Origin of the sequence: Glycomyces luteolus, from assembly GCF_027622875.1 — a bacterium.
Classification (GTDB): domain Bacteria; phylum Actinomycetota; class Actinomycetes; order Mycobacteriales; family Micromonosporaceae; genus Glycomyces; species Glycomyces luteolus.
Map to the genome: position 1 here is coordinate 1 of NZ_JAPZVP010000029.1, position 56,150 is coordinate 56,150.

Sequence of the window (56,150 nt, forward strand, 5' to 3'; positions counted from 1 at the left end):
CGGGTTTGTTTGGTGGTGAGAGCGGAAGTGACACACCCGGTCCCATTCCGAACCCGGTCGTTACGGCTTCCAGCGCCGATGGTACTGCACTCGAGAGGGTGTGGGAGAGCAGGACACCGCCAAACATCTACGTATAGGAAGCGCCCCACCGCAATGCGGTGGGGCGCTTTCGTGTATCCAGAAGTTGTCTTGAGCGCAAAGGAAAGGCCGCGACCCAATGGGTTGCGGTCTTTCCTCTTTGCCGGGTCATGGCAGCGTTCGAGTCAGCCATACGATTTCGCCGCGGTCGTCGGTCGTGACATGGTCGCGTTTGAATCCGATTTTGTCGAGGACTCGAAGCGAGGCGGTGTTCCAGGTCCGGACGGTCGACCATAGGCGCGTGCGGCCGGTTGCTGCGGCAGCCTCGAGGACTGCTCTGGCAGCTTCGGTGGCGTAGCCGTTGCCGTGGACGCGGGCGAAGAGCTCGTAGGCGATCTCGGGCTCGTCGATGGTGGCACGGCCGACGACCAACCCGCAGTAGCCGATGAAGTCGCCTTCCACTCGTCGGCGGATCGGCAACGCGGCGATACCTGTTGCGGCCGTGCTGGCTATCGCACCAGTGATGATCTCCCGGGTCGCTTCGAGGGTCGGGGTTCCATCGCCGCGCTCGGCATGGAGCGCGCGGAGGTCATCGACGTCCGACTCGGCGAAGGGCCGCAAGGTCAACCGTGCGGTCTCGAGCCGGGACGGCATCGGCTTGTAGGAGGTCATAGCCCTTAGACGTACGGGCCGTCGAGGTGTTCGCCGGCGTGTTGGCGGTACCAGAGGCCCCGGTAGCAGCGCCAAGGTTGCGGGCGGAGCTGGGTCGGGGCGAAGATCTGCTCGAGGAGGCGCCGGGCTTCGAGGAAGAAGTCGAGGCGTTCGTCAGGCGCGGCAACGTGCTGCGAATCGTCCACCGGCGTTTCGGCCGGAAGGATGGTGAGCGAGGGCCACATGGTGGTCTGCTCGGCGAGCGGCAGGAGCCAAGCGCGCATCTCGTCGAGCGGTTCACTGCCGACGGTGTACGTGAAGGAGGTCCGGTGCCCGGCTTCGCGGGCCGCGGCGAGGATCTCCGAGAGGCGTTCCGACTGGTGGCTCGTGGCCGGGACCAGGGGGTCGGCGGCCGCGGCGTCCTCGGGGACGGTCGGTTCGGCTTCGGCTGCGGGGCCGTCGTCTTCGAAGGTCTCGGTGGTCAGGAAGAGCAGGACGGGTCCGACCTTCGCGGCCAGCTCCGTGAACGCGGTCTCGCTGTGCAGGGCCGGGGTCAGGACGCCGAGCGTCGTCGACTCGGGGAGGCCCTCGGCTGTCATCGCTTCGCGGACCGCGACGAGGTGCTCGACCACGAGGGCTTCGTCGTGGACGCCGCCGGCGGAGAGTGTGACCTCGTCGAAGAGGTGCGGCTCGCCGTCGTCGGCCAAGTCGGAGGCCAAGGCCTGCAACAGATCCCGGTAGCACTTCACCAGTTCAGCGGTTTCTGTGCCGGTCTGCAGGAGCAGGGTCGCGGCGGTGCCGTCGGCGCGGAGGTAGCCGCGGACCTCTTCGCCGGGCTCGGCTTCGATGATCTCGGCCACCGGAGTGCCGTCGACGCAGAGCTCGCTCAGACCGTGCTGAGGCGAGGACGGGTCGACGTGGGCGCGGAGGCTGAACGGCGAAGTCGCGCGGTCAGCGGGCAGGACCAGCATGAACTCTTCGTCTTCGGAGTTCAGGCGAAGGCGCATGCCCTCGGAGTTGTTGCCGCGCAACCCGTACAGGTTCAACGCGATGAGCAGGAGTTCGCTCCACTCGAGGTCGTGCCGGACCGCGAGGCGCCGCCAGCGGTGCACCGTCGAGGAAATCGGCCCGGCTGAGTCAGCAGGCTGTGTCGGCTCTTCCATGACCAGTTCCGATCTTTCCTCTCGTCCCCACCGCAGTCACTCCACGGTACAAGAGACTTGGCCGTACAGGTGGACGCGGTCCACCTCTATGCTAAGGGCGTCGGGAGACAAAAGCACCTGTCGTGAGCACCGGCACGCGGTTCGAGTCCCTGAAGCGGTGCGGGTGTTCGTCCGCTGACCTGTCTGCTGTGCTGTTGCGGTGCCCCCGAGCGATCTGGAGTCGGGAATGAGCGATGCCGCTGAACCGTCCGAGGCCCCCTCACCGCGCGCCCGCGGGCGAGTCCTGCAGGCGGTGAACAAGACCTGGCCAGGGTTCATCTCCGGCGCCGTCGAGGGGCGGGCGCGGGAGCTGATCGACCAGGATCAGTACGAGGAGGCCGCCGACGTTCTGGAGAAGGGCATCGTCAAGTACGGGCCCGCTTCGGTCTCGCAGGTGCTGCTGGCCTGGTGTCTGCATTTGAGCGGGCGCAATGAGGCCGCGCTCGAGTGGGTGGTCCGGGCCGTCGAGGAGGAGCCGGACGACGAGGACGCGCACTGGCTGCGTGCGAACGTCCTGTTCGACCTGGGGCGCGCCGACGAGGCGTCGGCAGCGCTGTGGCGGGCGGTGGAACTGGCGCCGGACAACGGCCGCTACTACATGCAGTTGGCCTGGTTCCACTACGTGGACCGGGAGTTCGCCAAGACGCGGGAGCTGGTGGACCAGGCGCTTGAGCGTTCTCCCGACGACGCCTGGGTGCAGCAGACGGCCGGGCGGATCTTCGACTACCACTTGCGGCACAAGCGGGCCCACACGCATTACGTGCGGGCGTTCGAGCTCGATCCGGACGATGCCGCGGTGCGGGACGACCTGGCCGAGATCCTGCAGACCCGGGGGCGGTTGAGCGCGGGCGTGCGGGTTGCTTGGGAGACGGCGAAAGCGGCCGCACCGGCGGGCGGCGATGCGGCCGTCGCGGCCGCACCGGCGGTCCGCGACGAGGAGAGCCTGTACGAGGTGATGCTGCGGCGGTGGTCGTGGCGCTGGTACGAGCGGGCGCTGCGAATCGCCTTGCTGCTCAACGTGATCGATTGGATCTTCCCGACGCCGTTGCCGGGTTCGGCGGTGTTGGCGGGCTTGACGGTGGCGGCGTACGGGGTGGTCTGGACGCGATCGTTGCTCGAGCTGCCGCCTGAGTGCCGCCGTGACCTGGTGGGCAAGGGCCGGCGCGGGAAATTCGCGGGGGCTTTGGCGCGGATCGTGGTGGTGTTCGCCGCGATGGGTCTGGTGCTTTGGGGTGAACTGAGCGCGTTGCAGCACTTGGGGTTGGTCGCCTTGCTCATCGCCGGGTACGCGGAGTGGTACTGGAGGGCCGCGCGGATCTCGGGACGGCGGGCGTTCGGGGCCGATCCGGACCGGTAGCGGGCGTTGGCAGGTTTCTACTAGCCGACCGGCAAGGTAGGCTACTGGACGTTGCAAGAGCGCGGACCTGCGTTCGACGCGCATCGATCCCCCGAGCGGGCCGTTTCGCGGTCCGCTGGTCGCGCAGAAGGAGGCCCCGTGGTCGATCAGGGTATGGTGTGTTCGGTCGATCCGCTCGTCAGCGGCATCGGACGCGAGGTGCTCGCGAACGGCGGCAACGCCGTCGACGCCGCGATCGCGGCGGGTGCGGCCCTGACCGTGGTGGCCCCGCACCTGTGCGGGCTCGGCGGCGACCTGTTCGCGCTGGTCCACGTACCGGGCGAGCCGGTGCCCGCCTATCTGAACGCCTCCGGCCGTGCCGGTTCCGGCGCGGACCCTGAGGGTCTTCGCGCCGAAGGCCATGCGGCGATGCCGTTCCGGGGTGACGTTCGGTCGACGACAGTGCCGGGCTGCGTGGACGGCTGGTTCGCGATGCACGAGCGATACGGGACGCGGCCGATGCCGGAGCTGCTGGCCCCGGCGATCGCGCTCGCGTCGGGCGGCTGGCCCGCGACGGCGATGCTCGCCAAGGCGGGCGGGACCCTCGCGGGTGTCGCGGGCGCCGAGGACCTGGTCGGCCTGGACGCGGGGTCGACGGTGCGACGCGAGCGGACCGCCGGGGCGCTGCGCGCGGCCGCCGAGGACGGCAGGGACGGGTTCTACCTGGGCGACTTCGGACAGGGACTGGTCGAGCTGGGCAAGGGCTTGTTCAGCGAGGCGGATCTGGCTGCGTCCCAAGCGAACTGGGAGGAGCCGCTGAGTGCCGAGGCCTTCGGGCACCGGGTGTGGTCGGCGGGGCCGAACTCGCAGGGGTACCTGCTGCTGCTCGCGCTGGCGATCGCGGACCGGCTGGGCTTGCCGAGGGACGCGGGCGACCCGTTGTGGGCGCACTACCTGGTCGAGGCCTCGCGGCAGGCCGGGTACGACCGACCGGAGCGGTTGTTCGAGGGCGCTGACGTATCGGATCTGCTGGCGGCGGCCGGGGAGCGGGCGGCGCGGATCAGCGCGGACCGGAAGGCCGAGGTGCCGGTGCGGCAGTCGGCCGGTGGGACGACGTACATGGCGGTGCTCGACGGGAACGGGATGGGCGTGTCGTACATCCAGTCGAACGCGGCCGGGTTCGGGACGTGGCTGTTCGAGCCGCGCACGGGGATCGGGCTGCAGAACCGGGGGACCGGGTTCAGCCTGGAGCCGGGGCATTCGGCCGAGTTCGGGCCGGGGAAGCGGCCGCCGCACACGCTGGTGCCGGCGTTGGTGACGCGGACGGACGGGTCGCTGCGGCTGGTGGCGGGTTCGATGGGCGGCGATTCGCAGCCGCAGATCGTGGCGCAGCTGATCGCGCGGGTGCTGCACGGCGGTGAGTCGGTGGAGGCCGCCGTCGGTGCGGCGCGGTGGCGGCTGCACCCGGGCGAGACCGGGTTCGGGACTTGGACGGGCGAGTACGAGATCGACGTCGAGTTGGAGGCCGGTCGGCCTGAGGCTTGGGCTTCCGGGTTGGGCGAGCGCGGCTTCGCGGTGCGGGATGCGGAGGCCGGGAGTGGTTTCGGGCACGCGCATCTGATCGAGGTCGGCGAGGACGGCCGGGCCGAGGGCGCGGCGGACCCGCGTGCGGAGACGGGAACGGTGGCCGTCGCGCCGAACTAAGGCGCTTGGGCGGAGGGGCGCTCGGGTGCTGGTGGTTCGGTCCTTGGAGCTGCGGGCCGGGTTCGGAGCCTGGGCCTGGGTGTGGGATCTCGTGTTGGGACCTGAAATCTGGAGCCTTGGGAGTCGGCGCGCGTCCGCGCGCTGGCGCTGGCGCGCGCGTAGGGCATGCCCCTTCCCGCCCGCATCCGCCTCCGACCAACCGAAAAAGACCACACTCCCCTACGGGTGCGACATTCGGGAGAGGCGAGCGGCGCTCGGCTTTTCGGGTTGTCGGTGGGCGGTTGTACGGTCTGGGGTGACCGTTGTCGTGTTGGGAAAGGACCGGAGCTGTGCCTGAGTCGTTGCGGCTTGCCGATGCCCGTCGGATCGCCATCGCCGCGCAGTTGCGGCCCAAGGCGACCAGGTTCAAGACCGTGCTCGAGCGGCTCGGGTGCATCCAGCTCGACACGATCTCCGCCGTGCGCCGCGCCCATGAGCTCACGCTGCTCGCCCGTGACCTCGACGTCGACGAAGCCGTACGGAGCCTCGACCGGCGCCGCAGTCCCGTCGCGTTCGAGTACTGGGCGCATGCGATGTCGCTCCTGCCCGTCTCGGCCTGGCCCTACCTCGCGCGCCGCCGCAAGAACTGGCGCGATCGGTACCAGGGCGACTCGCTCGCCGTCGCCGAAGCCGAGGTCCTCGCGCTGCTCGCCGAGCGCGGTGCGATCACCGTGTCCGACTTCCCTTCCGGTGCGATGCACCGCGACCGGGGCACCGGGAACATGGGCGACAGCTGGAACCACCGCACCGACCACAAGCACGCCGTCGAGCGCCTCCTCTGGTTCGGCGAGGTCGCCTGCACGCATCGGATCGGCTTCAAACGCGTCTACCAGCTCGCCGAGCTCGCCATCCCCGCCGAACACCTGTGGGACGCCGACGACGAGGAATGCTTGCGCTACATGGTGTCCACGGCCCTGCGCAACCTCGGCGTGGGCACCACCAAGGACATCGCCGACTACTTCCGCCTCAAGATCGCCGACACCGAGCGCGTGCTCCGCGAGCTCGAGGTCGAGCAGGTCGCCGTCGAGGGCTGGAAGGGCCGCTCCTGGATCGATCCGCAGGTGCGCCGCACCCGCCTGACGGGCGCCGAGCGGGCGGTCGCGGTGTCGATGTTCGACCAGCTGGTGTGGCTGCGCGAGCGCATGGAGCGCCTGTGGGGCCACGGCTGGAAGATCGAGATCTACGTGCCCGAGCCGCAGCGCACCTTCGGGTACTACTGCCTGCCGATCTTCGTCGGCGACGACCTTCCGGGCCGGGTCGCGCTGCGCCGCAGCAACGGCGACCTCGTGGTGGAGGCCGTGCAATGGGACGACGCCCGCGCCGATCGGGAGCACCTGCGCGCCGCCGTCGACCGGGCCGCGTCGTGGGTGAATGCCGAGGTGCAGTGGAAGGCCGAGGTGCAGACGCTCGCCTTCTAATGGAGCCCATCGGATCCCGTTCACCTTGATTGTCCAAGATGGAATCGGGACACGCCGGTCAGACCAGGCATTGTCTCAGAGTTGACAGGCGTGCAGTGTGGACGACCCTTACGATTCACGCGTGATTCACACTCCTCCGACACGCTCCGTCATATGACCCCGTACCCCCGGTTTCACCGAAATTGGCGCATACCCGCCCTTGCCCTCGTCCTCATCACAGCGCTCGTGCTGTCGATCCTCGCGTTCAAGACCACTCCGTCGGCCCAGGCCCAGGGCGGCGCGCAAGTGCTCATCAGCGAGGTGAGCAACGCGGGTCCGCGCGGCAGCGCGGACGAGATCATCGAGCTCACCAACTACGGCGACGCCCCCGCCGACCTCACCGGCTGGCAGGTGTACCGCTGCGCGGCAACGGGTTCGCGCTCGTACGACCCGCAGCTGCCGCCGTTCGACGGCGTGATCGTGGGCCCGGGGGAGACGTTCCTCATCGCGAACGCGGCCGGAACCGTGGAGGCGGACGCCTATTACGAAGTGAGCCTCGCGAACGACGGTTTCGGGATCTGGCTGGAGGACGGGGCGCGGAACCTCGTCGACGCGGTGGCCGTCTACGCGGCGCCGGGCGACAGCGACTGCGCGTTCAGCGACACGCCGCTGCCGAACGACCTCAACGGTTTCCGCAACCAGACCTGGCAGCGGACCGGCTTCACAGGAGTCCTCGCCGACGACTGGGTCAAGGCCGCGCGCACAGCGGGCGAGCCGAATGCGACCGAGGGGGACGGCGGACCCGCGGGCGGTGACGTGCTCGTCTCGGAGCTGGTGAACGGCGGCCCGGCGGGCGGGTCGGACGACTTCGTGGAGTTCGCGAACTTCGGCGGCGAGCAGGTCGACGTGAGCGGCTGGAAGTTCTACCGCTGCTGGGGGAGCGGCCGCACCGACGACAGCAGCCTGCAAGCGACCTTCCCCGCGGGGACGGTGCTCGACCCGGGCGAGGCCTTCGTCGCCGCGCACACATCGGTGTCCGTGCCGAGCGGGGTCGGGAACGTCCGGTACTCGGTGAGCCTCGCGAACGAGGGCTTCGGCGCGATGCTGGTCGACGCGGACGGGACGGTCCGCGACTCGGTGGGCGTCTACGAGGCCGACGGTTTCCACCAGCCGCCGACCGGGAGCCCGTGCACGCAGGGGCGGGCGCTGCCGAACCGGCTCGACTTCGGATGGAACCAGACCTACCAGCGCGTCGGCGACTCCGGCGACAACGCCGCCGATTTCGTGAAGGCGTTGCGCACCTTGGGTACCGCAGGTGACACCGTGCCGATCGAGGACCCGGAGCCGGCCGACAACGGCATGCGCGTGAGCGAACTGGCGAACGCCGGTCCCGGTGGCGCCTCGGACGAGTTCTTCGAGCTCGCGAACTTCGGCGAGAACCCGGTGAGCCTCGCCGGCTGGCGCGTGTACCGGTGCCAGGAGGACGGCCGCCGCGCCCCGCTCACGCAGATCCCCGAGATCGAAGACGTGGTGCTCGACCCGGGCGAGACCTTCGTGTCGGTGCACACCGGTTCGAAGCTGTTCGCGGACGGCGACTACGACGCCGCGTACTCGGTCGGCCTGGCCCTCAACGGGTACGGGGTGATGGTGCTCGACGCGGAGGGCCGCCCGGTCGACGCGGCGGGCGTGTACAGCGCGATGTACAGCCCCTGCACGCAAGGCCTGTCGCTGTTCAACGTCCTCGAATCGGAGTACGGCGACTCGTTCCAGCGGCTCGGCGCGACCGGATACAACGCCGACGACTTCGTGCCCGCCCCGCGCAGCCCCGGGTCGCTGCCGGAGGACCTGCGGGCGCCGACCGACTTCACCGACGAGGAGCTCGCCCCGGTCACTGTCGACGCCGCGCCGAGGCCTTTGGGGCCCAGCGTGAACGGCGAGGTCCTGGACGGGCCCGCAGCCGAGTTGTCCGCGACCGCCGAGCACACCACCGGTGAGGCGAGCACGATCGCGTTCACCGGCGGCGCCGCCATCGACCTGAACCCGAGCGCCTCGAAGGTCTTCACCGGGATCACGGACGCGACGCCGCCCGCGACCCGCGAGATCGCCGGCGAGGAGGAGGCCGCCCTCGACGGCGAGCCGATCGTGACCGAGACGGTCGACGGCTTCCCGTTCCAGCGCTTCGAGTTCAAGACCGACGACCGGCAGTGGCGCGACTTTGAGATCACCTGGTCCGGCACGTCGACCGGCACGAGCGAGCTGCAGATGTACGCCTGGAACCACCGGGCGGCGCGCTGGGACCTCCTCGACGCCGACGGCGGCCTCACCGGCGGGCAGATCACGCTGACCGGCACCGTCGCCGTCGGTTCGCAGGTGCGCGGGGGCCGGAACCTGGACGTCCTCATCATGGACGGCCCCGAGACCCAGACCGCGTTCTCCGATGACCCGAGCGAACCGAACCTCGCGTTCAAGGACGCCGCCGAGTACGACTTCTCGCTCGGGTACGTCACCGACACGCAGTTCCTCACCGAGGGCTACCGGGACGCGTACGCGGAGATGTCCCGCTGGATCGCCACGAACACCGACGCCCGCGGCATCGCCTACACGGCGCACACCGGGGACTTGATCCAGAACTGGCTCAACGGGAACAACGCGACCGAGCGGGCCGTGGACGAGTACGAGTTCGCGTCCGACGCGATGGGCGTCCTCGACGAGGCCGGCGCGCCGTACGGGGTCACGCCCGGCAACCACGACACCAAGTGGGGCCGCGAGGCCGACCTGTACAACCAGTACTTCCCGGACGAGCGCTACGAGGGGCAGGACTGGTACGGCGGGGCCTGGAAGGAGGACGACGCGCAGAACCACTACGACGTGATCGAGGCCGACGGCGCGAAGTTCCTCTTCCTCTACCTCGGCTACTACGCGGGGGAGGGCTCGATCGAGTGGGCGAACGAGGTCATCGACGCCCACCCCGACCACAACGTCGTGTTCGCGACCCACGAGTACCTGAACCCCGACGGGTCGCTGTCCACACCGGACAACTACCGGTGGACGTCGATGGCCGACCGGTACTGGAACGAGATCATCCTCCCGAACGACAACGTGTTCATGGTCCTCGCGGGGCACCACCACGGCGTCGCCCTCAACATCAAGCGCGACGTGAACGGCGTCGAGGGCCGGATCGTGGTCGAGATGATGGCGAACTACCAGAACTTCACGGACCCGAACGGCCGCTTCAACGCCGGGTTCCTGCGGCTCCTCCAGTTCGACCTCGACGCCGGGCTCATGGCCGTCAACACCTACTCGCCGCTGCGCGAGGAGCACAACGCCTGGGAGTACAAGCCCGCCGACCTGCCGTACGCGTACGACGACGCCACCGACGAGTTCGTGGTCGAGGTGGACCTCAACACGAGCTACGACAAGCGGATCGCCACGGATCTGATCGCCCCGCACGCCGCCGCCGAAGCGATCGGGTCGGGTTCGGCGGGCGATGGCGAGACGATCGCGGTCGCCTGGGACGACCTCGCGTACTGCACCTCCTACGTGTGGACGGCCGACGCCGCGGACGCGAACGGGCGCACCGCCCGGTCCGCCGCAGCGTTGTTCGATGTGCCCGGTCGCGGTGGGCGCGAATGCGACTGATCATCCGGGGACTCGCGGTCGCCGCCACCGGACTTGCTTTCCTCGGTCTGGCGGTGCCCGCGGGCGCGCATCCGCTCGGCGACCCGCAGACCGTGCACCTCGCCGCCTCCGGGAACGAGGTCACGGCCCGCTGGTCGGCCCCTCCTGACGACCTGCTGGTGCTCGGATCGGTCACCGGGGTGCTCGCCGACCGGCGCGAGTACGTCTTCGACCTGGGCGCCGGCGGCGAACCCGAGCCGGTCGGCGACAGCGACGCCGACAAACTCACGGCCGCAAGGGAAGTCGCCGAATACTTGAGCGAGCACATCACGGTCGCGCAGGACGGTCGGGAGTGCCCGGCCGAAGTCGACCTGGAGGGCCTGACCGAGGACGGCGCGGTGCTCGTCTTCACCTGCGACCGCGAGATCGCGACGGTCGACGTCGCGGTCACGATGCTCACCGACGCCGATCCGGCCTATCGAACGGTCGCCTTCGCTGACGGCGGCACCGTTGGCGGCAAGAGCGAACAGCAGCTGTACTCGGCTGAAGCGCCCACTGCCACTTGGCATTTCGATGCTCGTGCGGCGGGCGGCGCGGACTGGCCGATGGTCGCCGCGATCGGCGGCGTCCTGGTGCTGGTCGTCGCCATGTCCGTGGTGGGACTGCGGCGGCTCCGTTCGGCGGCACGGCGGTGAGCGGCTTCGACTCGCGACTGCTCGAGGCTTTCGACAGTGCCGCACTCGACTACGCGTTGTGGCCCATAGCGATCGGCATCGCGCTGCTCGTCGGTGCGGCGCACGCGCTGCGGCCGGGTCATGGCAAGACGCTCGTTGCGGCCTACCTGGTGGCGGAGCGGGGCCGGTGGATGCACGCGGTCGCGCTGGCGGTCATCATGGCCGGGCTGCATACGGTTTCGGTCCTGGTGATCGGACTGGTGTGGTGGGCGGTGGCGGGGGAGCGCGCCGGATCGATCGAGCCGGTGGCGGTGTGGGCGCGTCTGGCCGCCGCATTGCTGGTGCTCGGGGTCGGGGCGGTGGTGCTGCGGCGGCAGTGGCGGTCGTTTCACCTGCGGCGCAGTCAGTCTCACGACCAGGCGCACAGCGGCCACCGGCACGGTGGCAATCGTGCCAACGTCCGTCACGACCACGGTCACGATGAAGAGCACGGGCATCACCATCGCCCGCTGGACGGCGTCGAGCCGTGGTCGTGGGCGGGACTGCTCGGGATCGCCTCCGCCGGGGCACTCGTGCCTTCGCCCGCGGCGTTCCTCATCCTCGTCTCGGGCCTGTTGACCGGACGGGCCGCCCTGGCGGTGGTCATGGTGGCGTGCTTCGGGATCGGGCTCGGCGTGACCGTGCTCGCGGTCGGGTTCATGGTCATCAGCGGACGGGAGTGGCTGGGCCGCAAGGCGAAGGCGAATCGCCCGCTCGCGCGGTTCGGTGCGCTGGCACCGCTGCTCGGCGCGGCAGTGGTCGTCTGCGGCGGTCTCGTGCTCTCGGCGAGTGCCTTGGCGGCGATCGTCGCCCCGTGAAGCGGCGCCGAGAGGTCCGAGGCTTGGGCTTCCGGATTGGGCGCGCGGGGCTTTGCGGTGCGGGATGCGCAGGCCGTGTGGCGCGGTGCGCGAGCTGACGTTGCCGGGCACGCGCTACCGGAAAACGAGACCGCACTCGGCGTCGAGGTCGCGGTTGCGGCGAAGGCGCGCGCTGATCGGGGCTTGACCTGCGGATTCGGCCATCACCGTCTCCGTTCGGGCCTATCGTGGAGATATGCAGCCGACGCGCGACCGGGCCGCGCTCGCCGCCTTCGCGGGCGCGACCCTCCTCGCCGGCGGCAATGCCGTCGGCATCAGGTTCAGCAACCGCGAGCTCGACCCGCTCTGGGGCGCGTCGCTGCGGTTCGGCGCCGCCGCGCTCCTGCTCCTCGCCATCATGGCCGCACTGCGGCTGCGCTTCCCGCGAGGAAAGGCGCTGGCGGGGACGATCGTGTTCGGGGCGCTCAACTTCGGGGTGTCGTTCTCGCTCGCGTACTACGTCCTCGTCTACATCCACGCGGGCCTCGGCCAGACCCTGCTGGCGCTCGTGCCGCTGGCGGCGCTGCTCCTCGCCGTCGCCCAGGGCCAGGAGCGGTTCCACGTGATGGCGCTGGTCGGCACGCTCGTCGCCGTGGCCGGTGTGGCGGTGGTGTCCCAGGCGCCGCTGCGCGCCGACGTGCCCGTGCCGGTCCTCTTCGCGGCCTTGGGGGCGGTTCTCTCCTTCGCGGAGTCGGCGGTGCTCGTGAAACGCCTGCCGGAGGTCCACCCGGTGACGATGAACGCGGTCGGCATGGCGGCCGCGGCGGTGCTGCTGTTCGCGGGTTCGCTCGCAGCCGGGGACCGGTGGGTGCTGCCGGAGGTCGCGGACACGTGGTGGGCGCTGGCGTACGTGGTGGTGGCGGGCTCGGTGCTCACGTTCGTGCTGTATCTGACGGTGATCCAGCGGTGGGGCGCCTCGCGCGCGGCGTACGTGTTCGTGCTGATCCCGCTGGTCGCGATCGTCGTCTCGGCGTGGCTCGACGACGAGCCGCTCACCCTTTCGCTGCTGCTCGGGGCGCCGCTCATCCTCATCGGCGTGTACGTGGGCGCGCTGCGCGGGCACGAACGAAGGGGCCTCCCTTCCGGAAGGCCCCCAGGGTTATTCGGTCGACGCTAGGTGGTGACGAGCGTCAGGCCCCATGCGCTGAGGGCCGGGCCGATCGGCTGGAAGTAGGTCGTGCCGCCGGAGGAGCAGTTGCCCGAGCCGCCGGAGGTCATGCCCTGCGCGCTGTTGCCGGAGATGAACGAGCCGCCGGAGTCGCCGGGCTCGGCGCACACGTTCGTGCGGGTCATGCCGTACACCGCGCCTTCGGCGTAGCGCACGGTCTGGTTGAAGGCCTGGACGGTCCCGCAGTGCCAGCCGGTGGTCGAACCGGAGCGGCAGATGGAGGAGCCGACGGCGGCCTGCGTCGCGTTCGCGACGTCGCGGGTGCCGGAGTACATGTTCACGTCGTCGTAGAGGGTCTCGCCGCTGCCGACCGCGACCCAGGCGCGGTCGGAGGACGGGAACACGGAGTTGCGGAAGGTGCCCGGGGCGGCCTCGCCGCTGGTGACCTGGTCGCCCGCGGAGCCGCAGTGCCCGGCGGTGACGAAGCCGGGGGTCGAGCCCTGGCGGACCGAGAAGCCGACGGAGCAGCGCCACGAGTTCTCGACGATGTAGGAGTCTCCGCCGCGGACGAAGTACGTCTGGGGCGCTTCGGCTTCGGCGTCGACGGTGACGAGCGACGGGTCGATCCCGGAGGCCTCGATCAGGTCGGCGGCGGTGGCGGCGTCGGCGGTCTCGATGACGAGGGTGTTGGCGACGACGTCGACGTAGTTGCCGTAGTAGCCCTCCATCGAGATCGGGGCGACCGCGGCGGCGGCATCCTCGAGCGCGGCGAGGTCGTGTTCGACGAGGACCGGGGTGGCCCCTTCGGCGCGCAGCCCGGCGGTGTCCGAGGCGTCGGTGGTGGCGACGAAGATCTCGTCGGCGTCCTCCGAGACCCACAGGCCCGCATAGGATTCGTCGAGGTCGGCGGGAACCTCTTCGAGGAGGTCGGCGGCGACGTCCTCAACGGCGAGGCGGTCGTAGGCCTCGGCCTCGGTGAGCCCGAAGGTCTCCTGGAGCTCGTCGATCACGCCTTGGGAGACGTTGCCGGTGAGGTCGGCGCGGGCCGCTTCGGCCTTGGCGTCGAGGATCTCGGCCGAGGCGGGTGCGGCGCCGGCGGCCAGGGTGAGAGCGGTGGCGATGGCACCGGCAGCGGTGACTGCAAGTGCGCGTTGGCGATTCATGTGATGCATGCCTTTCGGGTGAGGGCATCGGCGGTCGTCGGGGAAGGCGATCGCCATGGCAGGCCGGCGACGTCCGCTGGTTGCGGACGAGACCGAGATGATGGTGAGCCGTGCCATACAAGGAGACTAGGGCCAAACGGGAAAAAGTTAAAGATGCAAGTAATTCAGTGAATATCAACCAAAGTGGTGTGTTGTTTCAGGATTGTCAAATAGCCTGTGAATTCACAGAATTACCGGCAAAAAGGGGCGCAACCGCAGATGCAGTTGCGCCCCTTCGGGTCTTGTGGACTTACCGGAACGCGTCGGCGTTCGCGCTCGCCCAGTCGGCGAACGTCAGCGCAGGGCGGCCCGTGACCCGCTCGACCGTGTCCACCACCGTCCTGCCCTCCACGGGCGTGTTGCCGAGCGCCTCGGTGAGGAACGCGATCACGCCCTCCGGCATGCCCTCACCGCGCCACTTCTCGTGCGCCTCTTCGACCGTGAGCTCCACGAACTCGATCTCGCGACCGATCGCCTCGCCGAGGACGCGGACCTTCTCCTGCATCGTGAGGACCTCGGGACCGGTGATGACCAGCGACTCGTCGTCGTAGCCGCCCTCCAGCAGGACCTTCGCGGCGACCGCGCCGATGTCGGCCGGGTGGACCATCGCGCTGAGCCGGTCGCCGAAGGGCTCGCGGATCCTGCTGTCGGCCTTGACCGGCTCGGCCCACCACATGGCCGCGTTCGACATGAACTCGACCGGGTGGAGGTAGGTCGTCTCGATCGCGCTGGCGGCGAGGGCCTGCTCGAGCGGGCCGGTCGCGACGCCGCCGAGAACCGTGGCGCGGCGGACCCCGGCCGCCTCGGCGAGGGCGACCAGCGCGTCCGGGTCGGGCAGCGCGCCGTATCCGGCGCCCGCGAAGTTGATGAAGTGGACGGCGTCGACGTCCTTGAAGGCGTCGGCGAGGGTGTCGGGGGCGGCGAGGTCGCCGACAACGATTTCGACGCCTTCGGGAAGGGCTGCTTCGGGATTGCGGGTGAGGGCGCGGAGCTCGACGCTCGGGTCGAGGGCCTTGAGCTGTTCGATGACGTTGCTGCCGACGTTGCCGGTGGCGCCGGTGATGAGGATGCGCATGGGGTTCTCCTTGTTCGAAACTCCGGAACGGAATGACATGTTCCAATAATAGCAGAGCGGAATAGTCTATTCCAATAGGGTGTGGCAAGTTTCTTCTTGCGCAGGTCAGGGGCGCTGTGGGGTGGATGGGGCTCCTCGGGAGGCAGGCCGATCAGGGTGCTGCATGGACGGGCCAGCGTTGTCGGCCACGTTTCGGCCTTGCTCCGGTGTCGCGGGGTCTATCGCTCCCGGGGGTCGCCGGCGGTGATGAGGCCGGTCTCGTAGGCGCAGACGACCGCTTGGGCGCGGTCGCGGAGGCCGAGTTTGCTGAAGACCTTCCCCACATGGGTCTTCACCGTCTGCTCGGATACGAACAGGGCCTTGGCGATCTCGACGTTCGACAGGCCCCGCGCGATCAGGCGCAGGACCTCTTCCTCGCGCGGGGTCAGCGCGTCGAGTCTCGCGGAACGCCGCAGTGCGGGTTTCGCCTTGAACGACTGCTCGATGAGCCGCCGCGTCACCGAAGGCGCGAGCAGCGCGTCGCCCGCCGCGACCACCCGCACTGCTGCGATGAGGTCGCCGGGCGGGGCGTCTTTGAGCAGGAACCCGCTGGCGCCCATGCGGAGTGCCTCGTAGACGTAGTCGTCGAGGTCGAAGGTGGTGAGCATCAGGACGTGCGACCGCCGCTCCTCGGGTGCGGAGAGGATCCGCTTCGCCGCCTCGAGTCCATCCATAACGGGCATTCGGACGTCCATGAGGACCACGTCCGGGCGCAGCCGCGTCGTCTCCGTCACCGCGCCCACGCCGTCCTCGGCGTCGCCGACGACCTCGATGTCCTCCTGCGCGTTGAGCAGCGCCGCGAACCCGGCTCGGACCATCGCCTGGTCGTCGGCGATCAGCACCTTGATCGTCACAGGATCTCCTCCGTGGTCGAACGGTCCTCGATCGGCAGCACCGCGTGCACGCGGAACCCGCCGTCGCCGGTCGGCCCGGTCTCCAGCGCCCCGCCCTCGAGCGAGACGCGCTCGCGCATCCCGACCAGGCCGAGCCCCTGCGAATCGGGTTCCACCCGGCGTTCCGCCGGTTCGCGGCCCCCCGGAGCCGGGCCGTTCACCACCGTAACCGTGACCTGCCCGCCGACGGCGGCGACATCCGCCCCGGTCCGCGCACCCGGCGCGTGCCGGACCACATTGCTCAACGCCTCCTGCACCACCCGGAACACCGTGAGCGCCACCGTCTCCGGCAGATCCTCCGGCAGCCCGCCCAACCTGAGCGACACCGGCGTCCCCGCCCGGTCGACCGCCTCCGCCAGGCCCCGCAGCGCCTCCGGGCCCGGCTGCGGCGCCCGCGCACCCGCCTCGTCTCCGCTGCGCAGCACCCCGAGGAGCCGCCGCATCTCCGCGAGCGACTCGCGCGCCTGGTCGCTGATCGACCGGAACTCCGCCTTCGCCTCCTCGCTGAGGTCCGCGAGCCGGTACTCCGCCGTCGACGACTGCACCGTGATCACCGACATATGGTGAGCCACAATGTCATGCAGCTCGCGCGCGATCCGCGTCCGCTCCTCCAGCAGCCGCCGCTGATGCCGCTCGGCCTCGGCGACCTGCTCCTCCTCGGCCACCCGCTTCCGGGCCTGCCGCCAGATCCGGACCGTGAAACCGATCAGGAACGCGAACGCGCCGAGCAGTGTTCCCAGCGTCAGGTTCTCAGAGGCGAGGCTGCCGCTCGGCAGAACCGCCGACGCGGGCTGAGGAGTGAACAGGCCCATGTTCGACGCCCAGACGGTGTAGGCGCCCGCCAGGAAATACGAGACCCAGGCGGCCACGCCGACCCAGGCCCTCCGGTCGCGGCCGAGCGCGAAGAGCACCACGAGGGACGCGAACAGGTTCGTGGTCGTGAGCGGCCAGGGTTCCCAGTTCTCGACGAAGGCGCCGAACAGGGTCGCCGCGAACGACGCCATGACCAGCGCCCAGGCCTCGAACGGCCGGAAGCGGGCGAGGATCACCGCGGCGCCGGTGGCCGCAGCCGGGAGCGCGGCCCAGGCGATGCCGTAGTCGGCCCGCAGCACCTGGTTCTCGATGGCGGCCAGCATCAGCCCGAACGGCACCGAACCGGGCCCGAAGAGCGCCAGAGTCGTAGCGAATCGCCAACGCCAAGTACCGTTGCCGACCGGCCCGGCGGCGATCAGGTAGCTGAGGAGGATGCGAGCCGGTCGCGGCTCGGCCAGCTCGGCCTTGTTGCGCCTGGACTTCTTGGTCGGCTTGGTATCGGGCTTCACGCCACCAACCTATGCCGCACGCGGCCTGCCCGCCTCACTCCCGGGTGCGGTCCTGGGCGCGCTTCTCACCCCACGGTATGAGGCCCGAATCCACGCCGCGGATTGAGGGAACCGCACCTCGGCGCTCCTACCGTTCGCCGCATGATCCACAACCTGTCCCGTTCGCGCGCAGCCGAAGTGACCGCCATGGCCGCGGTCGCGGCCAGTCAGGCCGGTTTCGCGGTGATGCACCTGACCCAATCCGACGCGGTGAACCCCGTGGCCACACCGGTGTCGAGCTACGCCCTGACCTGGCCCGGGATCGTCCTGTTCCCCGCTTCGGTCCTGGCCTTGGCGCTGGCGTGCGCGATCCTCGCCGGGCGCGGGGTCGGGCTCGCCCGCGAGGGCTTCATCCGCTTCCTTCTCGGTTCCACGGCGGTGATGCTGCTGTGCGCGGCGATCTTCCGCACCGGCACGCCCGAGTCGGGCCTCACGTGGTGGGCGCAGATCCACCGCTACTCCGCCGGGGCGGCGTTCGTGCTGCTCACGGTGGTCGCGGCACTGTGCGCGATGCGCATGAAGGACGCCGACGTGCCCGACTGGGTGCGGCGGGGCACGTGGTGGGTGACCGGCCTGTCCGCGCTGACGTTCCTCACGACGACCGTGAACACCTTCCTGCCGGGCTTCCTCGACGGCGGCGACTGGCGCGGGGTGGGGCAGCGGGTGCTGCTCGTCGTGCTCTCGGCGCTCGTGTGGATCCTGGTCGCGAACTCGATCAGGGCGAGGGCGACGGTTCCGGCTCGGACGGCAACGCCCGCAATGACTGCCACTGCTGGGCGGGTCCCGGTCGGTGAGCGGTCCGCGGACACTTCGGGTGTGGCCGTCGGCCAGGTCGGCGACGCAGTGCCCGCGCTGGCGGGGACGCGGTCATGACCGGGTTCGGGCGGTTGCGGGCCCGCTGGGGCAGGGCGCGGATGGCGATCGGGAAGTGCGGCGAACTGCGGCGGCACGGGCCGGTCGGGGTGTGGAGCGGCGGCGCGGTCTTCCGCCGCGGCGAGCAGGCCCCGCCGGGGCCGTCCTTCGGCAGCTGGTTCTGAGCCAATCGCTAGGCGAGGTGCTTGCCGACTATGCGGAGGACTATGGCGAGGAAGTCGCGTCGCGAGTCAGGGTAGCAGTCGACAAGGGCAGCGCGGCGGGGTAGAAAAGGAAGGGAGAGCTCCTGGAATCTCGATTGGCAGAAGTAGCTTTCGCCGTTCTACCAGGAGCTTCTTTACTCCCTCAACCCGATGGCATGCTGAACCCGTTGCACTCCGACCACTCACGGATGACAGGCATCGTCGTCACTGAACGAGCTTGAGAATCGCTTCCATGACCGGCGCATGGCGATCCGCCAGCGATGCGTCCCACGCGTTACGCAGGTGGAGCGTGACCATGCGGAAGGTCAAGGCGCGCACCAACATCTGGTTCCACTCCTCGATGTTCCGCCCTGCCACCTGCAGCAGCTCGATCGAGGCGCCATGCCAGCACACGGCATCCACTGCGGCGATTGCGGCACCGAGACCGGCCGGTCGCCAATACACGGCCCAGTCGATGATCGTCGGCGGCTCCCCTTCGGCGAAGAGGACATTGCCGAGCAGGTCACCATGGATGAGCTGCGATGGCGACTCCACCGGTCGAAATGCTGCCGCAAGGCGTTCGAGCATCACATCAGCAGGCAGGGACTCCTCTTGCCAAGCGACGCGGTCAGCGCGAGCCCACGGGTCGTCGTCAGCGTCGATGAACGCCGGGCGAGATAGGCCCGAGATCGCGTGATGGAATGCGGTCCCTGCCCTGACGACGTCCAGGACGCGTGACTGGTCCGCAGCGCCGGGCACCCACTGCAAGGCTTCCCAACCATCTACGACCCACTGGCCAGATACGGCTCTGATGGGACGCGGCGTCCGGAACTCCGCCGTGTGCACAAGACTTTCGAGCACACCTGCTCGCCAGTTTGCCCCGTCCCCACCCGCGGTCGGGCGCACCACCACCGGCCCAGCTCGCCATGTCAGCCCCCGGCCGCCATCGAGCTTCTCAGGTTTCGCCTCTCCGCTGCCGAACGCGGCAAAGACCGCATTCGATGGCCTTCTCTGCGCTGTCACGCAAGCAGGTTAGCGATCCTCCGAGGCCCGACATCTGCGGACCCACCAGGGCTACCTTGATGTCCGCCAACGGGAGTCAGCACGAGGCCACCAAACGTAGCGCACAGCAAGCAGATTCACTCAGGATGAAACGGCCTCAATGAATGGCGCATCCGGGTCGGTGACTGGTGCGTCATCTACGAAATTCGGGATGGCCGTCTCGCCGTACTCGTCGTGAGTCGGCCACCGCTGCAAGGGCTACAAGGGGAATTGATGTGGCCCTGCGCATGCGCAGGGCCACGACGCCGCCTACGATCCGAAGCCTGGGAGCGGGTTCGTTCTCCTCACGCGGTGATGATCACGTTTGCGGCGCAGACGAGACTGCGGCCAGCTCCGGGTAGATGATGCTCGGGTCGGCGTTCAGGACCGCCTTGAGCTCCACGGTGACCTGGTCGGCCAGGATCTCCAGGGCACCGGATTCGATGCCGTCGAGGCCGACGCGGGCGATGTCGGCGGGGTCGCTCTTCTCCGCCTCGATCTCGGCGAGCATGTCGGTGTCGATGCCGCCGACGTGCAGCCCGGTCACCTGCGTCCCCTGCGGTGCGAGTTCGAGCCGGGCCCCGTTGGTGAGGCTCCACGACGCGGCCTTCGCCGCGGAGTACGCGTGCCCCATCCCGGCCGAGCGCCAGGACAGGATCGAGAGGATGTTGAGGAGCGCCCCGCCGCCGTTCGCGCCGAGGACCGGTGCGAAGGCCCGCACCATGTTCAGCGTGCCGAAGAAGTTGGTCTCCATCTCCCGCCGGATCGCGTCCTCGTCGCCGTCGACGAGGTTCGCGAACGTCGCGATGCCCGCGTTGTTGATGAGGATCGTCGCGTCGGAGGCGGCCTTCGCGGCCGCCGCGACCGATGCGGGGTCGGTGATGTCGAGCTGCACGGGCTCGACTCCGGGAAGGTCGACGGATTCGATCCGGCGCGACCCGGCATAGACCTTGGCCGCGCCGCGTTCTAGGAGTTGCCGCGCGAATTGGCGGCCCAGGCCGCGGTTGGCGCCGGTGACGAGTGCGATTGATCCTTGGATTTCCATGTGGTCGAAGCTATGACCTCACGCCGGCGTCAGGGGCAAGCGACAGTGGCAGACGCCACATCGATCGAGGACTCGGGAGGGCGCGGATGCGCATCGGGGAACTGGCCGAAGCGACGGGCGCGACGGTTCGCGCCATCAGGTACTACGAGGAGCAGGGGCTCCTGCGGCCCGAGCGGACCGCGAGCGGCCAGCGGGTCTACACCCGGGACGATGTCGACCAGGTCCTCTGGATCCGGGCGATGCTCGAGAACGGCCTCCCCAGCCGGGCGATCGTGAAGCTCCGCCGGTGCAACAGCGCCGACGAGGTCACCCCCGAGCAGCGGGCCGTCATCTACGAGGAGCACGCCCGCATCGAGGCCGAGTACCGCGCCATCGCCGCCACAAAGGACCGGTTCGCGACGATGCTGGCGTTCATCGGCGACGGGCCGGGACGACCCGGCTAGATCGAGTTCGCGTACTGCTCGAACGTGTCCGAGCCCCCTTGGTAGAGGGTGAGGGCCTCTTCGAGCTTCTCCTTCGCCTGCTGCCATTGGGAAAGCGCCTCGCCGGGCATGGAGCTGCCGGTGTCCTGGGTGGCGGCGGTGCCGGCGCCGATCGCGTTGTCGGTCTGGGACTGGGCGCCGCCGATCGCGCCCATCGCCTCCTGGACCTGCTCGATCGCGCCCTGGATCTGCGACTTGATCTCCGCGGTGCTGGCCATGCGACCTCTCCTCGCCTCGGAATTGCTGCTGCCGCACCCACCGTAGTGGACGCGGGGCGCGTTTCAGGGTCGGCGCGTCGAGGTCCCGGGAGGCGCCGGGATTCACGGGTTCACGTGCGTCTTCGTTGAAGGCGGGGACTGCCGCCGCCGGGTCGTGTCCTCATCGGTTGGGGGAGCGATCCGCCAGTGCCGCAGCGAAAGCGGGCGGGTCCGGGCCGGGGGCCGCCCGCCTCCGTGCTCACCGGTCTACGCGCGCCAGTAGGCCATGGAGTGCATGCGGTCCTTGGGGATGCCGATCTCCTTGCGGGCGAAGGTCGTCAAGGCCCGGGTGGATTTGGCTTCGCAGGCGATCCAGAAGTACGTCCTGGCCGTCGCCTTCGCCAGTTCGGGGAGGTCTTCGCGGACCCGGCTCACCAGGGACTCGCCGTCGTCGGCTCGGGGGATGAGCCTGAGGTCGTGCCGGTCGGTGGTCCGGTGAGGGAGTTCGTCGTCGTCGGCGGTCTCGAACCAGATCGTCGCGGGGGTCTCGGGGAAGGCGTCCAGAAGGGAATTGACGGCCGGGAGCGAGGCGGCGTCGCCGACGATGAGGAGGCGTTCCGGCTCGGGGTCCGGGGGTTCGAAGCCGGTGCCGTAGACAGTGGCCTGGATGGCGGCGCCCGGTTCGGCCTGCCGGGACCAGTCGCTCGCGATGCCCTGGTGCAGGGCGAACTCGATGGCGAAGGTGCCGTTCTCGGGATCGGGGTCGACGATCGTGTAGGCGCGCTGGTGCGGTCTGCCGTTGTCGTCGAACCACAGGCGGACCCACATCGTCGGGTGGAGCGGCAGTTCGGCGAGGAGGCCGCCGTCGGTGAACGTGAGGCGGCGGTAGTGCTCGGTGACCTGCGTCGCGCCGGTGACGGTGAACGTGAAGTCCTTGGCGCGCAGCAGTTTCAGTACCGCGCCCTCCCAGCCGTGTCCCATGTCCGATCCCCTCGCATCCCGGTGACGATGAGTGCTCCTATGATTAGGTTAGACTAACCTAACTATGAACTTCGTGTGCTATCGGGACGCCTGGGGCGTCCCTCATCTGCGCGCGGCCGATCCCCAGTCGCTCGCCTTCGCTCAGGGCCACAACGCCGCCGCCGATCGGGCCTGGCAGTTGGAGACCCTGCTCCGCCGCGCGACCGGGACCTCGGCCGCGATCTTCGGCGCCGAATGGCTGCCCTGGGATCGACTCGCCCGGCAGACCGGGATCGTCGACGCCGCGCGCGCGGCCTTCGAGCAGCTCGACGCCGCGACCGCCGAATGGGTCGGCGCCTACGTCGCCGGCGTCAACGCGGCCCTGCCGACCGCGGCCGCTTCCGCGCCGGAGTTCCATGGGCCCCCGGGCCTTTGGGAACCCTGGACGCCGCTCGCCGTCTGGCACGCCGAGCACCTGCTCTTCGGGTCCGGGTTCCCCGCGAAGCTCTGGCGCGAGCGCGTCATCGAGCATCTCGGCGAGGACGCGGTCGGGCGGTTCGCCATGGACGGCCCCGCCCCGACCGGGTCGAACGGCTGGATCGTCGACGGGAGCCTCACCGCCTCGGGTGCACCGATCGTGGCGGGCGACCCGCACCGGTTCCTGCAGCTTCCCGGTGCGTACCAGCAGATCCGCCTTGCCTGCGACGAGTTCGACGTGGTCGGCCTCGCGATGCCCGGCATCCCCGGCATCGCGCACTTCGGGCACACCGGCGGCGTGGCCTGGGGGATCACCAACGCCATGGCCGACACCCAGGACCTCTTCCACGAGCGGCTGCGCCGACACGAGGACGGGACGGTCGAAGCCCTCGGGCCCGACGGCTGGGAGCCTGCCCGGTCCTGGACCGAGACCATCGAGGTCGCCGGGAGCGAAGCCGCTTCCGTCGACGTGATCGTCACCGGGCGCGGATCCGTCGTCGCCGACGACGGCGAGACAGCGATGAGCGTCCGCAGCCCGCTGCACGCCGAACCCGAGCTCGGATTCGCCGCACTGCCGAAGCTGCTCCGGGCCCGCACGGTCGCCGATATCGACGCCGCGCTTGACGGTTGGGTACTCCCCGTGAACGTGGCCATGGCCGCCGACACCGCCGGGGGCCTCCTCCACCGAGTCGCCGGTCGCGTCCCCGAACGCGACCCCGCGAACTTCGTCCGGCCCGTCCCCGCCTGGGAACCGCGATACGCCTGGAACGGCTGGAAGCCGTCCGCGTCCAAGGAAGTCAGCGGATTCGCCGCCATGGCAAACGACCGCGGCATCTCGAGCGGACTCGGGACCGAGTTCTGCGCGCCGCACCGCGTCGAGCGGATCAGGGAGCTGCTCGAAGCCCGCGGCGACTGGACCGCCGCCGACATGGCCGCCATCCACACGGACACGCACCTGCCCACGGCCGCAACGCTGATCGGGCTGCTCCCAGGACTCGAACTCAGCGGCCCCGCCGAGCTGCTGCGGAAGCGGCTGCTCGCCTGGGACTGCCGGATGGACGCCGACAGCGCCGACGCCGCCGCCTTCGCCGCGTTCCGCGCAGCCTTCGTACGGGGCCTCGCCGCCCTGCCCGCCTTCGCGCCGCTCGCCGAGCCCTCCCGGTATCCGGAGGTCTTCGCGCCCTGGCTCGTACTCGAGGTCCGCATCGCGTTCGCTCTGGAGCACCTGCTCAACGGCGGGCCGGTCAGCGAAGCGGAACGGGACGCCGCGCTGCGGGAGGCCATTGAGGAGGCCGCGGCGCTTCCGGCGACGACCTGGGGCGAAATGCACCGGCTCGTCCCCTGGCGGGACGCGGACCCGCCCGAGGCGCTGGCCGGGATGTCCGGCGACGCCGACTGCGTCCTGTCGACCTCGGGCGCGCCCGGGCTCACCGAGGACTTCGCGCGCGGCCCCGCCGCCCGCTGGGTCTGGGATCTCGACGACCGGGAGCGGAGCCTCTGGGTCGTCCCCTTCGGCGCGTCAGGCGCGCCCGGCCCGCATTTCCGGGACCAGTTCCCGCTGTGGCGAGCAGGGGAGCTTATCCCTGTCGTCACGGATTGGCGACGACTGCAAGAGGAGTACCGCATGATCGACCGTCCGGCAGCGTTCGAACGGACCTTGGACGGCTTCGGAACCGTATCCATTGTGCCCGTACGGCCCGGCGAGGACCTGGATCTGATCTACGGCTGGGTCGCCGAGGAACGCGCCCGCTTCTGGGGCATGACCGAGCACACGCGCGAGTACGTGCTGGAGATCTACGAATACCTCGACTCGCTCGAGACCCACCACGCGTACCTGGCGCTGCGGGACGGGGAGCCAATCGCGCTCGTCCAGACCTACGAGCCCGACGCCGACCCCGTGGGCGAGTGCTACGAGGTCGAACCCGGCGACTTCGGCATGCACCTCCTCGTCGCCCCCGCCCGCGGCGGCGCACAAGCCGGATTCACCGGGAAGCTGATGAGCGCCCTCACCGCCTTCCTGTTCGCCGACCCGAGGCACCTGCGCATCGTGGTCGAACCGGACGCCCGCAACGAGCGGGCCATCACCCGTATGCGCCGCACCGGGTTCACCTTCGGGCCCGAGATCCAGCTGCCGGACAAGACCGCCCGGCTGGCGTTCCTCCGCCGCGAGGACGCCTTCGGAAATCGGGCATCGGCCAGCCGGTGAACGCAGACGGCGGGCCCCCTGCCTTGCGGCAGGGGGCCCGCGAGCAGCGCCGTTCAGGCACCGGCCGCTGGAGGGCGACCTATGGCGTCATGTAGAGCAGTCGGTTCGGGCTGCCGGCCGGATCGGTGATCACACCTGTCGTGGCGTTGCCGATCAAGGCCGAGGCCACCGCCGCCGGAGTCGCGGTCGGGTTGGCCGACAGATAGATCGCGGCCACCCCCGCCACATGCGGCGTCGAGATCGATGTGCCGGTCAGCCTCGCGGTGACGTTGAAGATGAAGTCCGACCGGACGTTGACCCCCGGCGCGAAGAGGTCGACGCAGGACCCGAAGTTCGAAGAGGCCCAGCGCACGTCGGCTACGTCCGAAGCCGCCACGGTCAGCGCCGGTCCCACCCGGGCCGGCGAGTTGGCGCAGGCATCGGAGTTGCTGTTCCCCGCTGCCACGGCGTATGTGACCCCCGAGTTGATCGAGGCCTCGACGGCGGTGTCGATCGCCTGGCTGGCAGTCCCGCTGAGGCTCATCGTGGCGACCGCGGGCTTGACGGCGTTCGCGGTGACCCACTCGACGCCGCCGATGACCGAGATGGCGTCGGAGACGCCGGTGCAGTTGAACACCTGGACGGGCACCAGCTGCACCTGCTTGGCGATCCCCTGGAGCGTGCCGCCGACCGTGCCGGCGACATGGGTGCCGTGGCCGTGGCAGTCGCGCGAGTTGCCGTCGGGGACGATGGCGCTGTACCCGGGGTCGAGTCGACCCGCGAAGTCCGGGTGGTCGAGCCAGATGCCGGTGTCGATGATGTAGGCGTGCACGCCCGTCCCGGTGTTGGTGTAGGTGAAGGAGGCGTCGAGCGGCAGCGCGCGCTGGTCGACGCGGTCCTGGCCCCAGGACGGCGGGTTGATCTGGGTGGCGGCGGTCTTGACCACCGTGTTCTGCTCGACGTAGTCCACGTCAGGGTCGGCGGCCAGTCGCTCGGCGTCGCTCGCATCCATGTGCACGGCGACGGCGCCGATGGAGTCGAGACGGGTCTCCACTCGGCCGTCGAACCGCTCCACCAGGTCTTCGGCCGCCTTTTCTTCGAACGCGACGATGTACTCGCCGGGAATCGCGTCGGGGCTGTCGGCGCCGAGGATCTCGGCGGTCCTCGCTTCGGCCGGCGCGGCGGCGGCCGCGATCGCGACTGCCGCCGCGGCCACCGTCGCAACGAGATAGCGATTCCGTCGTCTGGTCATATGCTTGCGCACGGGCATTACCCTTCTGAAGAAGCAGATATGGCCTAAGTCACAAGGCCGCTGACTCTGTCAGAGTTGACCGCTGCTCGCCGGCGCGCTCTCGAAGCGGGTAAATATCCCACAATGGAGTGACTACCGCCCGGTACTCGCACGGAGGGGCACAGCGCCCGCTCTCAGCACGCGCCGTCGTGCCGCTTCCGCGTCTGGCCCCGGTTGACCGCCAGGGCACCGGCGGCGATGAGCGCCGCCGCGACGCCGACGGTCACCGCGACGGGCACTCCCGTCGTCGGCAGCGCCGGCTGGGCGGCCTGATCCGACGGCGTCGACGGGTCCGGGGCCGCGGACGCGGTCGGATCGCCCACGGGTTCGACCGCGGGCAATTCGGCTTCCAGGACAACGGGTTCGCTACCGTCGACCACGAGCTCGAGCGTGACGACCTCGACTTCCTCCAGCGGGCCGGTGACCGGGATGCGGAGGGTCGAGTCGCCGGCCTCCACCTCGCCGGTCTCCACCGTGGCGTCGCCGGTGCCGTCACCGGTACTGGTGTCCGCCACGATTTCATATGGGACCGACGGGTCCTGGGTGCCGGCGGGGTTCGAGAAGTCCACGATCCACTCCGCGTCGGCGTCCTCGTGATCGGGTTCCGGTTCGACATCGTTCTCGATGACGATGCCGACGCCGTATTCGAGCTCGGGGACCTCGACGGGCTCCGGAGGCGTCGGCACCGCGCAGTCGCCCAGCTCGACGGCGTGCTGGAGCGAGTTCTTCAGCCCCCGGCCCTCTTTGCGCTTGTCGTCGACGACGGCGCCGGTGCGATCCGACTGGGCCTTCAGCTTGACCCGCTCGGTGTCGCCCGGGATCGTCTGGACGCCGGTGAGGGACCCTTCGCCCGTGTGGGGCAGCACCGCCCCGACCTGGAGGGTGCCTTCGAGTGCGGCGTTCTCCCAGGGCCCGGAGTCGGCGCCGATCTGCGTGAGGATCTCGGCCACGGTGTAGGTGTACTCGGCGGGATCGGCGACCGGGCCGGTGGTGTCGGTCAGCGACCACGCGAGTTCCCACTCGCCGTCGGTGTTGCAGGTGGCCGATGTGAGCTCGAGGGCGGGCGGGAACCACTGCCCCTGCGCTTGCGCCGGGGCGGCCAGCACGGTCGCGCCGGCCAAGCCGATTGCGGCGGACATGGACAGTTTGGACAGAATTGAGTGCATTAGGACAGCCTGTGAAATGTTCCCGCTTTTGGCGGTGAAGCCGGGCAGGCCGAGTCCGGAAAGTTCAGGCGATGGAGGACCGTCGCGATGCCGGGAAGCGGCACGGCCCCCGACACCGGTGCGCGGTGTCGGGGGCCGGCCTTCGAATTCAGCGGGGCGCCGCGGCTCAGGTCCCAATCTCGGGCTGCGGGCCGCTGAATTCGTTCAGGAGGGCCGGGACGGCCGCGGCCGGGTCGGCCTTGTAGTCGTAGAAGTCGTGCGGGTCGAACGCGTCGCCCTGCTCGCGGATCACGTCGTCCCAGGTGCAGCCGACGGTGATGTTGCCGCGCTGGACCAGCTCGCCCGCGACGGTGTAGTACGGGTTGTGCGTGCCCTCGTAGTAGCTGTTCTCGATCACCGCGCTCGTCGATCCGCGCACGTAGTTGCCGTAGGCGGAGGCGTTCTGCAGGTAGTTGTTGTACATGTGCAGGTTCGCGATGTTGTCCGCGCTCGGGTTGCGCTGCACGGTGTTCTTGAACCAGTTGTGGTGGATGGTGATCTGCGAGGTCACGTTGGGCGTCCAGCCGATTCCGAAGGTCTTGTTGTTGTCGAAGAACCGGTTCCACGAGACGGTGAGGAACGTGGTGTCCTTGCGGCTGTCGAGGAGGCCGTCGTTCATGCGCGTGAGCTTGTTGTGGTCGATCCAGATGTGGTCGGCCGTGTCGAGCTGGATCGCGTCGTAGTCGTACTCCTTGTCGTCCGGGTCGTCCTCGGGCATGAGGGTGTCCCGGATCGTCAGGTTGCGGATGATGACATTGTGGACGCCGGGGCCGAGGAAGAACCCGCCCGCGACGATCTCGCCCTCGGTGCCGACGCCGATGATCGTCTTGTCCGAGGCGACCTTGAGCTCGGTGCCCTTGGGGCTGATCTCGATCGCGTCGGCGACCTGGATGACGTACGGCTCGGCGGCCGTGACGTACCGGTTGAGCTCCTCCTGCGTGGTGACGGTGACCGTCTCGCCGTCGGCGCCGCCGGTGGTCGGCCCGCGTCCCAGTCCGGGCAGGGACGCGAAGCCGTCCGCGGTGTCGGACCAGCCCTGCTTCGGGCGGCTGGGCGGTTCTGCGTTGGCGGTCGCGACGGCGAGGCCGGCGAGGACCAGGCCCGCGGCGGCCGTGGCCGCGACGGCGGCTCGGCGCAGTCTCCTTGTAGGCCAGGGGGTCATGGGACGCTCCTAACGATGGGGGTGGCGTCTGCTGGGCCCAGCCTAAGCATCGCCATCGATTGACGTCAATGGGTTGCCGAAACTTCCATCAAATTTCTTTCATGACTTGACATAATCTGGCTCACAGACCTAGCCTGGTCCCACTCATCGAATGCAATCGATGCCCCGACCCCTTGTCCGCGTGAAGGGACCGCCAGCGTGACCATCGAACGACCCCCCGGCTCCAGCCCAGAGATCAACCGCCGCAACCTGATGAAGCTCTCCGGCCTCGGCCTGGCCGCCGTCCCCGGGCTCGCCGCCTGCGGGCGCGGCTTCGGCGGAGGCGGCGACGACGAATCCGGTGACGGCGTCACCCTCAACATGGTCTGGTGGGGCGACGCCACCCGGGCCGAGAAGACCCAGGCCGCCCTCGACATCTTCATGGAGGCCAACCCCGGCATCACGATCGAGGTCGAGTACCAGGACTCCGGCCCTTACCAGGACAAGCTCGCCACCCGCTTCGCCGCCAACGACGCGCCGGACCTCATGGCGATGCGCATGGACTCGCTCCGCGAGTACGCCGACCGCGGCGCGCTCCTCGACCTCAGCGAGTACGGCGACGACATCGACCTGAGTGGACTCAGTGAGAACGCCGCGAACCTGGCCGAGGTCGAGGGCAGCGTCTTCGGCGTCCCCGCCGGGCTCAACGCCGTCGGCTTCGTCATCCGCAAGGACTTCGCCGAGCAGTACGGCGTCGCGGTCCCCGACGGGAACACCTGGAGCTGGGACGACCTGGCGGCCTTCGCGCAGGCGATCAGCGACGCCTCCGGCAAGGAGGTCTACGGCACCGGCTTCGACGTGCAGACGCTCCAGAACCTCGTGGTCTGGGTGCGCCAGCAGGGCGAGGACCTCTTCACGGAGGACGGGAGACTCGGTGTCACCGCCGCCACCATGGAGGCCTGGTTCAACCTGGTCGGCGGGATGCGGCAGTCCGGCGCCTACCCTCCCGCGGGCTTCTTCGAGGAGATCGGCGGCTCGGCCGACCAGTCCTATATCGCCCAAGGGAAGCTCGCCTCGCAGATCATCCCGACCAACAACTTCCTCGGCTACAACGAGGCCTGCGGCGGAAACCTGGCGCTGCTGCGCATCCCCGGTGAGACGCAGGCCGTCCGGCGAGGGCAATCGGTTGACTGCCCGCACCTGTGGTCGGTCGCCGCGGCCTCGAAGCACCCGAAGGAGGCCGTGAAGCTCCTCGACTTCCTCACCAACGACCCGGAGGCCTCGCTCGCCACGGGCACCACGCGCGGCGTCCCCGCGAGTTCGGCTGTGGCCGAGGAGATCAAGGACTCGCTCGAGCCGGACGACCTGGTCGCCACCGAATACCTCATGGGCCTGCAGGGCGAGGACCTGCCGCGCTCCTACACGTACCCGCCGGGCGGCAGCGCCATCGCCGACTTCCTCGACGTCATCGCCGTCGAAGTCGAGTTCGGCCGCCAGACGGCCGCCGACGGGGCCGCCCAGTTCATCGCCGATGCGACGGCGGCGATCGAAGGGTGACCACCACGTCGACCGAGACCGCCGTCATGCCGGGGGCGGTCGCCCCTCCTGCGCCGCAATCGCAGCGGCGCAGGAGGGCGCGGAAGGACCGCGCAGGCTACCTGTTCCTGCTGCCCTGGTTCATCGGGATGCTCTTCACGGTCGTCCCGTTCTTCGCCTCGCTCTACCTGGCGTTCACCGACTACAACCTCTTGAACCCTCCGAAGTGGATCGGGTTGGAGAATTTCGCGGACATGTTCCGCGACCCCGTGCTGCTCAAGTCGCTCCAAGTGACCTTCGTGTACACGTTCGTGTCGGTGCCGCTCTCGCTCGCGGCCGCGCTCGGCGTGGCGATGATCCTCAACCGCGGCATCAGGGGCCTCCCCTGGTACCGGGCCGTGTTCTACCTGCCCTCGCTCCTCGGCGCGAGCGTCGCGGTGGTCCTGTTGTGGCGCTATGTCTTCGGGTTCGACGGGATCGTGAACGCGTTCCTCGGCTGGTTCGGGATCGACGCGATCTCGTGGACCTCCGACCCCGACTACGCGCTCACCACGCTGATCATCCTGCACATCTGGACGTTCGGCTCGCCCATGGTGATCTTCCTGGCCGGGCTGCGGCAGATCCCCGTCATGTACTACGAGGCCGCCGCCGTCGACGGCGCCTCGAAATGGCGGCGGTTCCGTTCGATCACGCTGCCGCTCCTGAGCCCCATCATCTTCTTCAACCTGATCCAGTCGCTCATCGCCTCGTTCCAGACGTTCACGCAGGGCTTCGTCATGAACAACGGCGGCGGCGGACCGGCGAACTCCACATTGTTCTACAACCTGTACCTGTATCAGCAGGGGTTCAACCAGTTCAACATGGGCTACGCCTCCGCGATGGCCTGGACCCTGCTCGTCATCATCGCCGTGTTCACCGCGATCACCTTCTTCACCGCCAAATACTGGGTCAACTACGACAGCTGAGGTCCCACCCATGTCATCGACCTTGCAAACCCCGAAGGCCGCCAAGCCCAACGAGGACGCCGACGCGCTCATCGAGCGCTTCGGCAGCACCCGCAAGAGCCGCTTCTCCCGGCACGTGATCCTGTGCGTCATCGGCCTGGTCATGATGTACCCGCTGCTGTGGCTCGTCTCCAGCTCGCTCAAACCGAACGGCCTCATCTTCGAGGACCTGTCGCTGTGGCCCGCCGAATGGAGCCCGTCGAACTACACCGACGGCTGGACCGCGCTCGAATACGACTTCGGGATCTACTTCTCGAACTCGATCATCATCGTGGTCCTCAGCATCATCGGGAACCTGTTCTCGTGCTCCCTTGCGGCGTACGGGTTCGCGCGGCTCAACTTCACCGGCCGCAAGCTCTTCTTCGCGCTCATGCTCGGCACGATGATGCTCCCGGGCCACGTGCTGCTCATTCCGCAGTACATCCTGTTCGCGAAGCTCGGGTGGCTCAACACGTACTACCCGCTCCTGGTGCCGAACTTCCTGGCCACCAACGCGTTCTACATCTTCCTGATGGTGCAGTTCATGCGCTCGCTCCCGCAGGAGCTCGACGACGCGGCCCGCATCGACGGCTGCGGCCCGTTCCGCACCTTCTGGAGCATCATCCTGCCGCTGTGCCGCCCCGCGTTCGCCACCACCGCGATCTTCACGTTCATCTCCGTGTGGAACGAGTTCTTCGGGCCGCTGCTCTACCTCACCGACCCCGAGCTGTACACGGTCCCGTTGGCGCTCAGGCAGTTCATTGACTCCGAAGGCCAGTCGCAGTGGGGCCAGATGTTCGCCATGTCGGTGCTCTCGCTCGCGCCCATCATCGGCTTCTTCATCGCCGGACAGAAATACCTGGTCAAAGGCATCGCCACCACCGGCCTCAAATGACGAGAGGGAACACCTTGAACCTGGCGTGGACCGCCGACAACGGCGACGGGACCTACCGCAACCCCGTCCTGCACGCGGACTGGTCCGACCCGGACGCGATCCGGGTCGGCGACGACTTCTACATGACCGCCTCCAGTTTCAACCGCGTGCCGGGCCTGCCGATCCTCCACAGCCGCGACCTCGTGAACTGGACGCTCATCGGCCACGCGCTCTCACGGCTCGCACCGGAGGAGGACTTCGGGACCCCGCGGCACGGCTGCGGCGTGTGGGCCCCGGCGCTGCGCCACCACGCGGGCCGGTTCTGGATCGTCTACCCCGATCCGGACCGGGGCCTGTTCGTCACCTCCACCGAGGACCCGGCGGGGGAGTGGACGCGGCCGCATCTCCTCAAGGGCGGCAGGGGACTCATCGATCCGTGTCCCTTGTGGGCTTCTGACGGGACTGCCTACCTCGTCCACGGCTGGGCGAAGAGCCGCGCCGGGATCAACAACCGACTCACCGTGCACCGCATGAACGACGACGCGACCGCGCTGCTCGATGAGGATGCAGTCGTGATCGACGGCGACGCGCTGCCCGGCTACCGCACGCTCGAAGGCCCCAAGTTCTACGAGCGCGACGGCTGGTACTGGATCTTCGCCCCCGCCGGAGGCGTCACCGACGGCTGGCAGTCCGCCTTTCGCTCCCGCGATCCCTTGGGCCCCTACGAGGACCGCATCGTCCTCGCACAGGGCGGCACCGACGTGAACGGACCCCACCAGGGCGCCTGGGTCGACACCGCCGACGGCACCGACTGGTTCCTGCACTTCCAGGACAAGGGCCCGTTCGGTCGCATCGTCCACCTCCAGCCGATGCGCTGGGGCGACGACGGCTGGCCCGAGATCGGCGACAAGGGCGAACCTGTCGCGACGCATCCAAAACCGCGCGATGGCGAGCCCGTCGCCGCTCCCGTCTCCTCTGACGACTTCGCCGAAGGCATGGGTCTCCAATGGACCTGGCAGGCCAATCCGCGACCCGACTGGGTCCTTCCCGGGCCGGGTCTGCGGCTCGCCTGCGTCCCCACCGACGCCACGGACCTGCGGCACCTCCCGAACGTGCTCGGCCAGCACCTGCCCGGCGACCACTTCCGCGCCACCACGACCCTGCGCCTCACGGACGCCCCGCCCGGCGTCTGGGCGGGCCTCACCATCCTCGGCGACGCCTACGCCTGGGTCGGCCTCTCACACACCCCCGGTGACGTCGTCCTCTCCTGCCGCGCAGCCGAACCCGGTACACCCGAACGCATCAGCGGACACGCACAGCCGATCGCGATCGACAGCCACCGGTGCAGCGAGACCGTCGCCCTCGGCGTCGAAGTCGAACCCACCGGCCGATGCCGGTTCCTCGCCGGGCGCCCCGGCGAACCGCTCGCGCCGATCGGCGAACCGTTCCAGGCCACCGCCGGACGCTGGGTCGGCGCGGCCCTCGGCCTGTTCGCCGCCGTCGCGGGCACCGACGACCGCGGCGGCGTGGCGGAGTTCGGGCCCGTGAGCGTCATCGGCATCGATGACAGTGCCGCCCATGGATGACCAGCAGACCCTCGTCCAGACCCGCCCGCTGATCCTCGGCGGACAGACCGTCGCCGAATACGTCTGGCGGCCCCATGTGCCGCACACGTTGTCGCCCAGGCCCTTCCTGCACCCCGTGCGCACCCTCGCCGGGACCCCCGTCACCGAGATGATGCCGCCCGACCACCTCCACCACCTCGGCGTCAGCCTCGCCGTCCCCGACGCGGGCGGCACCAACTTCTGGGGCGGCCGCACCTACGTGCGCGACCAGGGCTCCCTCCCGCTCCCCAACCACGGCGTGCAACGCCACCACCGCTGGGAGGCCGCCACACCGGCGCTACTCGCCCACGAACTCCACTGGATCGGCCCCGACGGATCGACGCTGCTCCGCGAACGCCGCCGCATCGCCGCCCGACCCATCGACCACCGCGCCTGGGCCCTCGACTTCCGCTACGCCCTCCAGAACCTCACCGCCGAACCGCTCGTCTTCTCCAGTCCAGGCGTCAAGGGCCGCACCGGAGCCGGATACGGCGGCTACTTCTGGCGAGCCCGGCGCGGCCGAAACGGCGTGAAGATCCTCGGCCCCGGCGTCTCGGGCGCCGAACACCTCCACGGCTCCACCGCCCCCTGGCTCGCGCTCTGCACCGCCGATGCCGAACCCTGGACGCTCGTCTTCATCGACATCGCCGCCCAACGCGATCCATGGTTCGTACGCGACGGCGACTACGTCGGCGTCGGCCCCGCCCTCGCCTGGACGAAGCCGCTGACGGCAGCCCCTGGTGAAGGCCCCAGGCGTCGTATCATCACGGTAGTCGCGGACGGCGACCTCGGGCCCCGAGCGATCGAAGGCCTGGTCGAAGCGGTCGCGGCAAGCCCCGCACCCCGCGAGGCCTAAGTGATTGGAGCCGCAATGGAGCACTCCGGCACTGTCCGCGCACTGGACGCCGACCAACCGGTCGGGCTCCAGGTCGACGGCCGCGAAGTGGCCAGCTACGTCTGGCGCTCCGAGCTGCCCGCCTCCACCGCGCCCCGCCCGTTCCTCCACCCCGTGCGCACCCTGGCCGGGACCGTCGTCACCGACGCCCGGCCACACTCCCACACCCACCAGCTCGGCATCAGCATCGCCGCCCCCGACATCGGCGGCCGCAACTTCTGGGGCGGCCGCACCTTCGTCGCCGGACACGGGCCCGCATGGCTCGACGACCACGGCGCGCAGCGCCACCGGCGCTGGCTGCGCCACACCGAATCGGAGCTCGCCCACACCCTCCACTGGGTCGACCAGGAAGGCGCGGCACTGCTCAGCGAACGGCGCGCGATCGCCTGCGTCCCATTGACATCGGACGCCTGGACGCTTTCCGTGCAGACCCGCCTCGCCAACGCCACCGACCGGCCGCTGCCGATCCGCAGCCCGGCGTCGCTCGGCCGCGTGGGCGCCGGTTACGGCGGGTTCTTCTGGCGCGGCCCGGCCGTGAACGGGCAGGTGCGCGTCCAGAGCCCTGCCGGGACCGGCGTGCGGGCCGTCCACGGCACGACCGCGCCCTGGCTCACCGTCTCCGGCGCGAGCGGCGGTGCAGAGTGGACGATGCTGTTCGCGCCCGCCGACGCGACCACCGCGCAGGACCGCTGGTTCGTGCGCGCCCGCGACTACCTCGGTGTCGGCTCGTCGCTCACATGGGACCGTCCACTGGTACTGGAGCCGGGCGAGCAGATCGAACGGCATATCCTCGCTGTCGTGGCAGACGGGAACCTCACCGAAGACGCGGCCGCCGCGCTCGCCGAAGCAGCGCGGCCGGCGGCATGAACGCCGTCCGCTCCAACGACCCCGCCCGCCAGGAACGCCTGCGCGCGTTGAACCTCGAGCTCGTGTTCCGGCACGTCCTCGCCGCCGAAGCGCCGGTCTCGCGCACCGAGCTCGCCGCCGCGACCGGCCTGACCCGGCCCACCATCACCCGCATCGTCGAAGAACTCATCGCCGGGCGGCTCGTCACCGAGACCGGCGCGACCCCGGACGGCCGGGCCGGGCGGCCCCGCATGGGGCTGACCGTGTGCCGCAGCGGCCCGGCCGGGCTCGGGCTCGACATCCGCACCGAGGGCCTGGCCGCGTGCGTGGTCGACCTCGGCGGCGCGGTGCGCCATCTCGCGTTCGCGCCGTTCACCGACACCGAGGCCCCGGCCGTGCTCGAACGCCTGGGCCGCATGGCGGCCGAGGCCGCCGAAGCCGTCTCGGCGGAAGGCCTCACCGTCGTCACCGCGACGCTCGCCGTCCCGGGCCCGACCGACGCCGGCATCGTCCGCACCGCCCCGTCCCTGGGCTGGCGCGACGTGGACGCGGGAGCGCTGCTCGCCGAGCACCTCCGCCACCTCGACGTCACCACCAATGTGGACAATGAGGCCAACTTGGCCGCGCGGGGCGAACTCCACCGCGCCACGCCCGACCACTTCCTCTACATCTCAGGCGGACTCGACATCGGCGCCGGGATCATCCTCGACCGCCGCCTCATGCGCGGCTCCCACGGCTGGGGCGGCGAACTCGGCCACCTCACCGTCGACCCCGACGGCAAGCCGTGCCGCTGCGGCTCGCGCGGCTGCCTCCAGACCTACGCCAGCCTCGCCGCCATCCTGCACGGCGAAACCCTCCCCGAGGACCTCACCGCCGACGCCGCGCTCCTGACCTGGGCCGACGCGGGCCGCCCCGAAACCCTCGCGGCCCTCGACACCGCCGCCACGGCCCTGGGCATCGCCATCGCCAATGTCCTCAACCTGCTCGACATCGACACCGTGCTCCTCGGCGGCAGCTTCGCGCTCCTCTCCTCCTGGCTCATCGAGGGCGTCGAAGCCGAACTCGCACAACGCGTGCTGTCCTCCCGCTGGGCACCGATCACGGTGCGCCCCGCGACCCTCGGCCCGGACGCGGCCGCGATCGGCGCGGCGATGGCCGTCGTCGACCTGATCCGCCGCGACCCGACGGCCTGGCTCGCCTCGGGTCGGTGACACGGCGCCGGCTCCCGAGTGGTCCACGTGGTCGAGGCCCTGCCGCTCGGCCCGAGCGGCAAGATCCTCGAACGGAGGTTCAGCGGATCCACGGCTGAGGATTTCGTCCGGGCTATGCCGTTCGCACCGGCTTCCAACCGGGGTCGCGGCCGAGGACGGCGAGGAGGCGCGGCGGAGGCGAAGCCGTGGTTCTGCCCGGTCATGTGCGCGAGCAGTCGCGAGAGACCCCAACCGGCGCAAGGGGTTGCGGCACGGAGCTGGTCGTCGCGGACGTTCCCGACGATCGCGGCCGCGATCGCCATCGTCCGGCGGTGTAGGGCGAGGAGGTCGGTCATGAGCCGGATCATAGGCGGCCCGCGCCGGAGCCCGCGCGAGTAATATCGCTCGCGGCGCCCTCGTCCCCTGGGCCGGGCGCCGTGATCGAAGGAGCATGTCCATTTCTTCCGAGACCGACCGCCTGGTCGCGTTCAGCACCCAGCTTCGCAATGTCCACCAGCGCCTCCGCAAGGCGCTCGACCTCGCCCGCCGCTCGATCGACGGCGAATTCGACGAGACCGCCGGGCAGGACCTCCTCCTGTTCTGCCGCGGCTTCTGCTCGGCCCTCAGCGGCCACCACCGCAGCGAGGACGGCGGCCTCTTCCCGCAGGTCGTCGCCGAACACCCCGAGCTCAAACCAGTGATCGCCAACCTCATGAGCGACCACAACATGCTCGAGCACCTCATCGGCCAGCTCACGGCCGCAATGGATTCCAACGCCGAGCCCGACGAACTCCACCGCCACCTCGACGGCATCGGCGCGGTCATGGAGACCCACTTCCGCTACGAGGAGAACCAGCTCCTCGCCATCCTCGACGCCCTCGCCCTCGAAGGCGAACCGACCGGACTCCTCGGCGACCTCGCATAGACGCATGGGGACCGGTCCCGGTTCTGGCGTCCTAAGGTTCTGGTCTTCTGTCGAACCGAGGCCGAATAGGGGCCGCCATGCGCTATCGCATCCTGTCGATCCCGCTCGCCGCATTGCTGCTGGCAGCATGCGGTTCCAACGATGCGGCAACGACTTCGGAGCCTGCAACCTCACACTCGGCATCCGCCGAGGCCACCGAGGCCGAGAGCACGGCGCCTCCCGAGCCTGCTTCCGTGTTGCCGGTCGGGATGGACTCGGCACTCGGCATTTCGTACCCGGACGCGAGCGGGGGAACAGCCATTGAGTTCAACTTCGCGGTGACCGAGGTCGAAGCCGTCACCGAGGGCATGAGCGAATTCGTGGTGTTCACCGTCGGCGTCGAGGTAGTCAAGGGCGAGATGACGTTCATGTTCGGCTTTTGGGCCGAACCGGCATTGACACCGACCTTGATCGACGCCGACGGCGTCGAGTACCAAACTTCCATCCAGCCGGTTGGCACCATGCTCGACGGCACTGTCCCCGAGGGAGAGTCGATAGCGGGCCACATCGCCTTCGAAGCCCCGCCGAGTGTCGCCGACTCAGGAACCTTCCAGCTTGAGATCCCCTCCCCAGAAGGCTCGGACCTCCTCCACTGGACCTACTGAACCGCATGGGCGCCGCCACGGGCCGGCCGAACCGCTTGCGGATCGACCGGCCCAGGTGCTGTTCCGCTCTGCGAGAACGGGATTCAGGTTCTCGGGCTTCGCGATGAGTCGGAACGCCCGCTTGAGGATCCACGGGCACCACTGGTCGTTCACCGCCTGACGAGACCCGATCCGCGGCCCGTCACCGCTGGTGCAGCGCGGACAGTTCCGGGCCGCGCACGGCGCGCGCGACGGCTTCGCCGAGCCAGGAATCGGCGTCGCTGAAACGGAAGCCCAAGGCCGTCGCGCGGCTCGTGTCCATGCCGTAGTAGCGGTCGAACGCATAGGGCGAGGCCTCCTCCGCGAAGGCGAAGGCGGCCAGGCCACCGCCCGCGTCTTCGATCGCAGTGCAGACGTCGACGACATCCAATTCCCCAGTGGACGCCGCGTTGACCGGACCGGTGAACGTGCCCGCCGCGGCCCAATGCAGCACCGCGGCGATCTCCCAGTCGGCGATGAACGACGCGCGGTGGTTGGTGCGGTGGACCCCGATCGGCTCACCGGCGGCGATGCGGTCGATGTAATGGGCCAGCCGCCCGGTGAAGTCGTCGCCGCCGAGCACGTGCGCGCTGCGCACGGAGGCGAATGCGAACGGCCCGCCGGACAGCACTGCCTCAGCCTGCCGTTTGCCTTCGCCGTAGTGCGCCTCCGCGAAGGCCGGATCAGTCCACGGCTGCGACAGGTCGACCGGCCAGACGGCCGGATCGACCGCGGCCTCGCCGACCGGGGTACAGGGCGGGTTCCCGGCGATACGGGGGGAGCTTCGCGGGTCGTAGACCTCGACGGTCGAGGTCATCACGTACCGCGCCGTGCGGCCGTCGAAGACCCTGCGGGCGACTGCGGCCTGGCGCGGCGTGTAGCAGACCTGGTCGACGATCACGTCGAAGCGCCTGTCTCCCAGCGCTGCATGCAGCGCCCGCTCGTCGTCGCGGTCGGCGACCACATGTGTCGCCCCGGGCGGCGCGGGCCGTGAACCGCGATTCAGGACCGTCACCGCTTTGCCCTCGTCGAGCAGCCGTTCTACCAGGTGGCGGCCGAAATAGCGGCTGCCGCCGATGATGCACACCTCAGTCATGCCGTCCAGCTTCGCTTGTTAAGGTCCCCAGCGGAAGTGGTGATCTGCTAACGCTGTCGTAAGGGGAACTAATGATCGATGTGCACCGGCTGCGGATTCTCCGCGAGGTGGCCCGGCACGGCAGCTTCAACAAAGCCGCGACGGCGCTGCTCTGCACGCCCTCGGCCGTGTCCCAGCAGATCGCCGCCCTGGAGCGGACACTCGGCGCGGACGTCGTCAGCCGCAGTACCCGCGGTGTCGAACTCACTGAACCCGGACGACTGCTCGTCGAAGCGGCCGACGCCATCGCGGCCGAACTCCAACTCGTCCAGCAACAGATCGCCGAACTGTCCAGCATCACCGCCAAGCTCACGATCGCGACGTTCACCAGCGGCGGACGCCGACTGCTGCCCGATGCGCTGCAGCGCCTTTGCGCCGAGCACCCCGAGCTGGAGGTAGCGATCCTCGAGTGCGAACCCGAGGAGAGCCTGCCACTGGTGCGCTCGGGCCAGGCCGACATCGCGCTGGCCTACCATTTCGACGGCCCGCCGCCGGCGCGGCCGGGCGATCGCAGCGGACTGGAGTGGACCGAACTGATGATCGATCCACTATGGCTGGTACTGCCGCCAGGTCACCGGTTCACCGCCGACTCCGAAGTCCACTTCGCCGACCTCTCCGAAGAGCGGTGGGTCCTGGGCTGCATCAAGACCGCCGGATTCGTGCGCGACCATGCCGCGCTCGCCGGATTCGACCTTCGAGTCTCCTGCAGCGCCACCGATTACTTCTTCGCACTGTCGCTCGTCGGCGCGGGCGTCGGCATCTCCCTACTGCCGGGATTGGCGCTCGACCAGGTTCCGCCCGGCCTGACGGTCGTGCCGCTGGCGCGGCCGCGACCGTCACGCCACATCGGCGTCGCCGTCTCGCAGCGTCGCGCCGCCGCAGCGCGGCCGTACATCGATCTCCTCGCCGCCGAACTGGAGTCCGCGGCTTCGCGCCTCTAGCGCTGGCAAACTCGCCGTCGCTATCTGGCAACCGTCCACATCGCCATCATCATCAACCGGCTCCGCGACTTATCGAAAACGGCCCAGTCCTGATGGGTCAGAGCGCATTGCGCCCCTGCGTGCAAGAGGATCCCGCAATATCGCGGGTTGTCAGCCGTGAGTGGTGCCGAAGGCTGACCAGATGATCGGGGAGTCTTCGATGCGGCCTTCGGCCTCCCAGCGGGCGGCCTTGGTTCGTTGCCAGTTGTTGAGGGCCGCAACGGGGTCCGATGCGCGGTGCGCCTCATCCACAGCGATGACGACTTCGGGGATGAGCGTGGTCTCAGGGGCGGCGCCGGGGGCGAAGTGGCGGATGCCCGCGTCTGTCGGCAGCATCCAGCGGGTCGCGGTCACGTACTGGGCGCCTGCGTGGATCGCGGCGGCGACCAGGCCGACCGGTTCGGCGAAGCGGACTTCGCCGCCGCTTTCGCACGCGATGAGTGCGACCCGGTTCGGCATCCGCCAGGGGCGCGGCGCGTCGGGGCGGTGCCCCAGCACCATGTCGGCGGCCGTGAGCGGGCGGTGGCCCGCGACCAGGGCGGCGCGGCCGGTCGTGTCCGGGCCGCAGCTCAAGTGGAGGCGGGCGTCGAGGCCGTGGGCCGAGGTGGTGACGTGTCCTATGTAGAGAAATCGGGCGGCGTCGGCGAGGAGCGGTTCGATCGTGTCGCGGGTCTGGTCCGCTCTGCGGAAAGCGGTCGTGTCGAGCCCGAGCCGTTCGGCCAGCACCGGGCCTTCGGGGCCGAGGACGGATCCGAGTGCGATGCCCGCGCCGGGGACCTTCGGGTCGAGGACTGCCACCAGCTCGCCGTCGGGCCGCCATGCGGTGACCCGGCGTTCGGGTGCGTTGCGGACGGTGGCGGGCGGGAGGATCGATACGTCGGAGTGCGTCACGAACCGCTCGCCTTCGTCGGCATGGAGTGCCTCCCAGGGCACTTGGCCGGTCGAGAGCGAGGGCTGGATGCGTACGTGCGGGCGCAGGCCCTGCTCCAGGAACGCGTTGAGCTCCTGTGCGAGCCGGTAGGGGACGAGCGCGTGCGCGAGTGCTTTCGACAGCGCGAGTTCCCGTTCGCGGTCCATGAACGCCCCGGACAGCGAGCGCTCGAGTGCCTGGTCCACGGTCTCGCCCGGCAGCGGGGTCGGCAGTGCGGCGGCGAGGTCGTCGAGGGCCGGGCGCACGGAGTCTCCGGGGACCATGATGTTCTGGATCGCGCCGGGCTCGTGTTCCCAGCGCCACGAGTAGAACAGGTCGTCGGTGTCGACGAGTTTGAGCTGCACCGTGGGGCGCCGGGGGGCGTTCACCATGAGTCCACCACTTGGTCGGAGCGGATCGGGAAGCCGTAGCGCCGTTCGGTCTCGGCGATCCACAGCTCCAAAGCGGAGGGTCGGTTCGGGTTGACTCGCAGGCGCGGCGGCAGTGCGAAATGCGCGGCGGGGAAGCCGGTCGAGCTGCCGGTGATGAATGCCGAAGCGGCGAACGACAACTGGTCGGCCTCGAAGTCGTGAACGGGGAACTCGAATGGTTCGGCCGCTGTGAACTCGGCGGGTTGGGGCGGTGCGTGGAGTGAGACCGTGGCGCTCATGTGCTCGAGGAGTTCGGAGATGAGGGCGCCGTCGCCCACGGTCATCGCCAGGTGCAGTGCGTGGGCCATCGCGGGGATCGCGACCGTGGCCGCCCACTGCTCCCGGGCCGGGCCGGGCGCGTACTGGTGGCGGATCGCGTCGGTGGCGAGGGCCGACGGCAGGGAGAGGTACAGCGCGCTCAGCAGCAGCCGTTGCTGCTCCTGGGGGTCGGTCTCGCGCTCGAACGCGTCTGCGATCGCGATTGAGCGCCGCATGTCGAGCCGCGCCACCTGGTATGGCGCGCCCGTCGCCTCGTACAGTGCGCGGGCTTCGAGGTACGCGTGCTCGGCCTCCTCGAGGCCGGTGTCCGCTGCGAGCATGTCGCCGAGGAGCGCGAGGGCTTCGGCCAGCATGACCACGTGGCCCGCTTCACGGAGCGTCTCGATGGCTTGCGGCAGTAGGGAACGCGCGAGGTCGATCTCGTTGTTCTGGAACGCGACGTGCGCGCGGCTGGAGCGGATCTCGGCGGCGCGCAGCGGCTGCTGGCCGTCGAGGAACGCCTGCTCGGCGGTGGCGAGGAGCCGCTCGGCCGTGTCGAGATCGCCTTGGCGGGCGGCGCTGCGGCCCTGGTTCGCGATCGCGAGCGCGGCCGCGACGGGATCGCCGGACGCGGTGTGGATCTGCTCGGCCAGGCGCAGATAGGCCGTGGCGGCGTCGTGGTCGTTGTGGGCCTGCGCGATCATGGCCAGGTTCGAATAGGGGTGCCCGGCAAGGCGCGGGTCGTGGGCGGTCGCCAGTTCGAGGGAGTGGCGGGCGGCGGCGTCGGCCTCGTCGAGGCGTTCGAGGCGGATGAGCTGCACGGTGCGGGTGTTGTGGAGCGTGAAAGCCAGCAGCCGGTTGTTGTGGCCGGCATCGGTCTCGTCGATGAGTTCCAGGGCCGCATCGAGGTCGGTGAGCGCGTCGTCGAAGCGGCCGAGGAGCTGGTACGTCTGGGCGCGCTGGATGAGGACGTTGGTCCGCACCGCGACGGTGCCGTACCGGTCGCCTGCGCCGTGTTCGGCGCTGTCGCAGGCGAAGAGCGCTTCCTCGGCGAGGCGCAGCGCCTCGCCGGTGTCGCCGCGGGCCTCAGCGAGGGAGGAGAGGTTCCCGAGGACTCTCGCGCGGGCGTCGAAACCGGCGGCGTCGAGGTCGTCGACGAGGGTCAGCCGGTAGGCCTCCTCGAACATCGCGGCCGCTTCGGTGGTGCGGCCTTCGGTGAACAGGCGCGCGGCGGTGTTGTTCAGGTCCCGGAACGGCGCCCAGCGCGGACCGGTGGTTTCCTTGCCGTGCACGCCGATCAGGTCGTCGTCGGTCATGCGGCACGCTCGGCGAGGCTGGCCGCGGGGTCGGTGAGGCGTTCGCGCGCGAATTCGATGATCTCGGCGCGGTGCGGCGAGCGCCTGGGGTCGTTCCGTTCGTCGCCGACCGAGAAGTCCGGGGCGAATACATGCAGCACTCGTCGATCCGCTGGAAGCAGGAGCAGCGCTTGCGGGGCCTCGGTTTCGCCGCTGTAGCTCCGGGTCTCCGGATCGAGGATCAGCGGCAGTTCGACGCCGCCGATGCGAGCGGTGAGGTGCAGGTCGCGGGCCTCGGGTGCGGCGGGGACGGTGACCGTGATCGTCAACCCGCCCTCCCGCTGCGTCAAGGTCCAGGCCGCCCCGGCGGCGGCATCGACGAGGCCTTGGGGGACTTGCGTCCAATCCACGGGTGCGCCGCCGCTGGCGAGCGCGAAGTCGACGGCGCGGTCGCCGCCCGCCGCCAGAGCCCAGTCTTCCTGTCGCAGATGCACGGGCTCGCGTCGCAGCGCGACGCCGTAATCCTCGGCCAGGTCTTCGAGAGCGGCCGTGAGCTCGGAGGCCCCGAGTGCCGGGTCGAGGGCTTCCGCAGCGGTGGCGTCGGCTTCGGCGAGGGCTCGCTCCACGGCTTCCTCGTCGTCGAGCAGGTGCTCGACCGCCGCGGTGCGCCAGGCGGCTTCGGCCCGCAGGAGTCCGGTGTCGAGCGCGGGTATGGCCGCCGCGTGCGAGGACGGCCACCACGCTTCTGCCCACCGCAGGTGCGCGAGCCGTCGGGCGGCGTCGAGGACCGGCGATTCCCATTCGGTCGCAATGGAGTCCGATGCGTGAAGGATCGCGTCGGCCGCGTCAGGTCCGTAGATCTCCCACAGCCAATCGGCGGCGAGGGCCTCGTCGTGGATTTCGGCGTCGGGGTGTGGGCTGCGGTCCAGGACGTCCCAGTACAGGAGCGCGCCGCGCGCCTCGGTGAGCGCGGTGCACTCCGGATGCGGCCGATGCGGGGGAAGCTGCTGCGCCACTTCCGGAGCGAGATGCGGTCGCGGCCGCCTGGACTCCACGAGGGTCATGCCCCGGACGCGTCTGACCTGAAACGCGGTCATGCCCTGCCTCCGTCCCGTTCGAGGAGACGCCGGAGCCGGTCGCGCTGGTCGAGGAGGACCGAGCGGAAGACGCCGTCGAGCAGGTCCCACACCTGGTCCGCCGCTGTGGGTTCGCCGCGCAGTTCGCGGCCGTGCAGGCGCGCCCACAGCCGCCGCAGGTACGGCTCCTGCACGTTCATGATCTCCCACTTGAGATCTTCGGGCACCTTCGCCGATTCGGGGTCGGGCTGCCGGAGCACCGCATGGACGTACGCTTCGCGGGAATAGCGGGCCTGCAATCGCCCGTTGGCATCCGATCGCGTCCTGCCGGGGCCCGTCCAGTAGTCGATGCCGCTGCTGGCATCGCGTCCGAGCGCCATGGCGACGCGGCTGGGTTCCTCGGAGAGCTGCCAGGCGGCGGCGGAGCGGTGGATCTCGCCGACGACCATCGAAGGGATGTCGGCCATGGACTCGCGGTGGAACGCGGCAGTGAACGCCGCGAAGAGTCGCTCCATGATGGACCGGTCGAACGGTGGCGGCAGCTGCCGCTTCGACGCCCGGTCGCCGAGAACCGGCGGTATCGGGCGTTCCTCAGCAGTCAGTCCGTAGTCGAGGGCGACCCTGGGCTTGTCGAGTTCGGCTGCCTCGGCAGTGCCGATCCCGTTGGCCGCCAGCGCCTTCCACAGGCGCTCGTCGGGTCTCGTCGCGCACACGTCCAGGAACGCGGCGAGCCCGTCCTGCGGCACCGGTTGCGGCGCCGCCCGATCCTCCCAGGCGTTCTGGAGCAGCCCCGCGAGCCGCACCACCTGGTCGGGATCGGTCATGAAGCGGCGCAAGCGGTCCACCGTCACCTCGCCGCGCTCTGCCCGAACGTCGGCCACGGTTTCCGCCGCGATCGACTCCGCGTCGGGGAGGCCGTGGGGATCGCCGTGCTCATGCGCGAGTTCGAAGCAGCGCTGGAAGTAGAGGTCCTGCGGGTTGCCCTCGGTGACGCCCGCGCGCCGCCGGGCCTGCTTCAGCAGCCGGAACCAGGCCGCGGTCGCGGCCAGCGCGGGGCCCGCGTCCGACACCGCGCGGCGCAGCTCGTCCACGTGCTCGACGCCGATGAGTCCGCCCGCGAAACGCGGATTCAGGTTGGGGCGCAGGACGAGCGGGTCGAGGAGCAGCTTCACGGTGCGCGCGAGCGGGCGCCCCGAGGCGTTGCTCAGGGGCGCAACGGCATCGCCGAGCTGTGCCCACGCGTCAGCGATGAGCATGCCCCTGGGCACGGCCGCGCCGGCCGCGATGGTCTGCGCCATGGCCCGAAGTCTAGTCGGATGGGACCGCGCCCGGGCCGCGATGAAGTTGTGATCGGTAGCGGCCGAAGCGGCGCGATGCTGACGGGACCAGCCCCGAAGGAGGCCCGCCATGAGCCACGTCCCCGGATACGCCTCAGCCCAGCCGTTCCCGACCCGCCAGCAGGTCGTGCGGTCCCCGTACGGCACGCCGACCCATCCGCTGACGCCGAAGACCAAGCGGCCGTACCGTTTCGGCTTCCTGTGGCTGGTCCTGGTCCCGTCTCTGGGCATCGGCGGCGCTGCGATCGGCGGCGAGTACCTGTCCGCGCCCGAACCGGACATCGCGCTCCAGTCCGGCATCGGCTTCGCCCGCCACGACGGCACCGACTTGGCGCTGGTCCCGTACGACCGCAACGGGTCGGGGGACTTGATCACCTCGTTGCAGCACGAGATGTTCGAGGTCCGGATGGCCGCGGTCGACCTCGCCACCGGCGACACCGAGTGGGACGTGCTGCTTTCGGACGAGCTGTCCTGGAGGACGGCCGTAGTCGCGGCGGGGGAGCAGTACGCGTACCTCGCCTCGGACGACGGGCTGATGATCCTCGACCTCGCCGACGGCGACGTCGTCACCGAAGCGGGCGATGTGCCCGGTCTCGAAGGGTCCCAGTCGGTCTCGGGCGCGGCCTACGGTTTCGACCCCGCGATCGGCGCCGTCGTCGCGCTCGACGTCAACGGCGGCGTTCACTCGATCCCGCTCGATTCGCTCGAGGCCGCGCCCGCCGATGCGGACACCACGGCCACCTGGTCCGGTGTGCTCTTCGCGGAAGGCTCCGTGCCCGACATCGGCGGGATGACCGGCACCGAAGCGCTGCTCGCCGACGGCGAGAGCTCGGTGCGGCTCGAGCCGACCGCCGACGGCGCGCTCGGCGCCGGCCTCGTCCTCGAAGGCCCCGAAGGCGAACGCGCACTCGGCACCCGCGTGTTCTACGGGGCCGGGATCGTCCTCGACCAGTCCTCGCTGGTCTCCACGTTCAGTGTGGAGATCGACGTCGACGAACTCATCGAGGAGTTCATGGAGGACGCGGCCGCCGCGGGGCAGGACCTCTGGACCGGGCTCGGCAGCACCGCCGCCGGGGCCGGCTCCGGGCACGCCCTCGTTGAGCACCAGCCCGATCCGGCGGTGGAGGCGTACGCACTCCACGTCGTCGACCTCGCCACCGGCCAGGTCACCGCCTCACTCGAGACCGGCAGCCGTCTGGGCCGGGCCCTCACCGGCCCCGCGGGCCACACCGTTGTGATCGCCGCGCCCGAGGGCTCCTTCTGGCTCGGCGACCTCGTGGTCGTCGCCCCCGAAGGCTCGATCGAACGCGTCGAGATCGGCCGCGACTGACCGAAACCTGTGACCGGTAGGCGCAGGATCCCACCGAAACTGAACCCACGAACCCGAAAGGAACACCTCATGTTCAAGACCATCGCCGTCATCGGCATCATCGTCGGCGCCGCCCTCACCGTCGTGTACGTCTTCACCGGTCTCACCAGCGACAGCCCCGTCGCCTGGGCGAACGGCTGGATGGCCGGACCGATCCTCCTGCTCGCCGTCCTCCCCATGCTCTCCATCTCCCGCATGGCCGACGGCGCGATCCGCGAGATGCGCGGCGCCGTCGCGAAGGGCTTCGAAGGCGCCCCGATCGCCATGGGCACCATCGTCTCCGCCACCCGCACCGGCCTGAGCATCAACGACCAGCCGCAGCTGGAGATCCTCTTCGACGTCGACACCATGGACGGCCAGTCGTTCCGGGGCGTCGCCAAGGCGATCATCGACATCACCGAGGTCGCGTCCGTCGTCCCCGGCGCAATCCTGCCCGTCCGATACCGCCCCGGCAGCACCGACGGGAGGGTCGCCATCGCCGTCGACGCCCCGCAGCAGGAACTGCAGGCCGTGCTCGACCGGGTGCGCGTCGCCAAGGGCCTCGTCACGCCCCGCCAGCTCCAGATCGCCGAGCAGGGCGTCGAAGCCAAGGCGGTCGTGCTGGCGCTGAGCCCGACCGGTGAGATCCAGGGCGACCGCGCCGTCATGGACCTGAAGTTCCGCGTCACCCGTGCCGACCTGTCGACGTTCGACCTCGACCAGCGCAAGCCGATCGACGCGAGCGCGGTGCCGCAGGTGCAGCCGGGCATGGTCGTCCGGGTCAAGTACCTCCCGCACGACGAGTCGGAGCTGGTGGTCATCACCGCCCTCAATCCGTGACGGGCCTCAGGGTCTCGATCCCGCCGGACGCGAGGTCGAGGCCCGGGGCTCACGCGGCGGAGGCCGCCTCGAGGACCGCACGTCAGTGCGCGGCGAGCACCGTTCGGTAGGGCGCCAGCAGTTCCAGCACCTTCTCGAGCGCGCCGGCGTCGGTCCACAGGTCGTGCCACTCGTTCTCGCGCGGGTCGGTGACGCGGTCGAAGACCCGCAGAGCCTCCAGCCGCAGCTCGCCGTCGGCCTCGAACGGGTGGGACGCGAGCAGCGCTTCGGCAGACCCGCTCCCCGGATCGGCGCCGAGTCGAGCCGCGACCAGCACGGCCGCCGCCACGGCGGCATCGGCCTCAGGGTTCTCGAGGTAGTCCTCGCTGCCGGTGGCCTCGCGCATCGCGCCGAGCAGGCCGCTCTTGACCGCGCCCGGATCGGCGTCGGCCAGATCGGCCACGCAGTCGAGCGCCGCGTCGTTCTCGAACGGCCCGTATCCCCAAGCCCCCATGTGGTGCCCCGTTCTCCAGATCGGATGATGGCGCCACAGTAGATCAGGGGTCCGACACCGCGATATCCTCGCGGAGGATCGCCGGTCCCCGCCCCTTCACCGCCCGAGAACAGGACCGCCTTGCAGACCCCCGTATGGCTCGCCGTCGACCTCGGCACCACCCACACCGTCGCCGTCGTCGGCCGCGAAGGCCAAGAACCCCGCTCGCTGCTCTTCGACGGCTCGCCGCTGCTCCCTTCCGGCGTGTACCTCGACGCCGAGGGCGAACTCCACACCGGCCGCGACGCCCAGCGCCTCGCCGCCGCCGACCCCGCGCGCTTCGAACCGCATCCCAAGCGCCGCATCGACGACAGCGCGGTGCTCCTCGGCGACCGCGAAGTGCCCGTCGAGGAGCTCCTCGCCACCGGGTTGCGCCGCGTCGCCGAAGCCGCCGCCGCCTCGGGACAGAAGCCGACCCAGACCGTCCTGACCTACCCCGCCGACTGGGGCCCGGTCCGCCGCGCCGTCCTCGAACGCGCGGCGGTGCTCGCCGGTTTCGGCCGCGTCAGGCTCCTGGCCGAACCCATCGCCGCCGCAACGTATTGCGCCGAGATCCTCGGGCGGGAGATCCCGCGCGGCGGCGCCGTCGCCATCTTCGACTTCGGCGGCGGCACCTTCGACGTGGCCGTGGTGCGCCGCGAAGACGACGACTCCGGGCGCTTCCGCACCCTCGCCGTCGGCGGCCTCGACGACCTCGGCGGGCTCGACGTCGACATGGCCCTCGCCGCCCACCTCGGCCGCATCGTCGCGGGCCGCGATCCCGAACTGTGGCAACGGCTCTCCGAACCCGAGACGACCGCCGACCTGCGCGACCGCCTCGCGTTCTGGGGCGAGGTGCGGGCCGCGAAGGAGATGCTCTCGCGCACCTCGACCGCGCCCGTCGCGCTCCCCGGCCACAACCCGATGGGCCTGCACCTCACCCGGGACGAGCTGCAGTCCCTCGCCGACCCGTTCGTCTCGCGCGCGGTCGACGAGACCCGCCGCACGGTCGAACGCGCGGGGGTCGCCCCCGCCGAACTCGCCGCGCTGCTGCTCGTCGGCGGGTCAAGCCGGATGCCGCTCGTCGCCACCCGGCTGCACGCCCGCCTCGGCGTCGCGCCCGCCGTGCCCGAGCAGCCCGAACTGCCGGTCGCCTTCGGCGCCTTGCGGTTCGCCGTCACCGACCGGGGCGACCCGGCGGGTTCGACGCCGCCTCGCACGCCCCCGGCGGGCGAGCCCGGCGTGCTGAACTACGCGCCGTACCCGGTGGTCGGAGTCCCGTCCCCGCCCCCGACCCCTGTCGGCGGTCACCCCTCGCCCGCGCCGCCTCCGACGCCTGCCGGCACGCTGCCGCCGCGCGCCGACTTCACCCCGCAGGCGCCCCTGCATCTGAACCTCCGCGACAGGCCCTCACCGCCGCCGCAGATCCGGCGGTTCCTCATGGGCGTCGTCGCTTCCACACTCGTGATCGTGATCGGCATCGTCTTCGCCCTCACCCGAGTCGAATGGCCGGACTTCAGCGACGGTCTCCAGGTCGGTGACCTCGTCGGCGATTCCGGTCCCGACCTCGTGTCGGTGTACGAGCAGCAGCTCGGCGGCGCCGGCACGGGCGCCGTGGTCGCCGCCGCGGATATGGCGGTCTTCGCCGAAGTCACCGCGGGCCGCACGACCGCGTACGCCGTCGGGTCCGACGGCACCGCACTGTGGACGAACGAGTACGAGCTCGAGCCAGAAACGATCCACCTCATGGTCGTCGGCGACCTGCTCATCCTGGACGCCATGTACTCCGCCACCGACGAGGGCCGCACCATGCGCGCCGCAGCCCTGCTCTCGACCGGCGAATTCCTCTGGAAGCAGCCGTGGGAGTACCGTACCGACGTCGCGTTCTACGGCACCGAAGTCATCGTCGAGCAACGCGACGGCTTCGACGACAACGCCGCGATCCGCATCGACCTGGCCACCGGCGAGGAGGTGTGGAGGAAGAAGGGCCCCGAGAGCCTGTACACCATCGACGACTACCGCATCAGCGCGGCGAGCGTATGGAATGAAGGCGAAGGCGCCGGCGCGCTGCCCCCGAACTCATACTCGCTCTTCGACAACCTCACCGTCACCGAGCAGATCGTCGACCTCGACCCGGAGGCCGGCACCGCCGTCGTCCGCGACGCCTCCACAGGCGAGCAGAAGGGGAGCGGCACGCTCCCGATCGACGACGACCACTGGACGGTCTACGGCGGCTTTGTCATCGCCCGCGCCTCGGAAGAGGCCTCCCCGGGCCGCGACACCCTGGTCGCCTACTCGCTCGACGACTTCATCGCGGCGGGCAGCGCCGAGCCCGCCGACATCGACCCGGCATGGAGCGTCGAGCTCGAAGTCTCCTACGCCATCGAGGAGGTCAAAGCCTGTGGGCCCCAGTTGGTGTGCGCCGCCCTGGACCATACCGACGGCCAGGACAAGACCGTCGCCTACGACACCGCGACCGGCGAGCAGGTCTGGGAAGTCGTGGTCGACTGGGCCGACGAAGAGCACTGGTACACCTCGCCGGACGGCCTGGTCTTCGGCGACCAGACCTTCGACACCGTCGACACCGCACGGGTACTGGACTTCGATGGCGGCGAGACCGTGGAAGGCGAGCTGTTCGTCTCGGCCCTGGCGGTCCAGGGCGGCCGGGCGGTGATGGACGGCTCGTACATCGGCGGCTGGGAGGTCTCCGTGGTGGACATGGCGACCGGCAAGGCGTCGGCAGGGGCGGACATCGGTGCGGACCTCGCCGAGCACGCCTCCCTCTCCGGCGACCTCCTCGCCGTCCTCACCGGCGACAACCGGGCGCTCGTCTTCTCCATCCCGGCCCTGACGTGAGCAGGGCCGGGCCCGCATCGCGGACCCGGCCCTCGCCCAGCGGATCGACCAGGTCTCACCGACGCAGCGCTGCGGCGACGTCGATGGTGCGACCGACGCGTTCGACGAGCGGCGCCGGTCCGCCGGCCGCCCGCAGGAGCTCCCGCAGAGCAGTGACCGGATCGGTGTAGGGATCGCCGCCGAGCATGGCCAGCATCCCGGCGACGGCTTCGAGTTCCCCTCGGGCCACGTACTTCGCGGCGATGGGGATCATGGCCAGCGCGAACGTGCTCGGATCGGACTCGGCCGGGGCGGTGCCGCGGCCGTGCCGATCGAGGGCGTCGAACAATGCCAGCTCGCCTCGGCGGCCTTCGCCCGCCAGGAGCCGGGCTTCGACCGGCACCGGCAGATCCGCGGGCCAGGCGTACCAGTCAACCCAGACCAGCAGGGGCCCGGTGAGGTACGCGGCACCGATGTAGCCGCCGCCCGCCGGGCCGTTCGCGGGGTTGTCCAGGACGAACGCCGGATCGCCGACAGGGGCCGGGCCCGGGGAGACGACGAGGTCCAGATCGCTCCATGCGTCGGCTTCGCCGGCCGCGAAGGAGCCGATCTGCCACAGGGCCCCGAAACCGGCGTCGGCGGTGATCCGGCGCAGCAGGGCGTCGCGGGCCTCGGCATGCCCGGCCAGGATCTGCTCGGCTTCGTTGCGGTCCATCATCGGCCGCGGGAGGTGCCGAGCGGCTTCACGAAGCGGACCCGCGTCCGCTGCCGCACCTGGGGCAGGCCGCTGTGCCCGTGTCCTCGAATGGTGACCATGGAGCCCATCGTCGTCGGCGGTCCGGCCTGGCACAAGCGGATATCGGCAGGACTCCGCGTTCGCGGTGTCGGGGCAGGTCGGCACGGGCGTCGGTGGGTGTCCACGTGAATGCCGGGCCCGCATCGCGGACCCGGCCCCTTCCCAGGGATTCGATCAGGTCAACCTGATGTTGTCGAGCTCGGCGTAACCGGTCCCGCCGCTGAAGTACGGCGAGCCCTTCGCCAGGCGGATCACGTTGTAGCCCGCCTTGAGGTTGACGGTGACGTTCACCGTGCTGAACTGCCCCCAGCCCGCGGTCGGCGGGTAGGTCACTGTGAACCAAGCACTGCCGTTGTAGGCCAGGCCGTGCGTGGAGTTCGCTCCGGTGCCGTTGGCGTACCGGATGGTCATCGTGTAGCTCCGCGCGGTCGGGACGTTCACCGTGAAGTCCACGAAGGACTGCGAGCGCATGTCCGCCGAGCCGTCGATCTGTCCCACGTAGTAGCCGTTCGACGCGTTGCCCGAGCCGAAGGTGTTGGCGTTCACTACGGTCTGGTTCTCGGCTTCGTACACCTGCTGCCACGAGGTGGTCGGACCGCCCACCGGGGTGACGACCAGCTGGTAGGCCGCCTCGGCGTCCATGTTGTTGACCGGCACCGAGATCGCGCCGTTCGAGACGTTCATCGTCGTGGTCGAGATCGTGGTCGGCGCCGAGACGGCGGTGTGGCGGCCCGAACCCGGCGTGGACAGGAGCTGGACGCGCACCTGCGAACCGAACGACCCGAGCCCTTCGACCCGGACCGTGTTGTTCCCGTAGTCGCCGCCGAAGACCGTGTTCACGATCTTCCGGGTCGAGTCGTAGGAGGCGACGCCGTCGAGCCAGGACTGCGGCGTGGTCTCCACGATGTTGCCGGTCATCGCGCCGTACCAGCGGTACAGCCAGTACGAGGCCGTCGGCTGGTTCTGCAGCGTGAACAGCCCGTCGAACGTCCCGGCCTCGAACCAGTACGCCCGGTGCGCCTCGCGCGCCCCGTGCCGCTCCAGCACCGACATCCAGTGCAGCGCAACCGAAGGGATGTCCATCTGGTTGTAGCTGTTGTACTCGTTGATCGCGATCGGCCGGTCCGCGATCCCCAGCGAGTCCTCGATGGCGCGGTAGTCGGCCACGTGCTCGTCGAAGTTGTTCCAGTCCATGTCGCCCAGCTCGTGCCACACGATCACGTCGGGCACGGTGTTCGTGTTCTTCGCGTGGGTCAGGAACGAGACCATCCGGTTGTGGTTGTAGTACGAGTCGCTCGGGCCCACGATCGGCGTCACCGGGTCGAGCGAGTCCACGAGCTTGTACGTGCGCGCCCAGCCCTCGTTGAACGATCCGGCCGCGCTGGAGTTCCAGGTCCAGTCCGGCTCGTTCCACAGCTCCCAGCCGCGGATGTTCGTCATGTCGGTCTCGGCCAGGCGGGCCTGGACCTGCGCGCGGACCTTGGACTCCCAGTCGGCCCAGCCCTGCCACTGGTAGGGGAACGACGGGTAGATGTCGGGCATCCGGATGAACTGCTGCGCGCCGGCCCGGATGAGGTTGTCGCCCACGTCGAGCGAGTCGCAGCACGGCTCGGTCGCGCCGTTGCCGAGGTGCGTGGTGCCCGGCGCGGGCTGCGTGAAGCTGGTCGGGTTGAGCGGCAGCAGCATCGCGGTGGTCGGCTGCGAGTCCGAGCCGACGCCGTAGAGGCCGCCGGAGGCGACCTGCGTCGCCGGGCGGACGACGTCGGCGATGTTCACCGTGAGCGTGAGGCCCGCCGCTTGGGACGGGACCGCGCTTCCGGCTATGACCGCGCCGAGGGCGAAGGCGATGACGCCCGCGCGCGTCGCAGCCCGGCGGAACCGGGGAAATCTGCGGGTGGTTTGCATGAGTGCTCCTAGTCGAAAGGTCGAACCGGTTCGACACGTCGATGGAGATCTGACGCTAGTTTCGAACTTCGTTCGATGCAAGTTCTTCGATATAACAAAGGCATATACACGGGAAACGTCCACAGCCCCCACTTGCATCAGACGCGTCACGGGGTTATGCTCCGAACCGGTTCGACGATTTCAGCACTGGATCGAACCGGTTCGGAGGAAGCAGTCATGGTCAACATCGGCGACGTCGCCCGCGCCGCGGGCGTGGCCCGCTCGACCGCGTCGTACGCGCTGACCGGCAAGCGCGCCGTCTCCGACGAGGTACGGATGCGGGTCCGCCAGGCCGCCATGGAACTCGGCTACACCCCGAACGCCGGCGCGCGGGCCCTCGCCACCTCCCGCTCCAACGTCATCGGGCTCCTCGCCCAGTTCCTCCCCGACGAGTTCGCGCCCGCGATGCTCCAGTACCTCCAAGGCGTCACCGACACCGCCCGCGACCTCGGCTACGACATCCTGCTCAGCTCCGACGCCGACGGCCGCAGCGCGCTCAAGCGCATCACCGACTCCCGCATGGTCGACGGCGTCGTGCTCCTCAACGTCGCCGAAGACGACGACCGCCTGCCCGTGCTCCGCGCCGCCCTCCAACCCGGCGCGCTCGTCGGCCTCCCGCGCGACTGCACCGGCGTCGACGTCTTCGACCTCGACTTCGAAGAGGCCGGCCGCGCCATGGTCGAGCACCTCGCCCGCCTCGGCCACCGCGAACTCATCCTCGTCTCGCAGCCCGAGCACGTCGTCGAACGCGGCGGCGCCTACGTCTGGCGCCTCCAGAACGCCGCCCTCGAAGCCGCCGCGGCCAAAGGCCTCACCCTCCACACCGTGTTCGGCGCCGCCACCCAGCCCGACATCGGCCGCGACCTGAACGCCCTCCTCGACGCCCACCCCGGCGCGACCGGCCTGCTCCTCAACAACGAGGCCGCCGCCGCCGCGCTCCCCACCGTCCTGCGCGCCCGCGACATCGACGTCCCCGCCGACCTCTCGGTCATCGGCCGCTACTCCGACGAATTCGCGCGCACCTTCTCCCTGCCCTACTCCTCGATCGAGAGCGCCCCGGACCGTTTGGGCCGCATGGCCGTACGCCAACTCGTGCGCCGCATCGAGAAGCAGGTCCCCGAGAGCGACCCGTACGTGGTGCGGTTCGTCCACCCAGAACTCGTCGACCGGGGCAGCACCGCTGCGCCGACGGCATCCCGGCAGTAACCCATCCCTCAATGCAGTAACCCGTTCAAGGAGGAACACCCGAATGCGACCGACCAGACCCCTTTTCAAGGCCGCGGCCGCAGGCGTCGCCTGCGCCGCCATGGCCTTCGCCACCGCCTGCTCGTCCGGCGGCACCACCGACCAGGACGCCGACACGTACACGTGGTGGGACCCGTACCCCCAGCACGCCGAGGACTCCGACTGGGCCAAGCGCGTCGCCGCCTGCGGCGACGAGGCCGGGGTGACCATCGAACGCACCCCCTTCGACACCACCGCGCTCACCAACCAGGCGCTCCTCGCGGCCCAGGAAGGCACCAGCCCGGACGTCATCCTGCTCGACAACCCGGCCGTCTCCACCCTCGCCGACACCGGCATGCTCACCACAGTGGACGAACTCGGCCTCGACGTCTCCGGCGTCGACGAGAACCTCCTCGCCGCGGGCGTCGTCGACGACGAGACCTACGGCATCCCCGTGGGCGCCAACACGCTCGCGCTCTACTACAACGCCGACGTGCTCACCGCCGCCGGCGTCGACCCCGCCTCCGTCACCGACTGGGCCTCCCTCACTACCGCGCTCGCGCAAGTTACCGATAACGGCGCCAAGGGGATCACCTTCGCCGGCATCGGCACCGAAGAAGGCTCCTTCCAGTTCCTGCCCTGGTTCTGGGGCGCCGGAGCCGACCTCCGCCAGCTCGACTCGCCCGAAGCCGTCGCCGCCCTCGAACTCTGGACCGGCTGGCTCGACGCGGGCTACGCGCCCGACTCCGTCATCACCAACTCCCAGAACACCACCTGGGAGGAATTCCTCACCGGCGAATACGCCTTCGCCGTCAACGGCACCTGGCAGGTCAACAGCGCGCTCGACGCCGGGTTCAACACCGGCGTCATCCCGCTGCCCGCCCAGAACGGCGGCACCGCGCCCGCGCCCACCGGCGGCGAGTTCGTCATCGCCCCCGTCCAGGCCGACACCGAGCGCTACGACGTCACCCGCCAGATCGTGGAGTGCATGACCACCCCCGAGGGCTTCGTCGAGACCGCCACCACCTTCGCCTACTACATCCCGCCGACGGCCGATGGCCAGGCCGCGCTGCTCGAGGCCCAGCCCGAGCTCCAGCCGTGGGTCGACGCCGTCCGAGGCGCCAAGGGCCGCACCAGCGACAACCTCGGCACCGACTACCCGATGATCTCCGAAGCGCTCTGGACCGCCGTCCAGAACGCCCTCTCCGGCTCGGCCACCCCGGCCGACGCCCTGGCCCAGGCGCAGGCCGACGCGACCGCGGCCACCGAATAAGACGGAGTTGCCATGACCACGACCTCGGTCACCACGACCGGCCGTGCGTCCGGCAGTGCGGCGGGGCCCCCGCCCCCCCCCCCCCCCCCC

At 70.0% G+C, this 56,150-nt stretch carries 47 protein-coding genes, 1 rRNA gene and 1 pseudogene; 27 read left to right on the plus strand and 22 right to left on the minus strand.

Annotation, left to right across the window (positions count from 1 at the left end; translation table 11 throughout):
• The first annotated feature begins 8 nt into the window (after positions 1–8).
• Positions 9–125: ribosomal RNA gene (rrf, locus tag O1R50_RS24565) — 5S ribosomal RNA — on the plus strand.
• 121 nt (positions 126–246) lie between these two features.
• Here rrf and O1R50_RS24570 read toward each other — a convergent pair.
• Both O1R50_RS24570 and O1R50_RS24575 read right to left on the minus strand, forming a co-directional pair.
• The gene (locus tag O1R50_RS24570) at positions 247–750 is read right to left on the minus strand and encodes a GNAT family N-acetyltransferase (RefSeq protein WP_270112896.1); all 504 of its coding nucleotides are present in this window, start codon (positions 748–750) and stop codon (positions 247–249) included.
• A gap of 5 nt (positions 751–755) precedes the next feature.
• Positions 756–1,892: a hypothetical protein gene (locus O1R50_RS24575; protein ID WP_270112897.1), complete on the minus strand. Its 1,137-nt coding sequence runs from the start codon at positions 1,890–1,892 to the stop codon at positions 756–758.
• Between the two features lie 226 nt (positions 1,893–2,118).
• Here O1R50_RS24575 and O1R50_RS24580 point away from each other — a divergent pair, with 226 nt between their 5' ends.
• The 7 genes from O1R50_RS24580 (at position 2,119) to O1R50_RS24610 (ending at position 12,712) form a co-directional block, all read left to right on the plus strand.
• Positions 2,119–3,288 carry a tetratricopeptide repeat protein gene (locus O1R50_RS24580; RefSeq protein ID WP_270112898.1) on the plus strand — a complete coding sequence of 390 codons (1,170 nt, stop codon included), beginning with the start codon at positions 2,119–2,121 and terminating at the stop codon, positions 3,286–3,288.
• 138 nt (positions 3,289–3,426) lie between these two features.
• The gene (locus O1R50_RS24585; RefSeq protein WP_270112899.1) at positions 3,427–4,971 is read left to right on the plus strand and encodes a gamma-glutamyltransferase family protein; all 1,545 of its coding nucleotides are present in this window, start codon (positions 3,427–3,429) and stop codon (positions 4,969–4,971) included.
• Between the two features lie 329 nt (positions 4,972–5,300).
• A complete protein-coding gene (locus O1R50_RS24590; RefSeq protein WP_270112900.1) occupies positions 5,301–6,428 on the plus strand; it encodes a DNA glycosylase AlkZ-like family protein in 1,128 nt (375 codons plus the stop codon).
• Between the two features lie 225 nt (positions 6,429–6,653).
• Positions 6,654–10,046: a lamin tail domain-containing protein gene (locus O1R50_RS24595; protein ID WP_270112901.1), complete on the plus strand. Its 3,393-nt coding sequence runs from the start codon at positions 6,654–6,656 to the stop codon at positions 10,044–10,046.
• Complete coding sequence (locus O1R50_RS24600) at positions 10,037–10,720, plus strand: hypothetical protein (RefSeq protein WP_270112902.1); 684 nt, start codon at positions 10,037–10,039, stop codon at positions 10,718–10,720. The genes O1R50_RS24595 and O1R50_RS24600 overlap by 10 nt, the downstream gene beginning before the upstream one ends.
• The gene (locus O1R50_RS24605; protein WP_270112903.1) at positions 10,717–11,556 is read left to right on the plus strand and encodes a HoxN/HupN/NixA family nickel/cobalt transporter; all 840 of its coding nucleotides are present in this window, start codon (positions 10,717–10,719) and stop codon (positions 11,554–11,556) included. The genes O1R50_RS24600 and O1R50_RS24605 overlap by 4 nt, the downstream gene beginning before the upstream one ends.
• A 235-nt stretch (positions 11,557–11,791) precedes the next feature.
• Entirely contained in the window at positions 11,792–12,712 is a 921-nt protein-coding gene (locus O1R50_RS24610; RefSeq protein ID WP_270112904.1) for a DMT family transporter, read from the plus strand.
• On the opposite strand, the gene O1R50_RS24615 is transcribed toward O1R50_RS24610, so the two are convergent.
• The 4 genes from O1R50_RS24615 to O1R50_RS24630 form a co-directional block, all read right to left on the minus strand.
• On the minus strand, positions 12,709–13,866 hold the full coding sequence (locus tag O1R50_RS24615; RefSeq protein WP_270112905.1) for a S1 family peptidase: 1,158 nt from the start codon (positions 13,864–13,866) through the stop codon (positions 12,709–12,711). The two genes, O1R50_RS24610 and O1R50_RS24615, sit on opposite strands and share 4 nt — an antisense overlap.
• 289 nt (positions 13,867–14,155) lie before the next feature.
• Positions 14,156–14,980 (minus strand): NmrA family NAD(P)-binding protein, encoded by an 825-nt coding sequence (locus tag O1R50_RS24620; protein WP_270112906.1) that lies wholly within the window; start codon positions 14,978–14,980, stop codon positions 14,156–14,158.
• Between the two features lie 218 nt (positions 14,981–15,198).
• Positions 15,199–15,873, minus strand: coding sequence for a response regulator (locus O1R50_RS24625; protein ID WP_270112907.1), 675 nt, complete (start codon positions 15,871–15,873; stop codon positions 15,199–15,201).
• On the minus strand, positions 15,870–17,234 hold the full coding sequence (locus O1R50_RS24630) for a sensor histidine kinase (protein ID WP_270112908.1): 1,365 nt from the start codon (positions 17,232–17,234) through the stop codon (positions 15,870–15,872). The genes O1R50_RS24625 and O1R50_RS24630 overlap by 4 nt, the downstream gene beginning before the upstream one ends.
• A 141-nt stretch (positions 17,235–17,375) precedes the next feature.
• Between O1R50_RS24630 and O1R50_RS24635 the strand changes: the two genes are divergently transcribed.
• Together O1R50_RS24635 and O1R50_RS24640 are read left to right on the plus strand one after the other, a co-directional pair.
• A complete protein-coding gene (locus O1R50_RS24635) occupies positions 17,376–18,146 on the plus strand; it encodes a DUF998 domain-containing protein (protein WP_270112909.1) in 771 nt (256 codons plus the stop codon).
• Positions 18,143–18,310 carry a hypothetical protein gene (locus tag O1R50_RS24640; RefSeq protein WP_270112910.1) on the plus strand — a complete coding sequence of 56 codons (168 nt, stop codon included), beginning with the start codon at positions 18,143–18,145 and terminating at the stop codon, positions 18,308–18,310. Before O1R50_RS24635 ends, O1R50_RS24640 begins: the two co-directional genes overlap by 4 nt.
• Before the next feature lie 243 nt (positions 18,311–18,553).
• Here the strand turns inward: O1R50_RS24640 and O1R50_RS24645 are convergent, their stop codons facing one another.
• Together O1R50_RS24645 and O1R50_RS24650 are read right to left on the minus strand one after the other, a co-directional pair.
• A complete protein-coding gene (locus tag O1R50_RS24645) occupies positions 18,554–19,351 on the minus strand; it encodes a phosphotransferase (protein ID WP_270112911.1) in 798 nt (265 codons plus the stop codon).
• A 337-nt stretch (positions 19,352–19,688) separates the two neighbouring features.
• Complete coding sequence (locus O1R50_RS24650) at positions 19,689–20,414, minus strand: SDR family oxidoreductase (protein WP_270112912.1); 726 nt, start codon at positions 20,412–20,414, stop codon at positions 19,689–19,691.
• An 86-nt stretch (positions 20,415–20,500) separates the two neighbouring features.
• Between O1R50_RS24650 and O1R50_RS24655 the strand changes: the two genes are divergently transcribed.
• Entirely contained in the window at positions 20,501–20,857 is a 357-nt protein-coding gene (locus O1R50_RS24655; RefSeq protein ID WP_270112913.1) for a MerR family transcriptional regulator, read from the plus strand.
• Here O1R50_RS24655 and O1R50_RS24660 read toward each other — a convergent pair.
• Together O1R50_RS24660 and O1R50_RS24665 are read right to left on the minus strand one after the other, a co-directional pair.
• Positions 20,854–21,114, minus strand: a complete 261-nt coding sequence (locus O1R50_RS24660) for a hypothetical protein (RefSeq protein ID WP_270112914.1) — start codon at positions 21,112–21,114, stop codon at positions 20,854–20,856. The two genes, O1R50_RS24655 and O1R50_RS24660, sit on opposite strands and share 4 nt — an antisense overlap.
• A 246-nt stretch (positions 21,115–21,360) precedes the next feature.
• Entirely contained in the window at positions 21,361–22,074 is a 714-nt protein-coding gene (locus O1R50_RS24665; RefSeq protein WP_270112915.1) for a siderophore-interacting protein, read from the minus strand.
• Positions 22,075–22,138: 64 nt separating this feature from the next.
• On the opposite strand from O1R50_RS24665, the gene O1R50_RS24670 reads away from it, so the two are divergent.
• A complete protein-coding gene (locus O1R50_RS24670) occupies positions 22,139–24,736 on the plus strand; it encodes a GNAT family N-acetyltransferase (protein ID WP_270112916.1) in 2,598 nt (865 codons plus the stop codon).
• 79 nt (positions 24,737–24,815) lie between these two features.
• Here the strand turns inward: O1R50_RS24670 and O1R50_RS24675 are convergent, their stop codons facing one another.
• The 3 genes from O1R50_RS24675 to O1R50_RS24685 form a co-directional block, all read right to left on the minus strand.
• Positions 24,816–25,931 (minus strand): S8 family peptidase, encoded by a 1,116-nt coding sequence (locus O1R50_RS24675; RefSeq protein WP_270112917.1) that lies wholly within the window; start codon positions 25,929–25,931, stop codon positions 24,816–24,818.
• 209 nt (positions 25,932–26,140) lie between these two features.
• Positions 26,141–27,145, minus strand: a complete 1,005-nt coding sequence (locus tag O1R50_RS24680; RefSeq protein WP_270112918.1) for a hypothetical protein — start codon at positions 27,143–27,145, stop codon at positions 26,141–26,143.
• A gap of 193 nt (positions 27,146–27,338) precedes the next feature.
• Positions 27,339–28,373: a pectate lyase family protein gene (locus tag O1R50_RS24685; protein WP_270112919.1), complete on the minus strand. Its 1,035-nt coding sequence runs from the start codon at positions 28,371–28,373 to the stop codon at positions 27,339–27,341.
• 198 nt (positions 28,374–28,571) lie between these two features.
• Between O1R50_RS24685 and O1R50_RS24690 the strand changes: the two genes are divergently transcribed.
• The 7 genes from O1R50_RS24690 to O1R50_RS24720 are packed head-to-tail and all read left to right on the plus strand — an operon-like array spanning position 28,572 to position 36,301.
• Positions 28,572–29,909: an ABC transporter substrate-binding protein gene (locus O1R50_RS24690; protein ID WP_270112920.1), complete on the plus strand. Its 1,338-nt coding sequence runs from the start codon at positions 28,572–28,574 to the stop codon at positions 29,907–29,909.
• Positions 29,910–29,935: 26 nt separating this feature from the next.
• On the plus strand, positions 29,936–30,853 hold the full coding sequence (locus tag O1R50_RS24695; RefSeq protein ID WP_408612809.1) for a carbohydrate ABC transporter permease: 918 nt from the start codon (positions 29,936–29,938) through the stop codon (positions 30,851–30,853).
• A gap of 10 nt (positions 30,854–30,863) precedes the next feature.
• Positions 30,864–31,766, plus strand: coding sequence for a carbohydrate ABC transporter permease (locus O1R50_RS24700; protein ID WP_270112922.1), 903 nt, complete (start codon positions 30,864–30,866; stop codon positions 31,764–31,766).
• The gene (locus O1R50_RS24705) at positions 31,763–33,331 is read left to right on the plus strand and encodes a glycoside hydrolase family 43 protein (RefSeq protein ID WP_270112923.1); all 1,569 of its coding nucleotides are present in this window, start codon (positions 31,763–31,765) and stop codon (positions 33,329–33,331) included. Before O1R50_RS24700 ends, O1R50_RS24705 begins: the two co-directional genes overlap by 4 nt.
• Complete coding sequence (locus O1R50_RS24710) at positions 33,324–34,205, plus strand: DUF6807 domain-containing protein (RefSeq protein ID WP_270112924.1); 882 nt, start codon at positions 33,324–33,326, stop codon at positions 34,203–34,205. The genes O1R50_RS24705 and O1R50_RS24710 overlap by 8 nt, the downstream gene beginning before the upstream one ends.
• Before the next feature lie 15 nt (positions 34,206–34,220).
• On the plus strand, positions 34,221–35,111 hold the full coding sequence (locus tag O1R50_RS24715; protein ID WP_270112925.1) for a DUF6807 domain-containing protein: 891 nt from the start codon (positions 34,221–34,223) through the stop codon (positions 35,109–35,111).
• Positions 35,108–36,301: an ROK family transcriptional regulator gene (locus tag O1R50_RS24720; protein ID WP_270112926.1), complete on the plus strand. Its 1,194-nt coding sequence runs from the start codon at positions 35,108–35,110 to the stop codon at positions 36,299–36,301. The genes O1R50_RS24715 and O1R50_RS24720 overlap by 4 nt, the downstream gene beginning before the upstream one ends.
• Before the next feature lie 140 nt (positions 36,302–36,441).
• On the opposite strand, the pseudogene O1R50_RS26580 reads toward O1R50_RS24720, so the two are convergent.
• Positions 36,442–36,648 (minus strand): annotated as a pseudogene (locus tag O1R50_RS26580) (maleylpyruvate isomerase N-terminal domain-containing protein); the annotation flags it as partial.
• 83 nt (positions 36,649–36,731) lie between these two features.
• Here O1R50_RS26580 and O1R50_RS24725 point away from each other — a divergent pair.
• Complete coding sequence (locus O1R50_RS24725) at positions 36,732–37,205, plus strand: hemerythrin domain-containing protein (protein ID WP_270112927.1); 474 nt, start codon at positions 36,732–36,734, stop codon at positions 37,203–37,205.
• Between the two features lie 77 nt (positions 37,206–37,282).
• Positions 37,283–37,849, plus strand: coding sequence for a DUF4352 domain-containing protein (locus tag O1R50_RS24730; RefSeq protein ID WP_270112928.1), 567 nt, complete (start codon positions 37,283–37,285; stop codon positions 37,847–37,849).
• Between the two features lie 181 nt (positions 37,850–38,030).
• Here O1R50_RS24730 and O1R50_RS24735 read toward each other — a convergent pair whose 3' ends face one another.
• Positions 38,031–38,963, minus strand: a complete 933-nt coding sequence (locus tag O1R50_RS24735; RefSeq protein WP_270112929.1) for an NAD-dependent epimerase/dehydratase family protein — start codon at positions 38,961–38,963, stop codon at positions 38,031–38,033.
• A gap of 71 nt (positions 38,964–39,034) precedes the next feature.
• On the opposite strand from O1R50_RS24735, the gene O1R50_RS24740 reads away from it, so the two are divergent.
• Positions 39,035–39,943, plus strand: a complete 909-nt coding sequence (locus O1R50_RS24740) for a LysR family transcriptional regulator (RefSeq protein WP_270112930.1) — start codon at positions 39,035–39,037, stop codon at positions 39,941–39,943.
• Positions 39,944–40,093: 150 nt separating this feature from the next.
• Here O1R50_RS24740 and O1R50_RS24745 read toward each other — a convergent pair whose 3' ends face one another.
• The 4 genes from O1R50_RS24745 to O1R50_RS24760 are packed head-to-tail and all read right to left on the minus strand — an operon-like array spanning position 40,094 to position 45,250.
• Complete coding sequence (locus O1R50_RS24745) at positions 40,094–41,284, minus strand: CHAT domain-containing protein (RefSeq protein WP_270112931.1); 1,191 nt, start codon at positions 41,282–41,284, stop codon at positions 40,094–40,096.
• Entirely contained in the window at positions 41,278–42,897 is a 1,620-nt protein-coding gene (locus O1R50_RS24750; protein ID WP_270112932.1) for a tetratricopeptide repeat protein, read from the minus strand. Before O1R50_RS24750 ends, O1R50_RS24745 begins: the two co-directional genes overlap by 7 nt.
• A complete protein-coding gene (locus O1R50_RS24755) occupies positions 42,894–43,973 on the minus strand; it encodes a hypothetical protein (RefSeq protein ID WP_270112933.1) in 1,080 nt (359 codons plus the stop codon). The genes O1R50_RS24750 and O1R50_RS24755 overlap by 4 nt, the downstream gene beginning before the upstream one ends.
• Complete coding sequence (locus tag O1R50_RS24760; RefSeq protein WP_270112934.1) at positions 43,970–45,250, minus strand: hypothetical protein; 1,281 nt, start codon at positions 45,248–45,250, stop codon at positions 43,970–43,972. The genes O1R50_RS24755 and O1R50_RS24760 overlap by 4 nt, the downstream gene beginning before the upstream one ends.
• A 109-nt stretch (positions 45,251–45,359) precedes the next feature.
• Between O1R50_RS24760 and O1R50_RS24765 the strand changes: the two genes are divergently transcribed.
• Both O1R50_RS24765 and O1R50_RS24770 read left to right on the plus strand, forming a co-directional pair.
• The gene (locus tag O1R50_RS24765) at positions 45,360–46,619 is read left to right on the plus strand and encodes a PA2928 family protein (protein WP_270112935.1); all 1,260 of its coding nucleotides are present in this window, start codon (positions 45,360–45,362) and stop codon (positions 46,617–46,619) included.
• Positions 46,620–46,688: 69 nt separating this feature from the next.
• Positions 46,689–47,477, plus strand: coding sequence for a hypothetical protein (locus tag O1R50_RS24770; protein ID WP_270112936.1), 789 nt, complete (start codon positions 46,689–46,691; stop codon positions 47,475–47,477).
• An 82-nt stretch (positions 47,478–47,559) separates the two neighbouring features.
• On the opposite strand, the gene O1R50_RS24775 is transcribed toward O1R50_RS24770, so the two are convergent.
• Complete coding sequence (locus O1R50_RS24775) at positions 47,560–47,970, minus strand: DUF4259 domain-containing protein (protein WP_270112937.1); 411 nt, start codon at positions 47,968–47,970, stop codon at positions 47,560–47,562.
• Between the two features lie 120 nt (positions 47,971–48,090).
• On the opposite strand from O1R50_RS24775, the gene O1R50_RS24780 reads away from it, so the two are divergent.
• Positions 48,091–50,844, plus strand: coding sequence for an Hsp70 family protein (locus O1R50_RS24780; RefSeq protein WP_270112938.1), 2,754 nt, complete (start codon positions 48,091–48,093; stop codon positions 50,842–50,844).
• 55 nt (positions 50,845–50,899) lie between these two features.
• On the opposite strand, the gene O1R50_RS24785 is transcribed toward O1R50_RS24780, so the two are convergent.
• Entirely contained in the window at positions 50,900–51,541 is a 642-nt protein-coding gene (locus O1R50_RS24785; protein WP_270112939.1) for a hypothetical protein, read from the minus strand.
• Positions 51,542–51,793: 252 nt separating this feature from the next.
• Positions 51,794–53,524 carry a hypothetical protein gene (locus O1R50_RS24790; RefSeq protein ID WP_270112940.1) on the minus strand — a complete coding sequence of 577 codons (1,731 nt, stop codon included), beginning with the start codon at positions 53,522–53,524 and terminating at the stop codon, positions 51,794–51,796.
• Between the two features lie 216 nt (positions 53,525–53,740).
• Here O1R50_RS24790 and O1R50_RS24795 point away from each other — a divergent pair, with 216 nt between their 5' ends.
• Both O1R50_RS24795 and O1R50_RS24800 read left to right on the plus strand, forming a co-directional pair.
• Positions 53,741–54,769, plus strand: coding sequence for a LacI family DNA-binding transcriptional regulator (locus O1R50_RS24795; RefSeq protein ID WP_270112941.1), 1,029 nt, complete (start codon positions 53,741–53,743; stop codon positions 54,767–54,769).
• A gap of 43 nt (positions 54,770–54,812) precedes the next feature.
• Complete coding sequence (locus O1R50_RS24800) at positions 54,813–56,060, plus strand: sugar ABC transporter substrate-binding protein (protein ID WP_270112942.1); 1,248 nt, start codon at positions 54,813–54,815, stop codon at positions 56,058–56,060.
• The last annotated feature ends 90 nt before the right edge of the window (positions 56,061–56,150 follow it).

Excerpts from the sequence above, each read along its gene's own strand:
- O1R50_RS24570 (WP_270112896.1), bottom strand. The coding sequence starts at position 750 with ATGACCTCCTACAAGCCGATGCCGTCCCGGCTCGAGACCGCACGGTTG.
- O1R50_RS24575 (WP_270112897.1), bottom strand. The coding sequence starts at position 1,892 with ATGGAAGAGCCGACACAGCCTGCTGACTCAGCCGGGCCGATTTCCTCG.
- O1R50_RS24580 (WP_270112898.1), top strand. The coding sequence starts at position 2,119 with ATGAGCGATGCCGCTGAACCGTCCGAGGCCCCCTCACCGCGCGCCCGC.
- O1R50_RS24600 (WP_270112902.1), top strand. The coding sequence starts at position 10,037 with ATGCGACTGATCATCCGGGGACTCGCGGTCGCCGCCACCGGACTTGCT.
- O1R50_RS24610 (WP_270112904.1), top strand. The coding sequence starts at position 11,792 with ATGCAGCCGACGCGCGACCGGGCCGCGCTCGCCGCCTTCGCGGGCGCG.
- O1R50_RS24615 (WP_270112905.1), bottom strand. The coding sequence starts at position 13,866 with ATGAATCGCCAACGCGCACTTGCAGTCACCGCTGCCGGTGCCATCGCC.
- O1R50_RS24620 (WP_270112906.1), bottom strand. The coding sequence starts at position 14,980 with ATGCGCATCCTCATCACCGGCGCCACCGGCAACGTCGGCAGCAACGTC.
- O1R50_RS24635 (WP_270112909.1), top strand. The coding sequence starts at position 17,376 with ATGATCCACAACCTGTCCCGTTCGCGCGCAGCCGAAGTGACCGCCATG.
- O1R50_RS24640 (WP_270112910.1), top strand. The coding sequence starts at position 18,143 with ATGACCGGGTTCGGGCGGTTGCGGGCCCGCTGGGGCAGGGCGCGGATG.
- O1R50_RS24650 (WP_270112912.1), bottom strand. The coding sequence starts at position 20,414 with ATGGAAATCCAAGGATCAATCGCACTCGTCACCGGCGCCAACCGCGGC.
- O1R50_RS24655 (WP_270112913.1), top strand. The coding sequence starts at position 20,501 with ATGCGCATCGGGGAACTGGCCGAAGCGACGGGCGCGACGGTTCGCGCC.
- O1R50_RS24660 (WP_270112914.1), bottom strand. The coding sequence starts at position 21,114 with ATGGCCAGCACCGCGGAGATCAAGTCGCAGATCCAGGGCGCGATCGAG.
- O1R50_RS24665 (WP_270112915.1), bottom strand. The coding sequence starts at position 22,074 with ATGGGACACGGCTGGGAGGGCGCGGTACTGAAACTGCTGCGCGCCAAG.
- O1R50_RS24670 (WP_270112916.1), top strand. The coding sequence starts at position 22,139 with ATGAACTTCGTGTGCTATCGGGACGCCTGGGGCGTCCCTCATCTGCGC.
- O1R50_RS24680 (WP_270112918.1), bottom strand. The coding sequence starts at position 27,145 with ATGTCCGCCGCAATCGGCTTGGCCGGCGCGACCGTGCTGGCCGCCCCG.
- O1R50_RS24685 (WP_270112919.1), bottom strand. The coding sequence starts at position 28,373 with ATGACCCCCTGGCCTACAAGGAGACTGCGCCGAGCCGCCGTCGCGGCC.
- O1R50_RS24695 (WP_408612809.1), top strand. The coding sequence starts at position 29,936 with ATGCCGGGGGCGGTCGCCCCTCCTGCGCCGCAATCGCAGCGGCGCAGG.
- O1R50_RS24700 (WP_270112922.1), top strand. The coding sequence starts at position 30,864 with ATGTCATCGACCTTGCAAACCCCGAAGGCCGCCAAGCCCAACGAGGAC.
- O1R50_RS24705 (WP_270112923.1), top strand. The coding sequence starts at position 31,763 with ATGACGAGAGGGAACACCTTGAACCTGGCGTGGACCGCCGACAACGGC.
- O1R50_RS24710 (WP_270112924.1), top strand. The coding sequence starts at position 33,324 with ATGGATGACCAGCAGACCCTCGTCCAGACCCGCCCGCTGATCCTCGGC.
- O1R50_RS24715 (WP_270112925.1), top strand. The coding sequence starts at position 34,221 with ATGGAGCACTCCGGCACTGTCCGCGCACTGGACGCCGACCAACCGGTC.
- O1R50_RS24720 (WP_270112926.1), top strand. The coding sequence starts at position 35,108 with ATGAACGCCGTCCGCTCCAACGACCCCGCCCGCCAGGAACGCCTGCGC.
- O1R50_RS24725 (WP_270112927.1), top strand. The coding sequence starts at position 36,732 with ATGTCCATTTCTTCCGAGACCGACCGCCTGGTCGCGTTCAGCACCCAG.
- O1R50_RS24730 (WP_270112928.1), top strand. The coding sequence starts at position 37,283 with ATGCGCTATCGCATCCTGTCGATCCCGCTCGCCGCATTGCTGCTGGCA.
- O1R50_RS24735 (WP_270112929.1), bottom strand. The coding sequence starts at position 38,963 with ATGACTGAGGTGTGCATCATCGGCGGCAGCCGCTATTTCGGCCGCCAC.
- O1R50_RS24740 (WP_270112930.1), top strand. The coding sequence starts at position 39,035 with ATGATCGATGTGCACCGGCTGCGGATTCTCCGCGAGGTGGCCCGGCAC.
- O1R50_RS24745 (WP_270112931.1), bottom strand. The coding sequence starts at position 41,284 with ATGGTGAACGCCCCCCGGCGCCCCACGGTGCAGCTCAAACTCGTCGAC.
- O1R50_RS24750 (WP_270112932.1), bottom strand. The coding sequence starts at position 42,897 with ATGACCGACGACGACCTGATCGGCGTGCACGGCAAGGAAACCACCGGT.
- O1R50_RS24755 (WP_270112933.1), bottom strand. The coding sequence starts at position 43,973 with ATGACCGCGTTTCAGGTCAGACGCGTCCGGGGCATGACCCTCGTGGAG.
- O1R50_RS24760 (WP_270112934.1), bottom strand. The coding sequence starts at position 45,250 with ATGGCGCAGACCATCGCGGCCGGCGCGGCCGTGCCCAGGGGCATGCTC.
- O1R50_RS24765 (WP_270112935.1), top strand. The coding sequence starts at position 45,360 with ATGAGCCACGTCCCCGGATACGCCTCAGCCCAGCCGTTCCCGACCCGC.
- O1R50_RS24770 (WP_270112936.1), top strand. The coding sequence starts at position 46,689 with ATGTTCAAGACCATCGCCGTCATCGGCATCATCGTCGGCGCCGCCCTC.
- O1R50_RS24775 (WP_270112937.1), bottom strand. The coding sequence starts at position 47,970 with ATGGGGGCTTGGGGATACGGGCCGTTCGAGAACGACGCGGCGCTCGAC.
- O1R50_RS24785 (WP_270112939.1), bottom strand. The coding sequence starts at position 51,541 with ATGATGGACCGCAACGAAGCCGAGCAGATCCTGGCCGGGCATGCCGAG.
- O1R50_RS24790 (WP_270112940.1), bottom strand. The coding sequence starts at position 53,524 with ATGCAAACCACCCGCAGATTTCCCCGGTTCCGCCGGGCTGCGACGCGC.
- O1R50_RS24795 (WP_270112941.1), top strand. The coding sequence starts at position 53,741 with ATGGTCAACATCGGCGACGTCGCCCGCGCCGCGGGCGTGGCCCGCTCG.
- O1R50_RS24800 (WP_270112942.1), top strand. The coding sequence starts at position 54,813 with ATGCGACCGACCAGACCCCTTTTCAAGGCCGCGGCCGCAGGCGTCGCC.